The organism is Chitinophaga hostae (assembly GCF_018224885.1).
Lineage (GTDB): Bacteria > Bacteroidota > Bacteroidia > Chitinophagales > Chitinophagaceae > Chitinophaga > Chitinophaga hostae.
Genome location: NZ_JAGTXB010000024.1, coordinates 57,672 through 115,342, shown reverse-complemented (window position 1 = coordinate 115,342; position 57,671 = coordinate 57,672). Strand labels below are relative to the sequence as shown.

Below are 57,671 nucleotides of genomic sequence, written 5' to 3'. Positions count from 1 at the left end.
ATGCTCAAAATAGGACTCTTCGGCGTAGGACATTTAGGTAAAATACACCTCTCTCAACTGGCCACCATGAAAGACGTAGAGGTAGTGGGCTTCTACGATCCGAACAACGCAAATGCCGCCAGCATTTCCGAGCAATATAATATTCCGCGTTTCACCATAGCGGAAGAACTGATACAGATAGTAGATGCCATCGATATTGTGGCCCCTACCACCCTGCATTTCAAATTATGTGAACTAGCCATCCGGAATGGCAAACACATATTTGTGGAAAAACCCATGACCAACACCATGGATGAGGCCAAAACCCTGGTAAAACTGGTGGATGAAGCCAATATCAAATTCCAGGTAGGCCATGTGGAACGCTTCAACCCGGCCTTTCTCGCATTAAGAGGCTATGATCTGAAGCCCATGTTCATCGAAGTACACCGTCTGGCAGAATTCAATCCCCGTGGTACTGATGTAAGCGTGATCCTGGATCTCATGATCCATGATATCGATATTATACTCAGCATCGTAAAGTCGACTGTGAGCCGCATTTCCGCCAGTGGCGTAGCTGTAATGAGCGATACCCCGGATATTGCCAACGTACGCATAGAATTCCATAACGGCTGCGTAGCCAACCTTACTTCGAGCCGGATCTCCCTGAAAAAAATGCGCAAAATGCGCCTCTTCCAGAAAGATGCCTACATCGGCATCGACTTCCTGGATAAAAAAGCAGAAATCATTAAACTGAAAACACCGGAAGACGAAGGCCTGTTTACCCTCGATATCGAAACCAATAATGGTAAAAAAACCATCGCGATCGATAACCCGGAAATAAAACAATCCAACGCTATCCGCATGGAGCTGGAAATGTTCCGCGACAGCATCCTGCAAAACAAACCGGTAGCAGTAAACGCTATCGATGGCCTGCAGGCAATGGATGTAGCACATCAGATCCTTGCGAAAATAAATAAAGGCCTGTCCGAAACAGCCGCCGCAAAATAATCAGCATTGTAACAAAAGCCGCTGTCAGCACGTTTTCATACAACAACCGATAGTTATGAAAGGTATTCTTTTTGTACTGACAGCAGCTTTGTTACTTGCATCCTGTTTTAAAGACCCTCCGGTTGTTACCAGGGAAATGCGATATAAGGAAACACTTTGCAATGACCCCTGGGGCAAGGCGCTGACCACCAACAACGACACTGTAGCCACCTGGCTCACCAAACAAAGCATCAGGTTTGAACACGTCATCATTATAGGACAGATATTTTCGGGCGCAGGCAGTCATACCAACTGCGATACATTCACCAACCGGTTGATAACCGCAGATGTTTATTTTGCAGATACCGCAAAAGCATCGGCTGCAGGCTTTAAAAGCAGGTGAATAACGGTAACGTAACTACGTAGTTAGCAACCTATCCCCTGTCTTTCAACAACGCCTCAGCAATAGTGAGGTCCAGTGGTTTGGTAATTTTGATATTAGCCTCCTCTCCTGCCACCAGGTGCACGGGATGCCCCAGTCGCTCCACCACCGTTGCTTCATCCGTAAATAACGGATCATAAGGCAGCTCAAAGGCGGGCAGGATCAAATCAGAAAGGAATGTTTGCGGGGTCTGAATAATTTTGAAACGATCACGGTTCACCGCCGCATTGCTGCCGGCAGATATCTCCCTGATACTATCTTTTATATCAATCACAGGAATAGCGCTGCCATGGCTAAGTGCGGCTTCATAACAGGCACGGATCAACGTTGCAGACACCAACGGACGTACACCGTCATGCACAAACACCACCGCCGGTTCTTTTACCTGTTGCAAGCCGTTCTTTACCGAATGAAAACGGGTTTCCCCTCCTTTTACAATAGTAATGGCCGGCAGGGAATCAAATGCCTGCAATAAATGATTGGCAAACGTGAAATGAGCTTCCGGCAATACCAGTACAACTTCCATGTCCGGAAATGCTACGGCAAAAGCGGCTATCGTGTGGTATAGTATGGGCTTCCCGGACAGATCCAGGAACTGTTTTGGAACAGCGTTCTGCATCCGGGTACCGGAACCTCCGGCAACAATGATCGCTACTTTTTTATATTCCATATAAAAAAGAATTACGAATGATGAATTCCAAATTACGGGTGTGTAATTTGGAATTCATCATTCGTAATTCGTAATTTTTTAAACGATCAGCATGGCATCGCCATAGCTGAAGAAACGGTATTTTTCTTTGATCGCCTGCTGATAAGCTTCCATAATCAGATCATATCCTGCGAATGCACAGGTCATGATCAGTAAACTGGTCTTAGGCAGGTGGAAGTTAGTTACCAACGCATTTGGAATAGCAAATTCGTACGGCGGATGAATGAACGTGTTAGTCCATCCCTCAGCTGCTTTCAGGTGGTTTTGCGCTGTAACAGAAGATTCTACCGCACGTACTGAGGTGGTACCGATCGCACAGATCTTACGGTTCTCTTCCTTAGCCTTGTTCACCACTTTCACAGCGTGTTCTTCAATATGAAAATACTCCGCATCCATTTTGTGTTTGCTCAGGTCTTCTACCTCAATAGGACGGAAAGTACCTAAACCTGTGTGCAGCGTTACTTCTGCAAACTTAACACCTTTGATTTCCAAACGCTTGATCAACTCGCGGCTGAAGTGCAAACCTGCAGTAGGTGCAGCCACAGCGCCTTCGTACTTGGCATATACAGTCTGATAACGCTCTTTATCCTCATCTTCCGGCTTACGTTTAATATACTTAGGCAACGGAGTTTCACCCAGCTGATCCAGCACCTGTTTGAACTCCTCGTCGTTACCCTCAAATAAGAAACGGATAGTACGGCCTCTTGAAGTCGTGTTATCAATTACCTCTGCAACCAGCGTCTCATCATCGCCAAAATACAGTTTGTTGCCTACCCGGATCTTACGGGCCGGGTCAACAATTACATCCCATAAACGGTTTTGCTTGTTCAGCTCACGCAGCAGGAATACTTCAATTTTTGCTCCTGTTTTCTCTTTACGGCCATACAACCTGGCAGGAAATACCTTCGTATTGTTCACAATCATTACGTCCTTGTCATTGAAATAACCGAGGATGTCCTTGAATACTTTGTGCTCAATTTTACCGGTATTGCGATGTACCACCATTAAACGTGATTCATCTCTTGTCTTGGTTGGGTGCTGCGCGATCAGATTTAAAGGAAGATCGAATTTGAACTGTGATAGTTTCATATTACGGTATGAATAAATTTTTAGAGGTGCAAAGTTACCGATTATAATCTATAACATCAAAAAATGATATGAAAAGTATAATAATCAGATAATTATATATTATATTCCCTTAGGAATAGCCGCAATCAGCTGCTGTGTATAGGCATGTTGCGGATGATTGTACACCGCGTCTGCCGCCCCGGTTTCCACCATCTTACCTCGCTGCATCACCATAATCCGGTCGCTGATAAACCGCACTACCGAAAGATCATGGGAAATGAAGATACAGGTGAACCCCAGTTCTTCCCGCAAACGGATCAGCAAATTCAACACCTGTGCCTGTATGCTCACATCCAGCGCTGCCACGGATTCGTCGCAGATAATAAAGGAAGGCTCCACCGCCAGCGCGCGGGCGATAACAATCCGTTGACGCTGCCCACCCGAAAACTCGTGCGGATAGCGGTTATAATAGTCCGCCGGCAGGTTTACCTTCTCCAGTAATTCCAGCACTTTTCCCTTTTGCTGCCGCGCATTCCCATACAGCCCATGTACCTGCATAGGCTCCAGTATGGCCGCTCCTATGGTTTGCCTCGGATTCAACGACGCATACGGATCCTGGAAAATAAGTTGCATATCCTTACGCAATGCCCGCATACCGGCAGCGGATAAGCTTCGCAGCTCCTGCCCCCGGTAAAGGATACTTCCCCCGGTAGGCGGCACCAGTTGCAGTAACGACCGCCCCAGCGTGGTTTTACCACAGCCCGATTCGCCCACCAGGCCCAGGGTTTCCCCCGTCCGTACCTCAAAGCTCACATCATCTACAGCCTTCGACCATTGCAATACCTTGCCGGTAATGCTTCTTTTAACCGGGAACCAGGTTTTAAGTCCTGTAACTTCGAGCAAAGGCACCGCTGCAGCCAGTTGTTGTTCCCGTTGCCGTAAAACGGCCGCAGGAATCTCCAGCGATTGCACCAACTCCCCGATAACGCCGGCTTTTTCGTATATCTGTCCCTGTGAGTCGGTTTCCATAAAATCACGGATCACGGGCAATCTCACCAAACGCTTGTCCAGCGGAGGACGACAGGCCAGTAATCCTTTGGTATACGGATGTTGCGGTTGCCGGAACACGGCTTTCACCGGTCCTTCTTCCACAATATTTCCTTTATACATTACCACTACACGGGTAGCTATTTCAGCCACCACGCCCAGGTCGTGTGTAATAAAAATTACGCTCATATCCATTTGCTGCTGCAGCTCCCGGAGCAGTTCCAGGATAGCTTTCTGGACAGTAACATCCAGCGCGGTAGTGGGTTCATCGGCGATCAGCAGCCGGGGCTGGCAGGAAATGGCCATCGCAATCATAACGCGTTGCTTCTGGCCTCCGGAAAGTTCATGTGGATAACGATCCATGATAGCCGCAGGATCGGGGAGTTTCACTTTTTCAAAAAGGGCTGTCACCTGTTCCCGCGCAGCTTTGCGGGTACTACGGCGATGCAGTCGGATCGCTTCTGCTACCTGTTCTCCACAGGTATGCAGGGGGTTAAGCGCCGTCATCGGCTCCTGGAAAATCATGGCGATCTCGTTGCCCCGGTAACTGCGCATCACGTCGTCCGGCAACTGTAGCAGGTTTACCGGTGGCTCCCCTGCCGCCTCATAGAATATCTTTCCGCCGGAGATGACGCCGGGTAAATCTATCAGTCGCATGAGCGAGAGGGCGGTAACGGATTTTCCCGAACCGGATTCTCCTACTACACCCACTATTTCCCCCTTACCAATGGAAAGGGAAATCCGATTAACAGCTGTTGTTGTTGTTTGACCAGTCCGGAAGGCAACCTCCAGATCCTGTATCTCTACCCGCGTGGAAAGCATACCGGGAAGATACAACAATTCTAAAAACGCAGGTGCTTCACCGTTAGGTGACTATCGATCAGCTTCTGTAACGAATCAATACCAACCTTGAGATGACGCTCCACATATTTGGTGGTTACTTTCTTATCGCTTTCTTCCGTTTTAACACCTTCCGGTACCATGGGCTGATCAGATACCAGCAGCAATGCCCCTGTAGGGATCTTATTATAAAACCCAACAGAGAAAATAGTGGCTGTTTCCATATCTACTGCCATGGCCCTGATCTTTTCCAGGTATAGCTTAAACTCTGCATCATGCTCCCATACCCTGCGGTTGGTGGTGTAACAGGTGCCTGTCCAGTAATCGTAACCGGAATCACGGATGGTGGTGGAGATCGCCTTTTGCAAAGCAAATGCAGGCAGCGCAGGCACTTCCGGCGGGAAATAGTCATTGCTGGTACCCTCGCCCCGGATCGCCGCAATAGGAAGAATCAGGTCACCAATGTTGTTTTTCTTTTTCAGTCCGCCGCATTTTCCCAGGAACAATACTGCTTTGGGTGAGATGGCAGACAGCAGGTCCATTACGGTAGCCGCGCCCGGGCTCCCCATACCGAAGTTAATGATAGTGATATCGCCTGCAGTGGCGCATTGCATAGGTCTGCCCTGCCCAACGATGTCTACGTTGTTCCATTCGGCAAACATGGTCACATAATTACTGAAATTGGTGAGGAGGATGTGAGAACCGAACCCGGTCAGTTTCTCACCCGTGTAGCGGGGAAGCCAGTTAGCTACAATTTCTTCTTTTGTCTTCATAGCCTTTTGACAAGCAAATATAAGGTTTTGTTCGCTAAACGCAAGATTAACATCTGCTTTTACCGGTTCGCTTTTAGCTACCGGGATTAGACTATCTTCGTATTTGTATTAAAATCAATTGCACTTTGATTCCTATCAGCTTCCCCCCACCGGATTTTAAGATTACCAGAGAAGGCAGCAGAGAGCTGATCTTTGACCGCTACCGCAAAAAGTACGTGGTGCTTACGCCGGAGGAATGGGTAAGACAAAATTTCCTGAACTATCTCGTAAAAGTAATGCAATACCCGGCTTCACTGATTGGTATTGAAAAGGAAATATTCCTGGGAGAACTGAAGAAGCGATATGATATTGTGATCTACAATCGTGCGGCCCAACCCTGGATGCTGGTGGAGTGCAAGGAAATGAACGTCCCTCTCAGCGAACACACCATGCAACAGGTGATCCGGTACAATATGGTGATCCCGGCTACCTACCTGGTGATCACCAATGGCACCAACACTTTTTGCGGCAATTATATAGGCGCTGAGCAGAAATGGCGCTTTTTGCCGGCGTTGCCGGCATTTACCTGAGCGGATTGTCTTGCCCAGGATTAACAGTGATTATGATGATTTTCAGGATTTTTTTCTTGCGATTATAATCTGATTTTAAAAGATTCGGGAAGATCTAAGCGAATTTATCAGCTTTAGATCTTCCTGAATCTTTTAAAATCAAAAAAGAAAAAATCCTGAAAATCATCATAATCACTGTTAATCCTGGGCAAGACAATCCCACATAAAAAAGCCCCCGCCCAAGGCGGAGGCTTCTGCAAAAATTACCTATCGTTGTGCATCAAGGGAAAATACCCAGTTGCTCATAAGCAGCACCTACTTTGTTGATGGCAACCACGTAAGCGGCTGTACGCATATCGTGGATCTGCGGGTTCGCCATCATTACGTCGCGCACTTCATGGAGCGCAGCATGCATGGTTTCTTCCAGACCGGAGTAAACCAGGTCCACTTCATCTGCACCATGCGCGATGAATTTCCTTTCCTGATCGGATACTTTTTTCCCGGTCAGGTCTTCGATGGTTTGCAGGATATGAATGTTCATATTTTCATCAAAGCGCTTGCCCAAACGGCCATAACGCACGTGGCTCAGGTTCTTCAGCCATTCGAAATAAGAAACGGTTACACCACCGGCATTCAGGAACATATCCGGAACAACGATCACACCTTTCTTATTCAGGATTTCATCTGCTTCCGGTGTTAACGGACCGTTGGCAGCTTCCCCGATGATCTTCGCCTTTACGTTTGGCGCGTTGTGTTTATCGATTACATTTTCCAGTGCAGCGGGAATCAGGATTTCGCAATCCAGCTCCAGGCCGTCTGTATTTTTATTCAGGTTGCTGGCTCCCGGGAAGTTCACGATGGAACCGGTCGCTTTTTTGTGCATCAGTACTTCATCAGGATTCATACCCTGTTCGTTATAGATCGCACCATCCCACTCGATAAGGCAAATCACTTTTGCACCTGCTTCGTGGAAATATTTGGCAGCATGGTAACCCACGTTACCCATACCCTGCACTATTACGCGTTTACCTTCAATACCGGTGGTCAGCCCCAAACGGTCCATATCTTCCTTAATATTGCACAATTCGCGTAAACCGTAAAACACACCCAGTCCTGTGGCTTCCGTACGACCGCGTACACCGCCCTGTGATACCGGTTTACCGGTAACACAACCGTAACCGTCTATTTCTCCCGGGCGTAAGCTCATATAGGTATCGAGTATCCAGCTCATTTCTCTTTCACCGGTTCCGTAATCAGGAGCGGGAACATCGGTACCAGGGCCGATAAAGTTTTTCTTTACGAGTTCCGCGGTATAGCGACGGGTAATTGCTTCCAGCTGGAAGGGGGTATAGTTGCGGGGATTGATCTTCAATCCGCCTTTGGCACCGCCAAAAGGAACGTTTACAATAGCACATTTGTAGGTCATCAGGGATGCCAGCGCCATTACTTCGTCCTGGTTCACTTCATCGCTGAAGCGGATACCACCTTTACAGGGAAGTTTATGATGGGAATGTTGTACACGGTAAGCTTCAATTACCTGTACAGAATCGCCTATTCTTACCGGGAATTTAATCTGGTAAACGGCATTGCAGGCTTTGATCTGCTCCAGGATACCCTTGTCCCATTTGGTAAATGCAGCTGCTTTGTCGAAGCTTTTCTCCACACTCTGGAAAAAGCTATAATGCTGATCTTGCGACATAAATTATTGTTTTGGTATAACGATTAGATTGTATGCTATTATGGATTATTTTTCTCCCTTTCCTCCAGCTTACCGATCTTCCGGTCCAGTCTGATAAGAAATAACACAATTCCAATAAAAATGATCACTAAAACGCCAACGATCACATATATTTTATCATTGCTGCGGAAGAATTCATTGACAGGTCCTTTTTCAGTATTCTGCTGTTGTGCATTTGCCAGTACTGATATAAAGAGCAAGGCCAGTGTCAGGCAAAATGAAAACGCTTTGTTGATCATTTAAAAATATTTTTAAGCTGTAATTTCTTATAACGTACCACCAGTGAAAATATCCATACGCTGAGGAGCGTCCAGCCGATAAACGCGGGATATAATACCATTTTCATGGAGCCATCGGTATCTTTTGATGCAAAACCCGGCGTAGTGGCGCTTCCCGGATGCAGGGAATCCACCATGCGGGGAATGATATAGGTCAGTGGTATGAGTAAGGCAAATGCAAAAATGTTGAAAACTGCGGATATGCGTGCCCGTTTGTCGAGGTCGTGAACAGACATACGGAGTACCAGGTAAGCCATATAAATCAGGATGGCGATGGCTGTACACATCTGTTTAGGATCGTCTGTGAGCGTACCGCCCCAGGTATAGGTGGCCCAAAGTGTTCCCGTAGCAAATCCCAATACGCCAAAGAAGGTGCCTACTCCCGCAGCGCTGGCGGCAATTACATCTTTCTTTAAATCATATTTCGACAGATAAAGCAGGGAGTAGATGATCGATACGGTGAACATGGTATACATACATATCCACATCGGTACGTGAAAGAACAATCCGCGGGATGATTGTCCATTGGTTCCTATTATGGGTATTTTAACAGTGAACCCGGCGATAATTACATATAAAAGAAGCAGTATCGCTAATGCTTTCCACCAATGTCTGGCCATTTTTTAACAGCTATATTCGGGGGCAAACCTACACGTTTTAAACCTAATCACAAAGATTTTCGGGGATTTTAAGTTTATCCAACGGCAGTAAATCCCCGTTAAATATCCTTTACAGAAGTGAGCTTTTTGTTTGATATTTCTAATATCAGTCTTTCCACAAAAACGGGAAAAGTATCATTGTGAGGGCTATTACGAGGATATCCATTCCACCCAGGAGTAAAAACATTTTGGGCAGTTCCGGCTGGTATACCGTTACAAATGCCGACAGGGAGATATTAGCCAGCAGCATGAGCACCGGCATGATAAGCGGGAAACCCATTACTGCCATGAGAGCGGCGTTGTGATTGGCCTGGGCAGCGATGGCCGCCAGCATGGTAAATAGCAGCGACAGGCTTACGCCTCCCAGCAGCACCATACCTATAAAATAGAAAGGATTGATGATTGGATTCCCCAGGAAAGCGATGCTGCAAACGAGCGCAATAAGGCTCATCAGGGTCATCAGGATCACGTTATAGATCAGTTTGGCCGCAATAAAAACCCTTGGATTCACCAGTGAATAAAAATACAGCAGCCGGCCGCGGCTTTCCTGCATAAAGCTTTTGGCAACAGCATTTACCGCTACAAACAGCTGTATAACCCAGAAAAGGGCGTTCCATACCTTATCTTCCGGCCGTCCCATCATCAGGTTGATAACAAAAACGGTAGATACGATATAAAGTAATACCCCATAAAAGGCATATTGCTGGCGTAATTCCAGCGTAAGATCTTTTTTTACGAGGGTAAATGTCTGATGGATTGGATTATTTCCGGTCATGATCGCCGCAAAGATAGCAAAAAGGAGAAAGCAGAAAGCAGAAAGCAAAAAGCTGGCGGAGTGGATGATTTAGCGAATGAGCCATCCCTTTCATAGCTTTTTGCTTTCTGCTTTCCGCTTTCTGCTATCAAATAACTATATTAGCCCGTCCATAAAAAATAGTAATGAATAAAATTCTGGTTGCCAATCGTGGAGAAATAGCATTGCGTATTATGCGTTCTGCCCGTGAAATGGGAATAAAAACGGTAGCGGTATACTCCGAGGCTGATCGTACCATGCCATTTGTACAATATGCAGATGAAGCGGTTTGTATAGGTCCGGCCCCTTCGAATCAATCCTATTTATTGGGCGAAAAGATCATAGCGGTGGCAAAGGAAAAAGGAGCAGATGGTATTCATCCCGGTTATGGATTTTTGAGTGAAAATGCCCGTTTTGCTCAACAGGTAACAGATGCAGGCATTACTTTTATTGGTCCTTCCGCCGCTTCTATTGAAGTGATGGGTAGTAAACTGGCGGCCAAACAGGCGGCGCAAAAATTTGGGGTACCCATGGTCCCCGGCACGGAAACGCCGTTGCGCAGTGTGGAAGAAGCCCGCGAGGTAGTGCAGAAAACCGGTTTCCCCATTCTCATCAAAGCATCTGCAGGTGGTGGTGGTAAAGGTATGCGGGTAGTAAACAACCCGGAGGAACTGGATGAACAGATCAGGATGGCTAAAAGTGAAGCCCTGAGTGCATTTGGTGATGATGCCGTATTCATTGAAAAATATGTGGGATCACCCCGACATATAGAAATACAGGTGCTGGGCGACCACCATGGCAACTGCGTTTATTTATTTGAAAGAGAATGTTCGATACAGCGGCGCCACCAGAAACTGATCGAAGAAGCACCCTCGTCCTGTTTAACACCGGCCATCCGCACGGCCATGGGCCAATGTGCGGTAGATGTAGCGAAAGCCTGCAACTACTATGGCGCCGGTACGGTAGAGTTCCTGGTAGATGAGCACCTTAACTTCTACTTCCTGGAAATGAACACGCGGTTACAGGTGGAGCATCCGGTTACAGAACTGATTACCGGTCTGGATCTCGTAAAAGAGCAGATCAAAATAGCCAGGGGGGAACAATTGTCCTTTACCCAGGAAAGTCTTAAAATCAACGGCCACGCTATTGAATTACGTATTTGTGCTGAAGATCCTGCCAACAACTTCTTACCGGATACCGGTAAACTGGAGACCTACATCCGGCCGCAGGGTTATGGCGTAAGGGTAGACGACGGTTATGAACAGGGAATGGATATTCCGATTTATTATGATCCGATGATCGCCAAACTCATTGCCTGGGGCAGTAACCGGGAAGAAGCCAGGTTTCGCCTGATGCGTGCCATCGCAGAATACCAGGTAAAGGGCATCAGAACCACCCTTCCTTTTGGCCAGTGGGCTTTGCAACAACCTGCCTTTATTGAAGGAAATTTCGACACCAATTTTATCAGCAAATATTTTACACCGCAAGCCTTGCAAGCGGAATCTGCCGATGTGGATAAACTCGCTGCCATACTGGCTGCGTACGTATGGCAGCAAAACAATATAACTTTACAGGAAGCAGCTACCGGTAATTCCACCTCAACTTCCGCATGGAAAAAAAGGAATATGTTAAGGTAAGCCCAAACAGTTGTTAACTTTCATTAAAGTATTTCCGAAAAACGGGAAAACGTATAACTTTGCGCCAATTTTGATTATGTTACGCGACGCCATATTACAGATACTCAAATTCTTCTATCAGCCCTTTTCGAAGGTGATGCCCTGGCAAACCTTCCGCTATCTTGCGTGCGGGGGTGGTAATACGGCGCTGGACATATTCCTGTACTTTGTGTGCTACAATTTTGTGCTGCATCAGCAAATGGTTCACCTGGTCTTTTTTAACATGAGCGCGCATATCGCTGCCCTGTTCATGTCTATGGCTGTTACTTTCCCCACCGGCTTTCTGCTGAGTAAATATGTGGTATTCTCGGATTCCAACCTGCGGGGCCGTGTGCAACTGTTTCGTTACTTTGTACTGGTAGGCATCTGTATTATGCTGAACTATGTACTCATGAAGCTGTTTGTAGACCAGCTGCACTTTTATCCTACCATCGGAAAAATATGTACTACCGCACTGGTAGTTACTTTCAGCTATCTCACGCAAAAGAAATTCACCTTTAAAGTAAAACAACAACAGCTCTGATCAGGGAACCTGCTCATAGTAGCAATGCCTGCATCTAGGCTCATACAGGTCTTTTTCGCCGACCAACAATGTTTCTTTCGAAGCCGATTTACGATAGGAATAATTGGCAATATGGCCACACTTCACGCAGATCGCATGTAACTTGGTAATATAGTCTGCTTTCGCCAGCAGGAAAGGCATCTGCCCGAAAGGCTTGCCGGTAAAATCCATGTCCAGCCCGGCAATGATCACCCGCACCCCGCGCAATGCCAGCTGATCACATACATTCGGCAACTCGTCATCAAAAAACTGGGCCTCGTCAATCCCCACTACATCTACGTCCTGGGCCAGCAATAATATTTGCTGGGAGTTTTCTATCGTCGTGGAAATAATTCTATTTTCATCGTGCGATGTGATGCTATCTTCAGCATAACGGGTATCCATCGCAGGTTTGAATATTTCCACCTTTAAATTGGCGATGCGTACCCGTTTGAGCCGGCGGATCAGTTCTTCGGTTTTTCCCGAAAACATAGAGCCGCAAATTACTTCGATCCAGCCCCTCCGCCCTCCTGCAAGAGAAGGTTCAATAAACATATTATACTAATTTGATTATTAATTAATTAAAATATTCTAATTTTATGAAAATAAAATAATTTCCATCATTCACCCGTTAACAATTAAGGCATGGAAAAAATTAATGCATTAATTGAAAAACTTCAGGAATTAAAAAATTCCGGGGCAGACCTTTCGGCAATTTCGTATTATGCGCAATTGCTGCAGGCTGAGGTGTTACATGCACGTAATAAACTACATCAGCAACAGGTACAATCTTCCCAGAGCAATATTGCGGTAATAATGCCCGCACAATCACCGGTAACGGTAAGTATGCCGGCAAGTACCGCGGCGCAAACTACAACATTACCATCAAATAAACCGCCCGCGCCTCCGGCAACCGTGGAAGTAAAACCGGAAAATAAACCGGTGGAAGCAACGGTGGCCCCTACAGTGCAGCAGCACAGCCAACCGGCCGGCATGGATCCCCGGGAGACGCAGGAAGATATCAACACCCGCGCAGCAAGGTTCAACGGCAATACGACCAATAATAATTTTACTCCTTCGGAAGATATCAATACCCGGGCAGCCAAGGCAGCAGAGCATACCGCTCCATTGCCGGCAAACCAGGTATTGCCTCCAACTGCAACACCGGCGGCCAATAATCCCCCGGCTGTTGCCTATGAACCGGCGCCTGTTACGCCCCAGGAAACGATTCCGTTCATCGCAGCGGAAACACCGCCGGCAGCGGACCTTGTGCCGCCCAAACCGGAACCGGTAGTTACCGCACAGCCCATTCCTACGCTGGCAGCCAATCAGCCGTCGGCAGAGAAACACAGGCCAGCTACGCTTTTCGACGATATTCCTGCGTATAACAACGGTCATGCAAATGGTAACACCGGCGAACTCCGGAAAGACCTGAACGACCTGGTAGGCAATAATAACAATGCTACATCGCTGAACGACCGCCTCCGCCAACAACAGGTAGAAGTGGCCCAGAAGCTGGGAGATATGCCTATTAAGGATCTCCGCTCAGCCATTGGCATCAACGATAAATACCAGTTTATCCAGGAGCTGTTCAGGGGCGACCGGGATCTTTATGAACGTTCCATTAAAACCATCAACGAATGCGGTAACCTGCAGGAAGCAGACTACTGGATACAACGCGAAATAAAAATTATACAGGGCTGGCAAGACGACCATCACCTGGTACAGCACTTCTACGCTTTACTTAAGAAGCGTTTTTCCTGAATATAATGCACTACTTTCTGTGTGGCGCCGGTATTAGCCGCCACATAGTTTCTCGCTATGGTGGCTGTTTTATCATAAACATCCGTGTTGGCGAGCAGCATCTCCGTATAGGTATGCAGGTTACGGTAATTATGCACTACCAGGGCGCCTCCTGCCGCCACCAGTTCTACGGCTTCAAAATACTTTTCGAATACGGGTCCAATGATGACCGGCTTGCTGTACACTGCCGGCTCCAGGATATTGTGGATGCCCCCCTTTTCAAGCCCCCCACCTACGTAGGCAATAGTAGCATATCGGTACAGCGCTGTAAGCATCCCGATATTATCGATGATCAACACATCTGAACCTGCACCCGCACCCTGTTTCAGAGAGGAATAGGTTACCGCACCGGGAAAAAGTGCGCTGATGGCCCCGATATGTGCCTGGTGAATTTCGTGGGGTGCGATGATCAGTTTCACCTCTTTTTCTTCGTTTTCTTTCCACCAGTCGCTCAGCATCTTTTCATCGGACGGCCAGGTACTGCCGGCTACTACCAGTCTTACGCCTGCACCAAAAGCAGCTATTTCCTGCAATGCCGTTTGCTCCGATAACAGGGCCGACACCCGGTCGAAACGCGTATCCCCGCTAATGCTCGAGTTCTGCAGGCCAATTCCTTGCAGGAGCGCCAGGGAGGCCTCGTTTTGCACAAAAATATGTGTCAGCTGTTCTAAAAGCCGGCGGAACATACCACCATAACCCTTGAAAAACACCTGGTCGTTACGAAAGATCCCCGACACCAGCAGGGTGGGGATATTACGTGTATACAATGCCGTGAGGTAATGATACCAGAATTCATATTTTATAAAAATGGCCAATGCGGGCTGTACAATATCCAGGAATTCACGGGCATTGCGGCGGGTATCGAGGGGAAGATAGTATACATAATCTGCTCCCTTATAATCTTTCCGCACCTCATATCCGGAGGGAGAAAAAAATGTTAATAAAATTTTATAGGACGGCCAGGTGGTACGGATGGCTTCCAGCACGGGCCTGCCCTGTTCAAATTCGCCCAGGGAAGCGGCATGGATCCATATCACCGGTGTTTGGCCGATGCCATCCGCACGCATGCGTGATGCCCAGTGCTCTCTGCCTTTGAGCCAGCGCCGGGCCTTCGTTTTTCCTGCCAGCGCGGCCAGGCGGACCCCGGCATGGTATAATTGAAGCCCTGCATTATAAATTCCCGTTGCTATCATTCTCCTGCGTACTTTTACTTAATTTTCAGTTGAATGCAAAGATAATCCCCAGCCAATCCCAAAATTTGTAAATTTGCACACTTTAAACAAAATAAAAATATACGATCATATGGTTCCTATTCAGATGGTGGACTTGAAACGCCAGTATACGAAGATTAAATCACAGGTAGATGCAGCCATCGGGGAAGTGCTGGAAAACTCCGCCTTTATTAACGGCGGTGCGGTGCAAAAATTTGCCGGAGACTTACAAACGTACCTGGGATCCAAGCATGTGATACCCTGCGCCAATGGAACTGACGCCCTTCAAATTGCCATGATGGCGCTCGGACTGGAACCTGGTGATGAAGTAATTACTCCTTCTTTTACTTTTATAGCTACTGCAGAAGTAATTGCCCTGTTACATCTGAAACCGGTTTTTGTGGACGTAGATCCCCAAACCTATTGCCTGGATGTAGCAGCGATCGAAAAAGCCATCACGCCAAAAACCAAAGCGATCGTGCCCGTACATCTGTATGGTCATGTGGCGGATATGGAGCCATTGATGGCACTGGCAGCAAAACACAACCTGTATGTGATTGAAGACAATGCGCAGGCGATTGGTGCGGACTATACCTTTAAAGATGGTTCAAAAAAGAAGGCTGGCGCCATTGGACATATTGGCTGTACTTCATTTTTCCCTTCCAAAAACCTGGGCTGCTATGGTGATGGCGGCGCAATATTTACCAACGACGATGAGCTGGCAGCTAAACTCCGTATGGTGGCCAATCACGGCCAGTCGGCCCGCTACTATCACGATGTGGTAGGTTGCAATTCCCGCCTGGATTCTGTGCAGGCAGCGGTATTGAATATTAAGTTGCCATTACTCGACGAATACATTGCAGCGCGTCGTGCAGTAGCCGATGCATATGATGCGGCCTTTGCCGGTATCCCGCAGATTACAACGCCTTACCGTGCCCCCTATAGCTATCATGTGTTTCACCAATATACACTTCAACTGAACGGAGCCGATAGAAACGAATTGCAGCAGTACCTGTCAACAAAAGGAGTGCCTGCCATGATTTACTATCCTGTTCCCGGCCACCGCCAGAAAATGTTCGAGGACTTCGGCGGCGCCGCATATAATCTCCCAGTAACCGATAATCTCACCACTAAGGTGATTTCCTTGCCAATACACACTGAAATGGATCCCGATCAACTGGAACACATTATCCAGTCCGTTAAATCATTTTTAAACAATCCCCCAACATGAAGATTACAGTAGTAGGTACCGGTTACGTAGGACTCGTAACAGGTACCTGTTTTGCCGAAACAGGAAATGATGTCACCTGCGTAGACATTGATGCCAACAAAGTAAAAAAGCTGTCAGCGGGTCAGATCACCATTTATGAACCCGGGTTGGAAAAACTATTTGAACGTAACCTCAAGGAAGAGCGTTTGTTTTTTACTACCAGCCTGGAAGAAGGTATTAAGGATGCGGAAGTAATTTTCCTGGCATTACCTACTCCTCCGGGAGCAGACGGCGCAGCGGATCTCTCTTTTGTGTTGAATGTAGCCACACATTTGGGTAAGATCATGACTGACTACAAAGTGATTGTCGACAAAAGCACCGTACCTGTAGGCACCGCAGAAAAAGTAACGGCTGCTATTGCTGCTCATTGCACCACCCCGTTCGATGTTGTATCCAATCCCGAATTTCTACGGGAAGGAGTGGCGGTAGATGATTTTATGAAACCAGACAGAGTGGTAATTGGCACCATGTCTGAAAGGGCACGCAAAGTGATGGGCGAACTGTACGCCCCTTTTGTAAGGCAGGGTAACCCGATCCTTTTCATGGACGAAAAATCTGCAGAACTGACCAAGTATGCAGCCAATTCTTTCCTGGCGACCAAAATTTCGTTTATGAACGAAATAGCCGTGCTCTGTGAAAAACTCGGCGCCGATGTAGATATGGTGCGCAGAGGTATCGGCAGCGATGACCGTATCGGCAAACGCTTCCTTTTCCCGGGAATTGGCTACGGGGGAAGTTGTTTCCCGAAAGACGTGCAGGCATTGGTAAAATCCTCCGAAGATGCGGCGTACGATTTTAAAATACTGAATGCGGTCATGGATGTAAACGAGAAGCAGAAATTATTTTTATTACCGAAAATAAAAGGCTTCTTTAACGACGATCTGAAGGGTAAACACTTTGCCTTGTGGGGACTGGCATTTAAGCCGAACACAGATGATATCCGGGAAGCACCGGCGTTATATATTATAGAAGCCCTGCTTGCAGAAGGTGCTACTGTCAGCGTTTTTGACCCGGAAGCCATGAGTAACGTGAAACAGGTATTGGGGGATAAAATTATTTATGCTGAACATCAGTATAATTGCCTGGAAAATGCAGATGCATTGATCATTGCTACAGAATGGAGCGTGTTCAGAACACCCGATTTCAACAGAATTTCTTCCAGCTTAAAACACCGTGCTATTTTCGACGGCAGAAATCTTTTCGAAGTAACGCGTATGAAGGAACTGGGCTACCATTATGAAAGCGTGGGACGTATGCCTGCTATCCTCTAACACTTATACCTGATATATGGAAAAGAAAAGAATACTCATCGCCGGAGCTGCCGGGTTTCTCGGTTCTCACCTCTGCGACCGCTTTATAAAGGAAGGCTTCCATGTAATAGGCATGGACAATCTTCTTACCGGTAATATCAAAAACATCGAACATCTTTTTCCTCTACCGGAGTTTGAATATTACCACCACGATGTGACCAAGTTTGTACATGTTCCCGGAAAACTGGATTATATACTAAATTTCGCATCACCCGCCAGTCCGATCGATTACCTGAAAATGCCTATTCAAACACTGAAAGTAGGCTCTTTGGGTACACACAACCTGCTTGGACTGGCAAAAGAAAAAAAAGCGCGCATCCTGGTAGCTTCTACTTCCGAAGTATATGGTGATCCCAATGTGCATCCGCAACCGGAAGAATACTGGGGCAACGTAAACCCGGTGGGCCCAAGAGGAGTATATGATGAAGCGAAAAGGTTCCTCGAATCTATTACCATGGCTTATCACAACTTCCATGGTGTGGAAACCCGTATCATACGTATCTTCAATACTTATGGTCCGCGCATGCGACTGAATGATGGCCGCGCTTTGCCGGCATTTATGAGTCAGGCGCTGAATGGCCAGGACCTCACCGTATTTGGCGATGGCAGCCAAACACGTTCCTTCTGCTATGTGGATGATCTTGTGGAAGGCATCTACCGTTTATTGCTAAGTGATTATCATTTGCCCGTGAACATTGGAAATCCACAGGAAATTACCCTGAACCAGTTTGCGGAAGAAATCATTGCCTTAACAGGTTCTAAACAAAAAATTGTTTACCATCCGTTACCTAAAGATGATCCAAAGCAGCGGCAGCCGGATATCACCAAAGCCCGCACCCTGTTAGGATGGGAACCGAAAGTAGGCAGACAGGAAGGTTTAAAGATCACTTACGAGTACTTTAAAGAAGCCTTATTAAAATAAAACTAAATTATATTCTGGAATGAAGCGGAAATTATTGATTACCGGTGGTGCCGGATTTATTGGTTCGCATGTAGTAAGGTTATTTGTAAATAAATACCCTGATTACCAGATTGTAAACCTGGATGCACTCACCTATGCCGGTAACCTGGAAAATCTGACAGATGTAAAAGACCAACCAAATTACATTTTTGAGAAGGGAGATATCACTGATGAGTCTTTCATTGATGATCTCTTTGAAAAGTATCAGTTTGATGGCGTTATTCATCTGGCAGCAGAAAGTCATGTAGACCGTTCCATTATGGATCCGCTTGCATTTATCAAAACAAATGTACTGGGAACAGCCGTGTTGCTGAATAATGCCCGGAAACACTGGAAAGATAAGATGGATGGAAAACTGTTCTACCATGTATCCACCGATGAAGTATACGGTTCATTGGGTGAAGAAGGTTTTTTTTTGGAAACAACCCCATATGATCCCCGGTCACCATACTCCGCTTCAAAAGCCAGTTCGGATCATTTTGTAATGGCCTATTACCACACCTACCATTTGCCAGCCGTTATTTCAAACTGTTCCAATAACTATGGCTCTCATCATTTTCCGGAAAAGCTGATACCACTGGCTATCCATAATATCAAAAACAATAAGCCGGTACCTGTATACGGTAAAGGGGAGAACATCCGCGACTGGTTATTTGTAAATGATCATGCGAGGGCAATTGATACTATTTTTCATCATGGAAAAATTGGCGAAACCTATAACGTAGGTGGATTTAATGAGTGGAAAAACATTGATCTCATCCACCTCCTGTGTAAGATCATGGATCAGAAACTGGGACGGCCGGAGGGGACTTCAGCCCAACTGATCACCTATGTAAAGGATCGTGCGGGGCATGATCTCCGTTACGCCATAGACGCCACCAAACTCAATAAAGAGCTGGGCTGGGAGCCATCGCTTCAGTTTGAAGAAGGTCTGGAAAAAACAGTGGACTGGTACCTCGAAAATGAAACATGGTTGAACCATGTTACCAGCGGGGACTATCAAAATTATTATAACGAACAATATCAGAAAAGATAGCAATTAGTGGTTGTTCGTCAATAATAAATAATTGATGAACAACCTACTAAAAGCTACTAGCTAACAGCTATTATTAATATTTCTCATGGGCTTTCAACAAACCGGGATACCGGATCTTTTAATTTATGAGCCAAAAGTGCATGGCGATCATCGTGGCTATTTTTTTGAAAGCTACAATGCTAACACTTTCAGCGCAGAAGGCATTACCTATAAATTTGTCCAGGACAACCAGGCCCGCTCTACCTACGGCGTACTACGGGGGCTTCATTACCAGCTGGAACCATATGCGCAAACCAAGCTGATAAGAACACTGGAAGGCAGCATTATTGATGTGGTGGTTGATATCCGTAAAGGATCCCCTACCTATGGCAAGTCATTTGCCATTGAACTGAGTGCCGCCAACAAATTACAGTTACTGGTACCTAAAGGCTTCGCACATGGCTATGCCGTGATCAGCGAAACAGCAGAAGTAATGTATAAGTGCGATAATTTCTACCAGAAAGGCAGCGAAGGAGGCATTATCTATAACGATCCTGCACTGAACATTAACTGGGGAATTGACCTGAAAGATGCCATTGTTTCTGAAAAAGATCTTGTACTACCCGTATTGGCAGACATACAACATAATTTTATTTTTAACAGCTGATCATTTGCTATGAAAAATATTCTTGTTACCGGCGGAAACGGTCAACTGGGGCAGTCTTTGCAAAACCTGGCCAACGCCTATCCACAATTCAACCTGCTATTCACTGATTACCAAGACCTGGACATTACAGACGCAGAAGCGCTGGCAGCCTATTTCTCCGCCCGGCAAATTGATGCATGTATCAACTGTGCGGCTTATACGGCGGTAGATAAAGCAGAAGGGGATGAAGACAACGCCTTTCTATTAAACTTCCAGGCAGTACTCAGCCTGGCAGAAATTTGCGCACAACACAATGCCCAGTTGCTGCATGTTTCCACTGATTATGTATTCAGCGGTAAGCAAAATGTTCCTTATACAGAAAAAGACGATACAGATCCGGACAGCATTTATGGCGCTTCGAAAGTACGTGGTGAAGCGGCTGCTATAGGCTACAATCCCGATACTATCGTGATCCGTACCTCCTGGCTCTATTCCGAATATGCTGTTAACTTTGCTAAACGCATGCAGGAACTGATGCGGGAAAAACAGGAATTGAACGTTGTATTTGATCAGGCGGGTACCCCTACTTACGCCGGCGACCTGGCGAAGGTAATCCTGGACATACTGCAGTATAAAGCGGTCAATCCTGATGCGGCGCTTGGCGGCATATATCACTATAGCAATGAAGGCGTTACCAGCTGGTTTGACTTTGCAGTGGCTATTAAAGAGATGACCGGCGCCACTACAGCTGTTTACCCGGTTACGTCAGACAAATATAAAACACTGGCCAAACGTCCGGCATATAGCGTCCTGAATAAGGAAAAAATTAAAAGCACTTTTGGTATTACTATTCCCTACTGGAGAGATAGCCTGGCAAAATGCCTGAAAAATAAATAAATATAACAGGGCTGACTTTTTCTGAGTCAGCCCTGCTTGTTCCGCCACGGCGTCTATTTCTTCAAACCCGTTATTAACGTTCCACCCATGGGTTTTCCTTCCTTACTGGAAGCCGTCTTTACCGGACCAAAGCCTGGTGCAAACCATTCTACCGCATTGAGTTTCATTGGCACTGCTTTTCCCATCATAGTCATCTCGAAGTTGATATCGTAAGCAATTTTAAAACAATTCCAACTGCCGGCAGGACTGGTTATTTTTTCATTGCCAACTACTTTCCGGTTACTGATCACGTACCTAAGCACCATTTCCATCCCTTTTACCGCGCTCTTCATCTCAAAACTTCCCCCCTGCAACTCCTGTCCTACATGCATATTAGCCGGATAATCAAGAAATGCCGCGTTGGTTTTGCCTTCTACTTTTGTATCAGCGGCCTGCGGCATGGAAGGAATACTCATTTTCATATCTACTGCCACGCCATTACCACTACATTTAAAATGACCTGAGCCGGTGGTGACCGGCTTATTATTTTTATCATAAAAGATATTGGAGAAATCAGAAGTAAGGCCATCGCCATCTTTATGCACATTTAGCACCTTATAAACGGTTTTACCGGTAGCTGCGTTGCTGGCATTGTAAACCGTCATTTCAATTTCTGCATTATTCAGCAGGTAATAATAGCTTTTGCAATCCTGCGCCATGGCTGCACAGGTACAACATAAAGTAAATAAAAAAATGAGTGAGCTTTTCATAAAACCGGAGTTTTGGGGAATATGAGGAATTGATATCTTATGAATTAACGCGATGATGGATGAACCGGCCATTTGCGCGGCCTGGCATAAAATTACATAGATATTTGTTACATCTGATCAGGGAGCCTTAAAATGGGCGAATCCTGTGAATTTTATGTAGGTTTGCAAAAATTGTTATTAAAATCATGAATCTGATAGAAGAACTGCGCTGGCGGGGTATGCTACAGGATATGATGCCTGGTACGGAAGAGCAACTGCAAAAGGAAATGACCACTGCTTATATTGGTTTTGACCCCACCGCAGAATCATTGCACATTGGTAGCCTGGTACCGATCCTGCTGCTGGTGCACCTGCAAAAGGCGGGACATAAGCCCCTGGCGCTGGTGGGCGGCGCTACCGGAATGGTAGGCGACCCCTCCTTTAAGGCGGAAGAAAGAAAAATGCTGGACCTGGATACCCTGCAAAAAAATGTGGCCGGTATCAAAGCCCAGCTGGAACGCTTCCTCGACTTTGATCCTGCCAAGCCCAATGCGGCAGAAATGGTGAATAACTTCGACTGGTTCCAACACATTTCCTTCCTCGATTTTATCCGCGATACCGGCAAACACATTACCGTTAATTATATGATGGCAAAAGATTCCGTAAAAAAACGGATCGAAGGCGATAACGGGATGTCATTCACAGAATTTACCTACCAGCTGATACAGGGTTACGATTTTTATCATTTGTATACCGCCAAAAACTGTAAACTGCAGATGGGCGGCTCTGACCAGTGGGGTAACATTGTTACCGGTACAGAGCTGGTACGCCGGAAGGCGGCTGGCGAAGCCTTTGCCTTTACCTGCCCGCTTATCAAGAAAGCTGATGGCACCAAGTTTGGCAAAACCGAACAAGGCACTGTATGGCTGGACTCCAGACGTACCTCTCCATACATGTTCTACCAGTTCTGGCTCAATACCACCGATGTAGATGCCGAAAGCTATATCAGGATCTTCACTTTCATGGAACAACAGGAAGTGGATGAATTGATTGCCAAACACCGGGAAGCCCCTCATTTACGTGTATTACAACAGCGGCTGGCCAAAGAAGTTACTACCTTCATTCATGGAGAAGAAAGCTATGAATTTGCCGTAAAAGCATCTTCGCTGCTGTTTAGCAATAACACAGCAGAACTGCTGGTTTCCCTCACCGAAGAGCAATTATTAGATGTGCTGGATGGTGTGCCTCAGTACGAAATAGCCAAAGCCGACCTCGAAACAGGTAAGGATATAGTAAGCCTGCTGGCAGAAACCGGCATTTTCCCCAGCAAGGGAGAAGCCCGCAAAACAGTGCAGGGCGGCGGCGTAAGCGTTAATAAAAACAAAGTGCAAGGTATCGACATGGTCATCAATACTTCAGCGCTGCTAAGAGATAAATATATCCTTCTTCAAAAAGGAAAAACAAATTATTATCTTGTAAAGGCAATATAAAAAAGAGAAGGCTGGTATCACTACCAGCCTTTCTTTTTATACTTATACCCCATATTATTTCAATCCATACTTCTTCTCATATTTCTCATACAGCTGCTTCTGCTTATTATCCAGGTTAATTTCCCGTCCCTGGATAAATGCTTTTGTGATCACGCTGGATTTCATATCCAGCATGTCGCCCGTACTCACGGCTATATTCGCATCCTTGCCCATTTCCAATGAACCGGTGGTTTTGTCTATTCCAAGTATTTTCGCTGCATTCAGCGTCACCGCAGTTAATGCTTCTTCTCTGCTTAACCCGTAAGCACTGGCAGTTCCGGCTTCAAAACCCAGGTTACGTTGCTGCCAGAATCCTTCGTTGCTGAGGCAAAACAATACGCCGGCTTTTTGTAACAAGGCGGCTGTTTTGTAGGGCTGGTCTACGTCATCGTCCTGCATCACAGGCAGGCTATGGGGTTGGGTCAGCACCACCGGCACATTATTTTGTTTCAGGATATCAGCAATGAGCCAGGCATCTGCACCGCCTACAATGGTTACATCTGCCTTAAATTCCTTTGCAAAATCGATCGCTATCAGCATTTCCTTTACCAGGTTGCAGTGGATAAACAGCTTTTGTTCTTTGTTGAACAATGCACGCATGGATTCAAACTTCAGATTGGTGGCGCTATGTTTCGCTTCCTGCTGATATGCCTTTGCTTCCCGGAAAAAAGTTCTCACCGTTTCAATCTGATCCATGGCGGCTTTCAGACGATCGCCGGCAGCACCGGCTGCTCCTGCGCCACGGCCTCCGCCCTGCGGCAACAGGCCGGGCATAAAGAAATGCAGCGCATTATCCGTTTTATAAGCCGCATCTTCCCAGTTCCAGGCATCCAGCTGCACTACAGAGGAAACGCCGCTCACAATACCACCCTCCGGTGTTACCTGGGCCAGCAAAATACCATTGGAACGCAGGGTATTGATCACTTTTGAATCGGCATTGTAAGCAATGATTGAACGCACAGATGGATTTATTTCGCCTACCTCCCTCGCGTCAATTGTAGCGCGAACACTCTCAAATTCCACCAGGCCAAGTTTGGATTCCGGCGCAATAATACCCGGGTATACATGCTGCCCTTTCATATCCATCACGGTAGCATCGCTGCCTGCAGCAGGCACGTTCGCGCCTACGGCAGTAATTTTCCCTTTTGCAAAGGCAATGGTACCGTTATTGATCACGGCTCCGTTGCCTACATGAATGGTAGCATTGGTAAGATATACCGGCTTATCCTGTGGACCCGCCGGGGATATGGTTTCCTGGGCGTACGCCATATGACATCCCATCGCCAGGCCCAGTAAAATGATATTTTTCTTCATCGCTTTTAGCATTTTGCGGTGAGCTTAAAATGTTTGAAATAAGTGGCTTATTATTGCTAACAGCGCACCATTAATCCCCGATCGCCGTTTGGTGTCCTCCCTGCAAATCTTCACAGTGATACATTTCATCTGCTACAAAACCTGCTTTCTGCGTAGGAGTACCTTTTTTCTTTTCCGCCAGTAACTGTTGTGTGAGGCGGTTGCGCTCTGTGGCAATACGTTTGCGCAGTTGCAGATCGTTATCGCGGTCAAACTCCACGATGCCGTCTACAATAGTTTTTTCCGCTTTGGCGTATATACTCAGCGGGTTATCGCTCCATAATACCACATCGGCATCTTTTCCTACTTTGATGCTGCCCATACGGTTGTCTACGTGCAATAACCTGGCAGGATTGATCGTTACCAGCTTCAGTGCTTCTTCCTCGCTCAACCCGCCATACTTAATAGTTTTCGCGGCTTCCTGGTTAAGGCGACGGGCCATTTCCGCATCATCGGAGTTTATGGCGGTCACCACGCCAACACCGTTCATAATAGCGGCGTTATAGGGAATCGCATCCTGCACTTCCATTTTATAAGCCCACCAGTCGGCGAAGGTGCCTGCGCCGGCGCCATGTGCTTTCATTTTATCGGCTACCTTATATCCTTCGAGAATATGTGTGAATGTATTTACCCGGAAGTGAAAACTATCGGCTACATGCATCAGCATGTTTATTTCACTTTGCACATAGGAGTGGCAGGTAATAAAACGTTTCTGATGCAGGATCTCTACCAGCGCATCCAGTTCCAGGTCGCGGCGTTTGCCGGCGCCTTGCCTTTCATAGTCACGGGCACGGGTAAACGCATCTGTATATATCTGTTCCACTCCCATCCTGGTTTGCGGGAAACGTACGGTATTACGTTCGCCCCAGTTGGATTGTTTCACATTTTCTCCCAGCGCAAATTTGATGAAAGGATCCCAGTTAGCGACTTTCAGGTCTTCCGCATTTTGCCCCCAGCGCAGTTTGATCAACTGCGACTGTCCGCCGATAGCATTAGCGCTGCCGTGCAACAGGTGGGAAGCGGTAACGCCACCGCTCAGCTGCCGGTAAATATTTACGTCGTCCGGATTTAATACATCTGCAATTCGTACTTCCGACGTCACCGACTGGGAAGATTCGTTTACACCACGGCTGATGGCGATATGTGAATGTTCGTCGATAATGCCGGCAGACAGGTGTTTGCCGGTACCGTCGATCACGCGGGCATTGCCGGCAGACAGGCTTTTACCTATCTGTGCAATTTTTCCATTGCGTATTAAAACGTCGGTATTTTCCAGCTTACCGTCTTTTTCGCTGGTCCAAACTGTTGCATTTTTGATGAGCAGGTCTTCCTGTTTGGGTAATTTTTCCCAACCGTAGCCGTTAAACGGATACAGCAACGGACCAAGGGCGGCTACTTCTGTTGGTTTTACGGAATCTGCTTTTTCGGGTGCCGTTTTTACAAATACTGCATTCCACCTGATAAGGTTACCGCTGGTATCGGCGCCGGTGCCGGTCCAACCGTTATCACCGATGATACCACTGAGGCGTATGCTGTTTTTGCTGTTCTTTGCTAAGGGTAAAGACATGGACACCAATTTATCGTTTACATCGATACGGCCAGGCAAGGTATCTTTTTGTAATACCGACAGCAATGGTGCGCTGGGCGTACCTCTTACTTCTACGCTGTAGCTGTTGCCCGGAGTGAGGGTAACGGTGTAGATCCCCCTGATGTCATTCCAGCCATCTGCTTTTATCACATAGCGGTTGCCTTGTACCCAGTTCTGGTACAGGATCGTTTTTTCGCTAAACAGTGGTCCGGAGGTAATGAGGAAATTGGCCAGTTTACCAGCTTCCAGGCTTCCTACTTTATCATATGCCTTCAGGAGTGTGGCGGGTGTTTTTGTGAGCGCTTCCAGTGCTTTTTGTTCGCTGAGGCCATAGGTGATCGCTTTGCGCACGTTAGCCATAAATTGTTTTACGTCTTTCAGATCAACAGCGGTTAAACAAAAAGGAATATTGGCTTTTTCAAAAGCGGCCGGTTCAGCGGGCGCCATTTCCCAGTGCTTCATTTCTGCAAGCGATACAAAACGTGCGTCGCCGGGATCTTCCATATCGATGGCGCCGGGGAAGTTAAGCGGTAAAATAAAAGCGGCTTTGGTGGCGGCCATTTCGGCGATGCGCTGGTATTCATTTCCGCTGGCTTTGATAATATATTGTACGCCAAACTCATCGCCTATTTTATCTGCCCGGAGCACATCCCATTTATCGGCGGCTTCAAATACCTGCGGCAGCTGCTGATTAGCGTTCCAGGCCTGCAGACTGAGGTTTACCCCTTCTTTGGCGGGCTGGGATTTATACCATTGTGCGTCGAGATATGTTTGCCGCAGCAAGGCGATGCTGCCCATGAGTGAACTGGGATAATTTTGGGTGGAAGTACCTTTGTCAAAAGAATAGACCGCAGCGGCCCTTTCACGGAGGATCACTTTATTCTCTTTTGAGTTGGCGAGGGTAACCAGGGTGGCCGTACCGCGGGCGATGCCATCGGGTTGCTGGGAAAGTACAGTACCAAAACCGGCCTCCCGCAGCGGGCGGGCCTTCCCGTCATCTGCCGCAAACAAATCCACAGCATTTACTTCACTTCGGATGGCCTGATTCCAGCCGTATGCCCCTTTGGTGTTAGAGAGAAATTGCGGGGCTGCGTTCCAGGCGGAACCACTGCGTTTAGCGTCGGACAAACCATAGCTGCTGTAGATATCCACCAAAGACGGGTAAATGTATTTCCCTTTACAATCCAATACCACGGCGTCTTTAGGAACTACTACACCCGTCCCTGCATCCACTATTTTTCCATCGCGGATAACGAGGGTTGCATTTTGCACGGTGGTTTGCGCATCTTTTACAATGGTGGCATGTGTGAAGGCAAAACATCCTTCCCGGGGATCGGCGATGCCGTTTACCGGGAAAGTTTCCTGGGCCCGGGCGAAGGAGCCGGTTGCCAGTAATGCCGCCAGCATCAGCGGGCTGCGATACCGGAGCAGGGCATAGGATACACACCGTGACAGCAGGGCCATCGCGGGTTTCTCAAAAGCTCTTTTCATGTAAATCGTTGTTTTTCGGGTTCAGATTCAGTTGATCCGTTAAAAGTAGTAAATCATTGAGGCGGACGTTAATAAAACGGCATATTTTTTATGAGTGGTAAGGGTATGCTAAATTTTGGATTCACACGAAAAAGGGATAATTTGACCAAAGATTACATCTTAAGTTTGTTTAAATTCGTGTAATACTTGCTCACTATGAAGTTTATTGTTGTTTATAAAAAATTGCTGCTGCTCTTTTTCCTGGCAGCCTTTACTACCACCTCCTTCGCCCAGGCAAAGGATAGCTCCGCTAACAGGGGCCGCTGGACAGCGGAAGGGAGAGCCGATAAAATTACGGATAAAATCTCTCATAAACTGGGCTTGAATAAAGAGCAGGAAAAGAAGATCTATGTGATCAATGAAGATATTGTGCGCCGGATGGATGCAGTAAAAAATAATACTGCCCTCACGAAAAAAGACAGGATGACGCAATTCAAAGCATTGGATTCTGAGCGCAGCCAACGCTTTAAAACCGTGTTCACCGCTGCCCAGTATAAAAAATGGAACGACTGGGAAATGACAAAAAAAGAGCACCTGGAGCAAAAAATGGAAAAGAAAAGAGTAAAGAAAGAAAACAGGGATGCTACACAGCAACCATAAATAATTTATATTTAAAGTTACAGGCAGTGGGGCAGCTCACTGCTTTTTTTATTCCGGAAAAACTGATGACTACAGCAACGGATCATATCAAACAGGTATTTCTGCATGCGGTGGCAGCGGTACATCCGCAGGAGCTGATGCGGAAAAATGTACAGGTGCAGCCAGCCAGTGGAATTATTATTTCAGGAGAAATATACCCGCTCCCGGCGGCCGCGCGTGTTTGGATACTGGGTGCAGGCAAGGCTGCCGCCGCGATGGCACAGGAGCTGGAAATGATCCTTACCCCGCATTTCCTGTTGCAGGGAATGGTGGTGACCAAATACGGGCATGCGTTACCGTTACAACAACTGGACCTGCTGGAAGCAGGACACCCTGTACCGGATCAGAACAGTGTAGCCGCTTCCGTTAAGTTCCTGGAAATAGCAGCACAGGTACAGCCACAGGACCTGGTTATCTTCCTGTTGTCTGGCGGCGCCTCAGCCTTGCTGGCAGATGTGCCGGCGGGGGGGCAACTGTCTGAAGTACAACAATTGTTTGAAGCATTACTGAAGAGCGGGGCAGATATCCGGGAAATGAATACGGTGCGTAAGCACCTGTCGGCCATCAAAGGCGGGCAACTTGCCAAAAGCATATATCCGGCTACGTTATGTACCCTCATCCTCAGCGATGTGGTAGGCGATGATCTCAGCGTAATAGGCTCAGGGCCTACGGTGCCGGACCCGTCCAGCTTTGCGGATACTATGGAGGTACTCTGCAAATATCATCTCACGGAAAAAATATCCCCTGCCCTGTTACAACATATTGAAAAAGGGATGGCCGGGCAGGTACCCGAAACGCCAAAACCCGGCGACCCTCATTTCGGACATGTACATAATTACCTGGCCGGCACTAACCGGTTAGCGCTGGAGGCAGCGGCCCGCAAGGCAGCTGAGCTGGGCTATCATCCGCAGGTGTTATCTGATACCATTACCGGCGATGTTCATGAAGTAGCGGCGCAGCTGGTACAAACAGCACTGGACTATACCGGCGTGCTCCCTGCCTGTTTGCTGGCTGGTGGGGAAACTACAGTGGCAGTCACCGGAAAGGGCCTTGGTGGCCGTAATCAGCAACTGGCCCTGGCAGTTGGTATCGCTATCGCCGGTCACCCGCAGCTTACCTTTCTAAGCGGAGGTACTGATGGCAGCGATGGCCCTACAAATGCAGCGGGTGCTATCGCAGATGCCTCAACGATGCAGCAGGCCATAAATATGCACCTCGATGCAAATAGTTTTTTACACAACAACGACGCATGGCATTTCTTCTCAAAAGCAGGCGGGCTAATCATTACAGGGCCTACCCAAACCAATGTGATGGACCTCATGATCCTGCTCATTGCACCCGGTGCGTCTAAAATTTAAAATCAAAGTTTGTATATGTGTGGATAGATTATATTTTTGGGGTTTGGAATTAGAAATTCGGGATTTACTAAACGTAATTGCATTATGCTGAGAATGGAACAGACATGGCGATGGTACGGGCCTAATGATCCGGTAAGCTTGTCTGATATAAAACAGGCAGGAGCGACGGGTATCGTTACAGCATTGCACCATGTACCTAATGGCGCGGTATGGACGAGAGAAGAGATATTAAAGCGGAAAGCCATCATCGAAGCGGCAGGTCTTACCTGGTCAGTGGTAGAAAGTGTGCCGGTACATGAAGATATTAAAACGCAGAGCGGTCGTTTTAAGGAGTATATCACCAACTACCAGCAATCCCTGCGAAACCTGGCGGCATGCGGCATACGTATTGTAACGTACAATTTTATGCCGGTGCTGGACTGGACCCGCACCGATCTTTCCTATACGGTAGAAGATGGCTCCAAAGCATTACGCTTTGAGAAGGCCGCCTTCATGGCATTCGACCTGTTCATGTTGCAAAGACCTGATGCAGAAAAAGACTATAGCGACGAGGACATTGCCCGTGCGAAAGAACATTTCGACAGCATGACGGCCGCTGACAGGGAGCTGTTACAAAAAAATATTATTGCCGGTTTACCTGGTTCTGAGGAAAGCTTCACGCTGCAACAGTTCCAGACGGCGTTGGATAAATACAAAGGCATCGATGCTACCCAGCTGAAACTGCACCTGTTCTATTTCCTCCAGCAAATAGCGCCTGTAGCAGATGAAGCAGGTGTAAAACTGGCCATCCACCCGGATGATCCTCCATTCCCCATCTTCGGGTTGCCACGTGTGGTGAGTACCGAACAGGATGCAAAGGAACTGCTCATTGCCGCCCCCTATGCTGCCAACGGCCTGTGCTTCTGCACCGGTTCCTATGGCGTGCGGGCCGATAATGACCTTCCCGGCATGATAGAGCGCCTGGGCGATCATATCCATTTCATACACCTGCGCAGTACACAGCGCGATGCACTGGGCAATTTCCATGAAGCCAACCACCTGGAAGGCGACGTAGATATGTTTGCCGTAGTGAAAAATATCCTGCTCACCATGAAACGCCGCAATGTTTCCATTCCAATGCGACCCGATCATGGCCACCAGATGCTGGATGACCTCCATAAAAAAACCAATCCCGGTTACAGCGCTATTGGCCGCCTGCGCGGACTGGCCGAGCTGCGTGGCCTCGAAATGGGTATCGCGGGGGCTTTAGGCTCTGATTGACTGACGTCTACCAGCATCAGGTCTGCACAAAGAGTAAAGGTGGGGATAAGCAATACCATCGTCGGACTGAGATGCTACACCAGGGCAGAAAGCGTATTTGAACACATACCGTAATGGCTGATTACGCGTACAGATAACACTGCCTCGTTAAAATATAAAAAGACCCGCCCGGATGGTGGGTCTTTCTTTTTATAATCAGAAAAATCGCTGCTTTTTTGTAGCATTGCATCAGGATAACTGATTTTATCAACTGTACACTTTTACTAAACCTACAATACGATGACCGCAACTATTGATGCGAGATACGAGGCATGCCTGGCCAAAAGAGCTGATAGTCTTGCCCGTTTGATCAACCTGTTTAAAAAAGACATAGACCTGCGTATTACTCAAAAGCTGCAGGACCGCGGATACACCAATTTCAAATTAGGCGATATGGTATTACTTGTGCATATAGACCCGCAGGGCACCATTAACAACGACCTTGCCCGCAAAGCACGTATCAGTAAGCAGGCTATGAGCAAAGTAGTAAAGAACCTGGAAGCAGAAAATTTTATCGGCACCCGTAAACATGATACTGATAACCGCGCCAGCATCATTTTCCTGACAGAAAAAGGAAAAGAATTTATGATCAATGCGTATGAAGCGGTCGACGAAGTACAGGCACTGTATGAAGATATTATAGGTCCCGAAGCACTGACCTCATTAAAAACCATCCTCAAACAATTAAATGCAGGACTAAAACTGGACTGATCTGAAAATTATTTCATGCTCACATAATACCTGTTCACACTGTCTTTCACAATCGGTACATTCAATATTTTACGCAACATCGACAAGGTTTCATCTGCAGATTTATGCTCAAAATCGGCGGTAACCCGTCGCTTATATAAACTACCTGCAGAAGGAGGCAGCAGGATTTCAATTCCATAATAACCGTTTACACCATCCAGTATTTCTTCCAGGGGAATATTGCGGAATTTTAACCGGCCGCTTTTCCAGGCCAGTAACGACTGGCTTTTAAGCGTTTTTTGCTGCAGCGGATGATGCAGCTCCCTTTTTGCCTGCATGCCGGCGGTAAGCTGTATTTTACGGCCGGCATCAGGCACCAGCGTTATCCTGCCCTTCACTACAAATACCTGTGTAACGGTAGCCGTTTTATGCACGCTAAATACAGCATTAAGTGTGTATAAGACAGTGTGCTCATCCAGCTGCATCCTGATGCGGGAAGACTGCCTGATGTCAAAATAAGCTTCGCCGTTTAACATCCCCAGCTCGGGCGTTATATCAAACCTGGCCGCATAGGTAATAACCGCCCGTTTATTGGCAACAACACTGCTTTCCTTTCCGAGATGCAGCGTATCAATACGGCCGGTGCTGTTGCTGTAGGTTAACAGGACGCCCGGCCTTCGCCACAGCAAAAAAATAATCCCTGCTGCTATTAACGCTACCACGGCCCCAAGTACCGCCCACTTCCAGGCAAACGGCCGGGGCTTCTTTTGCGGCATAGCCCACCCTCCGGGCGCAGCAGCCGTTACCCGTACCGGCGCGCCCTCCATTAACCAGTCCGTTAGCCGACGCTCCACATAGGCCGCCTGCTCAGGACCAGCCCCTGCCAGGGCGGCTACCTGTTCCTGTAAAAGCGGATCATGTGGAAACTGTATATATCTTGATATCAAATCACTGATATCCTGCTGCGGTTGATACATATTGAACGGATACTGTCGACTATAGCTGCTATGTCCGGCAAGATACTTAACTTCCATACAAGTTCCACCGCTCAGGCATCGCATTTGCGGGCATACAGAATAAATAATTAGGTCACTTCATCGAGGTTTAATATTTTTAATACAGACGAACCAGGCAAAAACGATATGTATGTCACCTGAACCATTATTTCATAACGACCAGGAATATATTGAGGGATTGCTTCACCATAAACCAGCAGTAATAGAAAATATTTACCAGCGGTTTGCCTCCAAAGAAAAGCGGTTTATCCTGCAGAAAAGCGGTCATGTAAAAGATGCCGCCCATATCTTTGAAGAAGCACTCATGGATATCTACTATTTCGCACGCCGTCATCCGCTCAAAGTAACCGACTTCGAACCCTTCCTCCAACTGCTGTCCAAACGTATATGGGAACATGAACTGGAAAGACGGGGGCAACGTATCCCCGGCCTGGAAGCTGAAGAACTCTCTACCATGAGCAGAGATGATATACAGGATGTGGAAGATGTGCTGAAAGAAGGGGAAAAAAGAAGACTCGCCTATCACTACTATCTCGGATTGCCGGAAGAATGTAAAGACCTGCTACGCTGGTCGCTGACAGAAGGTTGTTTACAGGAAGATATTGCCGCCGAAACAAATATACCCGTAACAGAATTACCCGAACGGAGAACCGCCTGTTTTCGCAGCCTGTTCCGGGATATCGATATAAAATTAAAGGCTAACAGCCTGTCTGAAAAAGACCTGCTGGATACCGACCGCTTTCTTAGCGGGCAAATGAATGAGGCCGATAAAAAAATTTTTATTGAAAGAGTACAGAAAGATCCAACACTTACACAACAGGTAAAACGTTTTGATGCCGTTCGGCAGCTGCTGGCGCAAAAAATATGCGGTGATCCGGAACGGGATGAATTGCAGCATCAGCTGTTTACCCACCGTAATGCCTGGTATACGCTGAAAGACAATTCGGTTATTCCCATCCGCAACTATGTAATCCTCACCGCCCTGATAGCAGCCGGTATGGCTATTCTCCTGTATATAAGCCCGTGGCGGAAAAATATCTACCGGCAGTTTGCCTCTACAGAAATGCAAATACCGGATATCGACAGCGTAAAAGTACCGGAAGATGCCATCAGGCAGTTTAACCACGGCCATTTCGATGAAGCCATTGTACTACTGAACAATACACTAGCCGGCAATCCAGGCAATGTATACGCCCGCTATTACAGGGGAGTAGCCCTGATAGACCAGAACCAGCTGGAAAATGCACGGAAAGACCTGCTCCCTGTTTTTAGCAGCGGCAGCGAGCTACGCTACGAAGCGGCGTTCTATATGGCGTTGAGCTATCTGAAAGAAGGACGCAAGCAGCAATGCCTGGAGTGGTTATTAAGAATTCCACCCGGTGCGCCTAATTATCTCAAAGTGCAGAAACTGATAGAAGAATTAAAATAATTAATTCAGGTATTGTCCTTTACTATAATGGATAATATTTTCTACTTCTCCCTTGATTAACTCATAAACAGGCGTTCTGTCTGTTTTTATGCGTACCAGTTGTTGTAATACCAGGAAGTAAATTTCTCCGCGGGAGCAGCCGTCAATCTGGGCTTTAAGAATGTTATGCTTTACCTCATCGCAACCGGTGGCATCCAGTTTCTGGTAAATTACATACAAGTCGTCCATCCAACTCATATCTCTAAAGTTTAAAACATAGTGTATAGTCTCCTAAAGTTACGCATTTACATTAATAAAAATAATAATCCGAATTTTAATTTATTGTAAACTCTAACGGCTTCAAAACCAGATAACCGGGTTCCTTACCGGCAGGTTTCGCAATACCTCTTCCTCCCTGGGGTCCTGGTCCAGGGAGCGCCATAAGCGGTAATAATCAACATTTTGGAAGGCGGCTGCACCAAAAATGAGGAAGGGCTGCGCCACCGGCCAGTTATTCCAATACATCACATCATGGGCATAGGGCCAGGTACTTTTATTTTTTACATAGGGAGACAGGAACGCGATACCCTTCGCCATGCCGCGGTCATTTTCCACTGTATACTGCCACAGGTTATTTTCTTTTGTACTCAGCAACTGGCAAATGGTACTCATGGCATCGAGATTAAACAGCGAGTAGCCGTAGGGTTTAGTACGTTTCAACTCACGTGGAAAGCTGCCATCATTCGCCATCTGCGAGGGCAGTAATACTGTTTTATAGCGGCTGATACAAAAATCTATCAACGTTTGATTGCCCACAAACCGGGCAAACGCCGCCACCTGCATCACCCAACAGGTGCCATGATTGTTGGCCGCGTTCATCTCGTCTTTGCCATAAGGATGGGTAGTGAGCCATTCCAGGTAGCTGCTGAACCAGTTCCTGAATGCTTCCAGATCCGCGGGAGGAATGGCGCCGGCCTTTTCCATGATACGCAGGGCCTGCACCACCTCCATCAAATGGATGGTGTCGATGATACCGATTCCCCTGCCGGTTGCCCGTCCTTTGATTGCCTGGGCATACAGCAGCGACGGATTCATGCGCGTAGCCGGATCTTTAAACCACGCCTTTGCATGCAGCAACGCATGCTGCAGGTAAGTATTATCCTTTGTGGCGACGTAGCCTGCTGCCAGCGCTCCCATCACACGGCTCAGCTTTATCATAGCCAGCCGGTGCGCTACAAAATTGTCCGGATTGGTTTGGCCATCGCGCTGTATATACGGGCTATCCCGATTGGCCGGATCCGGCCACCAGTAATCACCTTCAGAATAGAAATCATGCAAGCCGCCGGCACTCCGGCTGCAATGAAACGCGGTAATGGTTTGAGGCGCCTGTTGCAGCGCCCATTTCGCACGGGTGATCACTGCCGGTTTCGTATCTTTTATTAACTGCGTCAGGAAAGGTGATTGTGCCCGGAGGGTAAGCCCACAAACGCACCATCCCGCCAGCAAACACGCAAAACGCAGGAGCGGTGTCATTCCTCCGATGGAGATACGAAGCGTTTTCATACATTATTTTTTGGGTGTTAAGTTCAAAACCCGTCCATCGTGACCGGCTAATTCCATACTAAAACTACCGTTATAAGTCCCTATTACCCTGCCGGTCCAGTAATCGGCTATCTCATACGTTTTATCCAGTTTTACGGATATTTTCCGGGAAGATGCCTGCCAGTTGAGCAGGATCACCTGCTGCCCGCAGGCCGTAGTTACCCTGCCTGTTTCAAAATCTGTATTTTCAAATGCTGCCGCTTTCGCAGTGGGAGGCACCGCCTTCCGTAAAACGTTTAGCCGTTCAGGTGATATCTTTACAAGATCATCCCCACTCAGCAACATACCACCGGTAGCATATAACAGGGCCGCATGAAAATTGAATTCATTATCCGGCATATTGCCTGTTAACACCAGGCAGTCGGGATCATTCCACCAAAGTCGTCCGTTCTGCCAGGCTCTGTACAAATTCTCTTTTCCGGAACGTTCAAACACCGTCCAGGTACGTTTTATATCCATAGAGCTGCGACTGCCATGAATAAGGCCCAGTGAAGGCCATAGCGGGTGATTACAACCCAGTAAAAATGCATCTTTACTTCCCCTGCTCACCGCTTCCATACCACGGCGGTAAGCTTCTACCCGGGTCGCTTTTTTACCATAGAAATATCCGCCATGGATGGCGCCCCAGAAATTGGCATCCAGTTTAAAATAAGTCACCCCCCAGTCGTTACGCATGGTTCGGAACAGTTGCTCCAGGTGTTGCTGTACTGCCGGATGCGTTCCATCCAATACATACCAGGGCTTCCAGCGCCAGCCGCCAAAACTAACCAGGTCGCTGCGCAGTGGTTTACCGCTGCTGTCTTTTACAAGCCAGTCCTTATGATTCTTATAGATGGCAGAATTACTGTCGCAAATAAATGGCGCTACCCATATAGCCGGTTCAAATCCTTTATCACGGATACTCCGCAACACCTGTTGTACGTTGCCGCCAAAGGAGTTCCCTGCTTCCAGCCAGTCGCCCATATACGGCTGATAACCATCATCGATCTGTATATATTTTAACGCCGGGATATTGTTTTTGATATAGTCCAGGTTGTCATAAATATTTTGTGCCGTTACCCTGGGCCCAAAGCAATACCAGGAGCACCAACCCGAAGGCGGCTGTGGAAACCCCGCATGGGCGCCCCTTTGCATTCCGGCGGGTTTTGCTCCGGGGCTGGGATGAAAGTAGCTGATACGATCCGCAAAACGATCCAGTAAATCATTGCCATCGTTGCCGGAGGCCACCATCAACTCTTCCAGGTTGAATGTTTCCCCGGGACTGAGCGTAAGATTTTCCAGGTCGCTCACTACCTTGATGGTATCGGCCGATAGATAAAACTTACCTACAAAACGCTTGCCCGACGTATATCCCAGCAACAATTGCTCATCGCCTGCAGGGTATAAACGTAACAGGTTATACACCGCCAGGTAGCCGGCTGGTCCCGGTATTTTATAGTGTCCTGCATCCGTATAGTTGCCGAGATTTTCCGGCTTTGCCAGCGTACCGGCTGTTTGCGATAGCATCTGGAAACCCTCTGCATAAAACGGTGTAGCCGCAGGCAATACGTTGCCTGCGGTAGCGGTAACTACCTCCTTTAACCGAACCGGGCTGCTACCGGTATTGACTATACGTACTTCGCATAGTTGGTTCTTCCAGGTCCGGGTAACTTTAACAAAGGCAGGCGCCACACGGCCATCCGGCAGATAACCCACCACTGCGCTTTTTTTTAATGCCCGTATAAATTTTTCACTATCTCCGTTCATCGCCATGATGGCGCCACTCAGCAAACAACTCAGTAAAAGCAAACTGTATTTTTTCATCGTGGATATTATTTAGGGTGCATCATCATTTCAGATTAATTGCGCTCCCAGATGCTCACAGAATATGATAGGTTTTACCGGGTGCAGTTGAAAAATCATACTCAAAAACTTTTCCCAACTGCAACGCCGGTAATTTCGTTGCGTCTTTTACAATGGTTTGTGGGGATACCTGCAACTGGTAGAAAGGGTTGCTATTAGCGCCTGTTGCCGCTTTCGCAGGTTTCCCATCTATATCTGCAGCCACGCGGGTACGAATACGGCAGTTTCCCCCCAACGCCGACCTGATAACCGCCTTTGTAAGCTGTCCATTTTTCCACTCCATATCTACTTCGAAGCCTCCCCGCGCTTTTAAACCGCTGACACTACCGGATGGCCATGCATCGGGGAGCGCAGGCAGCAGGAATAGTACCCCGTCATGACTTTGCAGCAGCATTTCGGTAATACCGGAAGTAACACCAAAGTTGCCGTCTATCTGGAAAGGCGGATGCGCATCAAACAAATTGGGATAAGAACCTCCGCTGTTATCGGCTACGCTGACCGTTTGTCCGCCTGCCAGGAACAGCTGTTTGTTTAACATCGTATAGGCATGATTACCATCTTCCAGTCTTGCCCACCAATTGATCTTCCACGATTTCGACCAGCCGGTACCACCATCGCCGCGCAGAAGTAAACTACGTTTAGCCGCTGCCGATAGTACGGTATCCCTGCGTGGAGAAATAAAATTACCCGGGAACAGGCCATACAGGTGCGATACGTGCCGGTGTGAATCCTGCGGATCATCCCAGTCCTTGTACCATTCCTGCAGCTGGCCATACTGGCCGGTATGAAACGGATACATCTGTTGCATGGTTTCTTTTATACGTGCCACCAGTACTGCATCCTGCTGCAGCACGGCAGCTGCCTGCATGGTATTATTAAACAGGTCATGAATAATAGAAAGGTCCATTGTGGAGGCAATACTCACTGTTCCTGTGGCTTTGCCATCAATGCGGAAATTATTTTCGGGAGAAGTGGAAGGATTGGTGACCCATTGTCCTGCTTCATTTTTCACCAACCAATCCAACATAAATTCTGCAGCGCCTTTCAGATCGGGATACATCTGCTGCAACATTTTTTTATCGCCGGTAAACTGGTAATGTTCCCACAGGTGGCGGCTGAGCCACGCTCCGCCCATTGGCCAGATAGCCCATTTGGGGTTACCGTTGGGATCAGCAAAGTCAATTCCGCCCGCAGGATTGGTCATCGCCCATATGTCGGCATTATGATGAGCTACCCAGCCTTTTGCACCATAGTTAACGGCAGCGGTTATACGCCCACGCTGCGACAACCGGTTGATAAATGCAAATAAAGGGCTACCGCAATCGGATAAATTAGCCGTTTCCGATGGCCAGTAATTCATTTCGGTGTTGATATTAATTGTATAATTCGATCCCCATGGCGGCTGCATTTCCTTATTCCACAATCCCTGCAAATTCATGGCCGGACCGCCTTTACGGGAACCCGATATCATCAGGTAACGGCCGTACTGGTATAATAGTGTGGTCAGTTGAGGGTCGCTGTTGCCACCGTGGGCGGTGTATATTTTCAGACGCTCATCTGTAGGCATAGCCGCCGAGCTGTCAACACCCAGATTGAGTGATACCCGGTTAAACAATGACGTATAGTCGTTAAGGTGAGTTTGTAGCAGTTGCGGATAATTAGCTGCATTCCGTAACGGGGCTGCCGCTGCGGCGTGTGCATCTTTTCCGTTAGGTTGACCGTCTTTAAAACTGGTGCCTACAGACAACAGCAGTACGGCTTCGGTAGCGCCGGATACATGTATGCCGGCTGTATCGGTAGAGATCTTTCCGCTATTCACCCGTGCGTTGAGGTGCACTTCATAGTTAATGCCCTTATCGCCGTATACGATTTGTTGTTTCTCATAGGGTCTGGCCGCCACATATTCCGGGCAGCGACCTGTCATCACCAGGTAATGGCTATTCACCACGCTGTTGGTATGCGGCATGCCGTTGGCGAAGCGGGTGCTGAAGTTAAGCCGGCCGTTTTTCCCGGAAGTATAGCGAATCACCAGCAACTGCTGCGGATAGCTGCAAAATACTTCTCTCGTATAGGCTACACCGTTAGCTACATAGCTAACCCGTGCGATACCGTTGTTGAGATCCAGTTCCCTCCGGTATGAAGTTACTTCGGAGGGGATATCATTGTCTATCAACAGGCTGCCCAGGGTCAGATAGCGGGCGCTGTAGGTACCCATCATCTTCCTGGCCAGTGCGGTTGCCTCCGTATATTTTTCTGCCGTAAGCAGTTGCCGCATTTCGGACAGTAATGTTTTCGCGTCGGGATTGTTGCCATCGCGGGGAACGCCAGACCAAAGATACCCTTCGTTAAGCTGCAGTTCTTCCTGTTGTATACCGCCAAATACCATGGCCCCTATGCGCCCGTTTCCTACAGGCAGTGCTTCCACCCATTGTTTGGCGGGTTGCTGATACCATAATTTCAGCAGGGAGTCGGGAGGTGGCACAGCATAGGTAGTTTGTGCCAACAACATTACAGCGGATGCTAACAAATACTTTATCATCAATTCATTTTTTTGTGTTAAACAGGTTCATGCCCTGGCCATCGGCGCAGTAATTTTCATCATGGAATTATTATCGTCACGTTGCAAACGTTTGCAAATTAACCTGGATTCGCAAAAATCAATGCTGTTCTCACTCTTTGCGGGTATTGGCTGATCTGTTATATTAATAAGATCCGAAACTATGCAATCGGTTGCAAATAAATGTATGCAATTTTACCCATTTCAGGTATCTTTTTCAGGAGAGGGTGTACAATAATTGTTTTTTTCATTCGTCTGTTAGAAAGGTGATAGTAAAACCACCGGCAACCTGCTGTGTCAAAAAATGGTATGGTACCAACAGATAGGTTTAATTTGCAGTTATGAAGAAGGATAAACAACCCGTGATAACATCCTACCGCCTGGAGGATATTCTGGTTGTTCCCGGTATGAAAATAGATGTTCATTACAAAATGACCGGGAAAGGGCATCACCATGCGCATGTGGATCTGACCCAGGCCCACCGGCATGAATATTATACATTGGCAGTCAGCGGTAATCAGCATAGCCGGCACATGGTTGATTTCCGGCAGGTAAACATGCCGCCGCACAGCGTCTTTTTGCTATCGCCCTGGCAGGTGCATTTACCACAGGATGTTTTAGAGGCGGCAGATATATACCTGATTTCATTTACCCCTGATTTTCTTCCACCGGGAGCGCCGGCATTACCGGTGTGCATGGAAAAAGCGTTAACACCGGATGCCGATGCATTTAAAGAGATATGGTGGCTTTGTGCACAGCTATTGCGGGAATTTAATGAGCGTAAGGCATTACAGGAGCAGGTATTGCAACATTACCTGGCGGTATTGCTGACCCTTTTTACGCGTTACCTGCCCGAAAACGCGGCCAGCAATCCGTTACAACCGGTGTTACTGCGGCAATACCGGTCATTAATGGAGATTCACTTACTTAGCTGGAGCAGCTGTGGCGACTATGCAAAAGCGCTTCATGTAACAGCTGATCATCTGAATGAGGTGGTAAAACAGGAAACCGGGCAAACCGCATCTGCATTGCTGGCGGCGAGGCGTATACTGGAAGCCAAACGCATGTTACTGCACTCTACACATGGCATCAAAGAAATTGCCTGGTACCTGCAATTTAACGAGGTTACCTATTTCAACCGTTTCTTCAAACAGCATACAGGGGAAACACCGCTGGCCTTTCGTATCTCCAACCGGGAAAAGTATAATTATAACCCGGAATAGTATAATAATGGATAACTACAGGTCCGGTAGCTTTGCTGGATCTTAGCCTGACCTGCGATGGCAGGCAAATTATAAACTCCGAAAATAAAACATTACATGCCGTCAATAAAAGACAGGGCGACCAGTTTACTGATGTCGCGCATAGGGAAAACTGCGTCCGTACGGGACGTAAAACGCATTGGAAATTTCTTGTTGCAGGTAGAGCTGCAATTGCTGCAATCGCTGCCCGACCGCAGCACACAACATCTTAAATGCGAAGTAGCACCATATACCTATCGTGACTATACGGTAGCACAATGGGACATAATAACGCAAAGGGCTACACTGCTGATCAATTGCGGGCACGATGGGATTGGCAGCCACTGGGCGCTGCAACTGCAACCGGGCCAGGAAGTACATTACGCCGGTCCTGGCGGCGGATTACATCAGCCGGGTAACGCCACCTACCTGGTATGCATTGGCGATGCCAGTGCCGCAGGGCATTTTCACTCACTCTATCTCCGGAAAGCATCTTCACAAAATTTCCATTGCTTCCTGCAACTGGAAAGTCCGCATACCAAACAATTACTGGATATGCCGGTACAACCGCTATCCAATAACGGGCATTATTTCGCTGATCTGCATGAGTGGTTGTATCATTACAACTTTCCCACAGCAAACACGATTTATTATGTGGCAGGTAATCAGGGAATGGTAGTACAGGTGCGTAAATCGCTGCGTCAGCAAGGCGGACAGGTAAAGGCACAGGGTTTCTGGGGGTAGAACGTTAGGACGTCAGACCAGGTGTTCTTTCATAGCCTTCACAATTGCATTGGAGCGGGAATTTACGTCGAGCTTGCGATAAACATTCATGATATGGGAGCGTACAGTACCCACACTGATATGACATCCATCCGCTATCTGCTTATAGGTGTCGCCGTTTACCAGGCAACGTAAAATTTCCTTCTCCCGTGGCGACAGGCCATACGGGTCCTGATAGACCTGCTTTTCTTTCCGGAAAAATGCAAGTACTTTGTTAACCGCCACTAAATTCGACTGTAATGCCGTTTCATATACCTGCGCAATAAATTCCGTCAGGGACACCGGCGGTACATGGTCCAGCTCATAACCCTTTTTTAACATGGGCACCTGCTTCAATCCCTGTTCCTTTTCGTTCAGGGTAAGCAATAGCACATTTATATCAGGATAAGCTGCTTTTACTATACTGGCGGCTTCTATCGCAGTCAATCCAGGTATCTCTATATCCATAAAAACCAGGTTGCAGATATCTTTTGCTAATTGTTGTAACTGTTCTGTTGATTCGCTGTGCAATCCCGAAACTTCCAAAACACGCGCTTCGCCCCAATTACCAGGACTTATAGGCCGCACTTTTTTCATAATATTCCTTTTGGGTTATGTATATTCATATGAAATCTCCCACTGAAAAACTGCAAATTCTCGGAAGTTGGTATGGTTGATAATTAATAATGGAAAGTTTACACGGTTTCCATACCCGTAACAAATTTGAAACAATTACATGCAGTAGTCAATCGGATATCTATATGGTTTTTCAATATTTATTAATATACAATTTGTTTTATATTAGGCATAAAACAAAAGTATAACGCGGTTGTTCGTAGTCTTTTATTGGATTAACGGGAATGCAATGATTTATGTATCAACTACTTAAAAGTTGGCACTTCTTTCATTTAAAACAAATTATCTTTTAACATATATATTACATTTGTACCTTTCCGGCCGGCCGCCGTTCTGTTCCCTTCCTTCCGGTGAGATCATCACCCAATTCATTCCGGTACTTTTCTGCTACTTCCATCAGCGTTTTCACCACCTCGGGGAACTGCTTCTGCACATCCAGGGTTTCTCCCGGATCACGACGCATGTCGTACAGGGCCAATGGCACATCCACTTCCGGCTGTGCTCCCGGAAAACCATCATAACCGGGGAGATTTAACTTGTAAGTCCGGGCCCGATGTGGCAACACCAGCTTCCATGGCCCTTTGCGGATAGCCTGTAAACTGTTGACCTGGTAATATACCGCCAACTCGTCCCTCGGGTTTGCATCCGTTTCATTAAACAACAGCGACTTCATATCTACCCCATCGATTTTGCGGACCGGCAATGCTGCGCCGCATAAATTGGCAATAGTTGGCAAAAGGTCAATGGTGGCGGCCATTTTATTACAAACAGTACCCGCAGGTATTTTGCCCGGCCAACGCATAATACAGGGCACCCGGATACCTCCTTCCCAGGAAGTGCCTTTTCCCTCACGCAAGCCACCGGTATTACCGGCATGATTACCATATGATAACCAGGGACCATTATCACTGGTGAAAATGACCAGCGTATTTTCTGCCAGTCCGTTCTCCTCCAGGGTTTTGAGCACCTGTCCTACCGACCAGTCAATCTCTTCTATCACATCTCCAAACAATCCATCCTTACTTTTACCTTTATGTTTATCAGATACCGCAATTGGCACATGAGGCATACTATGCGCCAGGTAAAGGAAAAAAGGCTGTTGTTTATTTTCTTTTATAAACCGGCAGACCCGGTCGGTATAAATAGTTGTTAGTTGCGACTGATCTTCCAGTGTTTTAATATACCGCAATGGTTTGTTCCCTTCTATTAACGGCAAAGGCGGATATTTTCTGCGGGAATTGGAAGAAGAATCTGTATAAGGCTTTCCATCGTAGTGTACCGGCCACATATCATTGGAATAAGGCAGGCCCAGGTACTCGTCAAAACCATGTTGCAACGGCAGCCAGGGTTCTTTTGATCCAAGGTGCCACTTGCCCACCATACCGGTACGATAGCCTTTTGTTTTCAGTACAGTGGCAATAGTTTGTTCCGCCGTATCCAATGCTATCGGTGCAGTAGGCCATAAAGCCCCGTTTATACCCACCCTGTTTGGATAACAGCCGGTCAGTAACCCCGCCCTGGATGCGGAACATACCGCCTGGGCTACATAAAAATAAGTAAAGCGCATTCCTTGCGCCGCCATACGATTCAGATTGGGAGTATGCCAGGGAGTACCGGCAAAACATTCCAGATCACCATAACCCATGTCATCCATAAAGATGATCACAACATTCGGTTTCCTGGCTACCGGTACAGGCTTGACAAAACTGAATAGTACAGCTGCCAAAATCAATGTAGCCAGGCTATAGTAGATTCTCTTCATCCGGGATGTTTAACAATAAAAAATGGTGAGCATAAAAATATACATCTTCCCGAGATTTCCTAAGAAAAAAATTCCGGACCATGATTTATGTGATTAATATGATTCGCCTGATAAGCGGAGATAAGTAAACGAAGATGACTTTTACTTATAGCAACGAATAACCCGCCTGATATACTATCAAACGGGTTATTCGTTGCTGTCTCCGCCCATCAGGCGAATCATATTAATCACATAAATTAAAGTCCTATTGCAGGATCAGCTCTATCACCGGTATTTCGGTATCCGGTTTACGTACGGGCAGATCCAGCGCCAGATCACCTTTATCTGTACCATGCATTTTTATTTCGGAACCATCATTCAGTAACTGCGCATATTTTACCTTGCCCTTCATACCCGGCAGTTCAAACCGCTGCAGCGGGTAATCCAGCAGGTGCACGTATAAACGCTTCGTAGTTGGATTATAGGTCAGCAGGCTGTTATCCGGGCGTTTAAATTCCGCCGGCGCTTCTGTGCAACCATATACTGAACGGCCGTTTACTTCCATCCAGGCGCCCATTCCCTTTAATCTTTCCTGCGCACGGGCATCAAATGTACCGCGGGAGGTAGGTCCTACATTCAGCAGCAGGTTACCGCCTTTACTCACCGACTCGATGAGCAGCACCAGTAATTGCTTGTTGTCTTTCCAGGATGTTTCATCGCGGTAATAGCCCCATGAACCGGAAAAGGTCTGGCAGGTTTCCCAATGAATACGCTTACCATTGCGGGTAGGCCATTCAGCCACCTTGTACTGTTCCGGCGTGGCAAAATCACCGCCATCTTCATACTCGCCCAAATCCAGGCGGTCATTTATAATAATGCCAGGTTGCAGCTTACGGATCATTTTAATAAGCTCCAATGAATTCCAGTCGTTATGATCCTTACCATGCTCACCCGGGAAAGAAAAATCTGTCCACAGGATATCAATTTTACCGTAGTTGGTCATCAGTTCTTTCACCTGGTTTTTCAGGTATTCGCGGTATTTTGCCATATCGCGTCCTTTGTTCAGACGGTCGTAATCCTTTGGATCATTGGGGCGTTGCGGATGTACCCGATCAACGGTATAGTCCGGATGATGCCAGTCGATCAGTGAATAGTAGAATCCAACCTTCAGCCCTTCAGCGCGGAAAGCTTCTACAAATTCCCTGACCAGGTCTCTTTTGGCGGCTGTATTTGGCGCTTTGTAATCCGTATACTTTGAATCGAACAGGCAAAAGCCTTCATGATGTTTGGTAGTGAGCACCGCATACTTCATCCCTGCAGCCTTTGCCTGCCGGGCCCATTCGCGGGGATTATACAGATCGGGATTGTACAGGTCAAAATATTTCTGATAGGCGCTGTCGGTAATATGCTCGTTACTCTTTACCCACTCATGGCGGGAAGGCATAGAATACAATCCCCAGTGTATAAACATACCAAAGCGGTCATTTACCCACCAGGCCAGTCTTTGTTCTTTTTGCTCCGGGGTTTCATTAAAAATCTTCTTTTCCTGGGCCTGCGCTTGCAACAGGAGTGCCAGGAAAGTGATCATACAGAGTGATAGCTTCTTCATAACAAATAAATTATGCTGATTTGGTTTGATACTTTTATTCGGCCACCAGCCAGGTATATCCGGCAGCCGGGATGGTCACTTTTACATGTGCGTTGTAGTTACGGTCAAGGCTATACGCTTTAGCAACACCTTCCTTTTCCCGGATACGAACACTTTGTGTTGCGCCGCTGTAATACATGGGCAACGCCAGCTCCCGCGTAATAGGGGCCGTTGTTGGATTGTACAACATGATCATGGCCTTTTGCGGCAATTGTGCGCTTACATGCATGATCCCGTCCCAGTCGCGGCCGTCGGCACGCCGCAGATGGATTACATCTGTATTCAGGATATCGCGGTACTTTTTATACCAGCTGATCATATTTTTCACCAATGCTTTGGTACTATCGGTATCGTATAAACGCGGACCGCGGTAACAGGCTTGTACACCTGCGCCATAATACTGTACCATCAGCTGTTCATAAGCGTCCAGGTGATCTTTCAGCGGTTCCAGCGTAGCAGCTGCACCACCGCCCTGGTATTCGCTGAGCGGCACAAAGCCCCAGCTCATAGCAGGTGTTTTTTCCCAGGTGCCGTCAAAAATATTCTGCCTGTTCAGGATCAGCTGTTCGGCTCTTGGCAGTGAAAAATTCACTTCGCGGTAGCCCAGTGCAATTTTGTTGGTACCATCCATAAAGTACCAGTCGGGTGCGTTTACGTATATCCCTTTCTCATTCAGCGAATGATATAATCCTTTCTGCAGCAGCATTTGTTTCCATTGTGAATCATCCACACCGGTGTGCCCGGGATGTGTGGTAGAAGCGCATACATCACCGGGATAAGGACCATCATTTTCAAAAATATCGAAGCCGGTAGCACCGATAAAGTAGTTTATTTTCTGCAGGTAACTCAGTCCCCATTTGCTTCCCAGGCAGGGAGCATTTCCAAAGAAAGCGCCGCCTGGTTTACCGGTAGCAGGGCTGATCACATCATCTTCATCACTGATACGCCTGCTTGAAAACAGCGAATAACCGCCCAGCAGTACCTTTTTACGATGTGCATAATCAGCCAGGTCTTTAAACTTAGCGATGTTAACCGCGCTGGTATCTTCCATATTCAAACCGCTGCCAAAACTCAGGATCACGCCTTCATAACCGGTTTCCGCGCATTGATCAATGATCGCTTTCACCTTTACCGGATTAGTGCTCACCAGGTGCATAAAGATGGGGTTCTCGGTTGTCCATGGTGCAATGGTGCGATACATACGGCGCTTGGCCAACCCGTTGCGCTCGCGGTCATAACCGTCGATCAGCAATTCATAGGTACGGATAGATTCGAAACGTTCGCCGGCCGCCATCGCAATCCCTACAGGTACGTTAGGATATACCTCCAGCAAACAAGGTGTCTGGTAGTCATAATTTACCTGTGAAGTGTAGGTACTGTCAGTTTTCCAATGGGTGGACTGATCACTGAGGTTTGCCTTCATCGCATTATTGAAAGAGTGATTGCTTTCAAGATAAATGCCATGTGGCACCTGCATTTTAGTTACGCTTCCCACCACAGCAGATTCTTCTTCCGGTGTAGCCAGTATTTCATTTACTACCTGCTGCAGCTTTACAGGTTGTCCGCTTTGGTTGGTTATTTCCAACCATTTGCTCAATAACGGGATACCATCAAATATATCATAGTGCACTTTCACCAACAGCCCTTTCAGTTCAGGCGCCTGCGCCTTGTAGGAAAAAACCAGGGATTTTCCCGTGGGCTGTTTGGGATTGGAGCACCAGTTGCGTGCGTTCCATTTTAAATAGGGCGCGATACCGGTTACTTCGTGCCCGGCATACATAAAATCTGAGGCGCCGGCTTTCAGCTGATCCAGCCAGGCGGGCAAGAGGTAGGCCTGCTGAGCCTGACCGCTGGCGCCACCTATCATGTAGTCATGCCCATTCACCGTTATTCTTGCTTCCGGTTTCACGGCACGCAATAATTGTTCTCCGCTTACCAGGTTCCGGTAATCGGTGCATATTACGTTGGGGGTTATACGAAAACTCCTGCTAAGCAAACCGTTGCTAAGCGTAATTTCCTTTCCATTTTCTGTTACCGCAGCCTTGTACGGCTGGTTATTAATCAGCCAGTCTTTCGCCGGCGGTTTCACCTGGGCCTGTATGCTAGCGGAATACAAACAGGTAACCAATACTAACAGGAGATTAGTTTTTTTCATGTTCTTACTCTTCTTTTAAGATTAATTCACTGGCTGCAGGATAATTTTCCGCAACCAGCATAGTTCACTTTTATTACCGGCTACCGGTTTTATTGTCAGGTTTTGTTTTCCTGCTTTATCAATATGTATAATGCCAACCGCATGCTGAATAAATTCCATCGGCTTATGACTTTCGTAGGTACCTGTTGCCAGGGTGAGGAAATGCAGTTGTTGCCCCCCAACCGTCACCAGCCCTTGCTGGGAAGCGCTGCCGGGTTCGCAGGCGTAGTCGAGAATGATTTTATAATCGCCCCCGTCCTGTACTTCCAGCGGGAATACAATGGCGTCGTCAGGACTTACCATACCTGTGATACAGTTATCATGTTTCCAGTCGCCGAAGTAATGTGAATAGGTAAATAATTTGTTTTTCGCGTTGCCATTAAAAACAGCCCATACCGCCGGAATTTCTGCCTGTGGGTATTCTTTACTCACGGTTTGTGTGCGGAGCTGTGATAAGTCCGGTTGTTGACCGCTATACTCCATCAGCAACACCGTATTACGTGTATCCGGCAGCGTTACCGGCAGTTCCACAATGGTTTCTTCCGGCAGCTGTTTCCAGGTAAGTGTTTTATTGCTACCGAGTATTTTTACCGACTTAACTTTTGCTGTAACACCGGGTACGCGTAATTGCCTGTTGGCAGGCATTTGCCATACATGCAGGAATAATTTACCGGGCTTACTGGTGGTAACGCCCCATGGTTGTGCGGGAATGAGTCCCCAGGTAGTGCCATAAATACTTTCCCCATAGGTTTGCAGCCATTTACCGGTGGCTTTGAGGTATTCCACAGAATAGGCAGGCCATTTACCGTTCCCATCCGGCCCAACATTCAGCATCAGGTTACCTCCTTTGGACGCCACATTGGAAAGCAGGTGTATAATTTCCCGGGGAGATTTAAAGTTGAGGTCATGTTGAATATACCCCCAGGAGTCGTTATGTGTATAAATAGATTCCCAGGCTCCTGCGATCGGCACCGGAGGTACTTCTGAATCACCAAAATCGCGGTAATCCCCCAGGTCGTGGCCTACGCGGCTGCTGAACAGGCAGCCTGGCTGTAACACCCGGAGACTGTCGATCATGAGCTTGGTTTGTTCGGGGGTTAATCCACCCGGCATATCAAACCATACCAATCCCAGTGGTCCGTAATTAGTAAGGAGTTCTTTCAATTGAGGTACCGACTTGGTACGATAATATTCCTGGTAATCTTTGTTCTTAAAGTCCCAGTTATTGCCGCCACCGTTGGGCTCATGCCAGTCGAGGAACTGTGAATAATAGAATCCGAACGGTATTCCCTGCGCTTTACATGCAGCAGCCAAAGCCTTCATGGGGTCTTTCTTATAGGGAGATGCATCCATGATATCGAAGTCTGTTACTTTGGAATCATACATGCTGAAACCTTCATGATGTTTAGCGGTAACCACCAGGTATTTTATACCGGCTTCCTTCGCTGTTTTCGCCCATTCCGCAGCATCGAATCCAGTGGGGTTAAAAGTTTGGGCTACTTTAGCGTATTCTGTTGCAGGGGCTTTGGTCCGGTACATGATCCATTCGCCACTGCCATAATAGCTGCTATCCTTCCAGCGGCCGGCCAGTTTTGAATAGAGTCCCCAGTGTATAAACAGTCCGAACTTAGCTTCCCTGAACCATTTCAGGCCAGGATGCGCCGCATTCGCAGTAGCGCCCTTGTTCCACATATCAGGCATATCCTGCGCGGCTGTTTTGCGCGGCAGTAATAGGCATAGTAATAACAATAACGATGGAATTCGATGGAACATAGCTCTGAATTTTTAGCAACCAGCGGTAAAAATTATACATATCTGCCGGTATAAGCAAGTGCATGGAAAATGGTATCAGGGAAAGGGAAAATGGTATGATTAAGGGGCAAAGCGGATATTAACCAACGGTTAACGAATAGTTTGACTGGTAATGTCTAATTTCGATAGCAGACAAGTTACCCGGTACCTGAGCATTTGAGTAACTTTCCAAATTGAGCAATCATTTTCTTTCTATATTATTATCAGGCTATAATGTGTTATAAGCATCTGGCGCAATGCCAAGGTGCCATGTGAATGTTTTATGAGCCTCTGCTGTATGTCATCAGCAGAGGTTTCTTTTTTTAAACACCTCTTCCCCACTCGTTATTTCAATTCTTGTTTAGGTTTTGTTAACTCTCCGGGTATTGCTTCCAGCTATATTGCGCTACGCTTTTTCCTGATAACTGAAAAATGCATACAACTAACAAATATCTCAGCAGTACCTGTTGGCTTCTCCAGGCCGACGGGCTTATATTTCCGCCGCCGGCCTGCAACTATGGTGTTGCTGCGCTGCCGCAAGCGGCCTTGTCCGGGAGGGTTTCAGCGTAGTGTTACCGACCCGGTTTTATATGGGCTAACGGTGAATAAACGATACCCACAGATCTGGCGATCATTGGGTTTTTGATTTAATCATCATCTAGCTATAGCGCCTTTGCAGTTTCCACTGCGAAGGCTTTTGTTTTTTTAACTAAAGTATAAGCTTCAGCATGCCTTGCCGGTAGGACCCGGAACTAAAAGTACCCGCCAATACCCATCTATTGAGCTGAAAGACCACTGCCCGGTAATATATTGCCGGCCGCTGCCGCTGCATTTTTTAAAAGCTAAAATGAATTTTTATTCACTTATATTTGTATGGTGAAACTGAAAGACGATAAAAAAATAACCCAGATTTTCCAGGCTGCCCTCAAGCTGGTGGCTAAAAAAGGATTATCCGGCATGACGATGGGGGATATTTCCAAAGAAGCAGGCATTGCCACCGGCACACTCTATGTTTACTTTACCAGTAAGGATGAGCTGATCAATGCCTTGTTTGCCGCCTGCAGGGAGAGTTCTGTACAGGTATCCTTTAAGGGATATCAGCCGCATACGCCATTTAAACCAGGATTCAGACATATCTGGCTGAATATCCTGCGGTATAAACTGCAGAACTTCGAAGAAAGTGTGTTCATGGAGCAATGTTATCATTCGCCTTTTATTACTGCCGATACCCGCGAAAAGGCCCAGCAGCTGTCTGCTCCCTTTTATCAGCTGATAGAAAGAGGCAAGAAGGAACAACTTATCAAGAACATAGATACCGGTTTGCTGATCACGTTCATGATCGGAACCATGAATGAACTCGTAAAACAAACACATTACAGCGGCATTACACTAAACAGGAGCCGGGTGAATACCACTTTCGACCTCTGCTGGGATGCACTGAAAGCATAAGGCATAAATGAATAATTGTTCACAATAAATACATCTGTATATGTCAGACATCATGATCGCAGTAGATCTGGGCAACTTTTCAGAGACCCTGATCAGGACAGGCATAGAACTCGCCAATAAAATGGACGCCTCCGTCACCCTTTTTTCTGTGGTTGAATTAGGGATCGGTATCGGTTTACCGGAGGGAGGACCCGTAGTTGTTGATGATATCCCGGCACGCATACGCGAGGTAGAAGAAAGACTGGAAGCCTACAAACAGCTGTATTCCGGCAATAATAATATCAGCATCGTAGTGGGCACCGGCAACCCAAAGAATGAAACGCTGGAGCAGGCACACAATGGTAACTTCACCATGCTGGTAGTAGGCACCCATGGCCGCACCGGGTTGGATCATATGTTACTGGGCAGCAACGCTGAATATATTATCCGTCACTCCCGTATTCCTGTGCTGGTAGTACCCTATAACCAGCAGGAACACTAGGTCAGACCAACACTCAACAATCAATAAAACACAACACCGGCAGCGCTGTGTGCTGCAATATCCCGGCGGGTTTCGCCGGGATATTTTGTATATACCAGGTCACCTGCTGATGGAAGAACGCCGGTTGTATCCTTTACATTAAAATCCGCTTAAACTGCGTACAGTTACGGGATTGATCTAAAAGTTAGCATAACTTGCAGGTTAGTGCGAACATCAGACAAAACGAAACCTGTAATCCTTTGAAGAAGAAATTTTTTACTGCAGCATTCCTACGCAAGCTCCATCTGAAAGAGCTGCTTGCGGTATTGTTTATATTACTGGCCATTTACTTTTTCCGCTCACAGCGACATGAATTATATTCCCTCATCCCTGCCATTGAAAAAGCCGACAGAGGTTGGGTAGTGATGGGCGTAGCCATTACCATTGGCTACATTTTATTGCAGGCAGGCATGTATGTATTCAGTTTCCGGGCAGTAAGCGCCAGGCTGGATATGATGAAAAGTACGGAGCTGTTTCTTAAACGTAATCTTCTCTCCGTTTTTTTACCGGCCGGCGGTATCAGCTCACTCGCCTATTTACCGCAGAGCTTACGACGCACCCAATTACATAAGCAGCAAATACACCAGGCTTCCGGCATCTATGGCTTTGTGGGCATACTATCCGTTTTCCTGGTGGGTATCCCGGTAGTTGCCTATGCGATGTTCCATGCCGCCACCATGAAAGATGCTGTATGGGGATTGACCGCTATTTGCCTGCTGCTGCTGGCCGTGGTATGGCTGGTGCGTTCTATGCAAAACAAAGGGAAAGCCTACCAGTTACTTGTTAAATATTTTCCGGGCGCCGCACACCAGGTAGATGAAATATTCACCTTTCAGTTGTCGGTACCGGCATTCATGAATACCGTACTGGCATCTGTGCTGATCGAAGTAGCAGGGGTAGCCCACTTATACCTGAGTATGCTGGCCGTAGGCGTTACTCCTTCGCTGGAAGCGGCGTGTGTAGGCTATATTGTGGCTACCATCTTCCTGATCATTTCTCCGTTCCTCCGCGGACTTGGCGCCATAGAATTATCCCTGGCATACATCCTCAGCAACTACGGATTCAGCACGCTGGAAGCGCTGGAAATTACCTTGTTATTCCGCTTGTTTGAATTCTGGCTGCCGCTGATCGCCGGCATGTTTGCCTTTGCATTAAAAGGCCGTGACCTGGTACTCCGGTTATTGCCCCCCATCCTGATTTTTTTGCTGGGTATGGTAAATATATTTTCCGTACTCACCCCGCCGCTCGCCAATCGCATGCATATGCTGCGGGCTTATATTCCCGGCACCTCCATACACGCTACCAATTTGCTGGTGGTATTCCTCGGACTGGTGCTGCTGGTGACCGCTACTTTCCTGATCCGCGGGTTACGCAGCGCCTGGATAGTAGCGCTGTCGGTGTCCCTGCTGTCGGTATTGGGTCATATCGGTAAAGCACTGGATTATGAAGAAGCATCACTGGCGCTGATCACCAGCATAATATTGTTGATTACTTCGAAACAATACCGCGTAAAAAGTAATCCGCAACTGGTGAACATTGGGGTAGTAACGGCATTGGCCACTTTTTTTGTGGTGCTGATTTTTGGCACCATCGGGTTTTATTTCCTGAATGTGCGGCATTTTGGGATCGATTTTACCTGGCAGCAATCCATACGTCACGCCTTCCACGGCTTTATGTTGCTGGAAGATGATGGCCTGCAACCTGTTACCCGTTTTGGGAAAGAATTTATGTCGGCACTCCGGGTGCTGGGAGTAAGTGCATGGGCCTTTCTTTTTTATACGGTGATACGCCCGTATCTGCATGTAACCCAGCAAACGAATAACAGCCTTGAAAAAGCGCGGTTTTACCTGAGTCAGTATGGCGACTCTCCGATGGATTATTTTAAAATCGGGCAGGACAAACTGTTGTATGTATCCGACCAATATGAAGGATTTATTGCTTATCGTGCAGCCGGCAGTTTTGCAATTGTGCTGGAAGAACCGGTTTGCAGTGAGGAGAATAAACTGCGCTTATTGGAAGAATTTGAACAACAATGCCGGAAGATGGGCCTGCGGCCCGCTTTTTACAGGGTAGATGAAGACAGCACCTATTATTTTAGTCATCTTAAAAAGAAAAAGATGCTGATAGGCCAGGAAGCGATCATGGATATCCGCAATTTTACACTGAGTGGCAAAGACAAAAAATCATTGCGCAACGGTCTCAACAGTCTCGCCGGCAAAGGTTATGTAACGACCTATCATAACGCTCCGCAAACACCGGCCATGTTGCAGCAGTTAAAAATAGTGAGTGATGAGTGGCTGCAGCAATACGAAGTAAAAGAACTGACCTTTTCGCAGGGGCTGTTTGATACAGACAGTATCCGTGGGCAGGATATTATAACCGTCACCGATGCAGCAGGGCAGGTAGTAGCCTTCCTGAATATGATCCCTGATTACGCACCGGGCGAATGTACCTACGATCTTATCCGCAAACGCGTCGATGCGCCGGGTGGCGTTATGGATGCGCTCATCATTGCATTGATACTGGATGCACAGCAAAAGGATTTGCATTATCTGAACCTGGGAATGGTACCGATGTCGGGAATCATCCAGCCTCAAAATACCGCGGAAAAAATGGTGAAATACGCCTATGAAAAATTGCGTTTCTTCCGCCACTACCAGGGATTACGCGAGTTCAAGGAAAAATATGCCACCGAATGGACCAATAAATACCTGGTATACGATCATGATTTTGACCTGATACAATTGCCTTCCGCCTTAAGTAAAGTAATGCAGCCCTGATAAGCGGCAACCATCTCCGGTTTCGGCCCCTATGCCATTCACAGCGGAGGCGGACGAACAATTGCGGAATGGATTTTGTTTCATTGTCATGTGTTAATTTCGCAGTCAGCCAGCCTTGGCATTATTTACCATGCAAGCAGAAGGTCATATGTTATTACGGGGAAAATTCTCAAAAACAGCAGGATTGTTCAGCTGTTTATTTTTGCTGATGATGGTTCAGCTATCGGCGCAAAGTCCGGTCAATAATCTGCCGGTAACGGTTAAAGCGCCTGCAGCGGGCAGTACCGAACCCTTGATCATCTATATTACCGGCGATGGTGGTATGAAAAAATTTTCTGCCAACGTGATCGAATCTTTCCACCAAAAAAACTACCCGGTGGTAGCCCTCAATGCGCTGAAATATTTCTGGAATAAAAAAAAGCCCCAGCAGGCTGCCCGGGATGTGGCGTCACTGGTTAAATATTATCAGGCGCAATGGGGCAGCAATCATGGGGTACTACTCATCGGTTATTCTTTAGGCGCCGACGTATTGCCATTTATATATACCAGCCTGCCGGGTGAAGTAAGCGCCGAAGTAAAGCAACTGGTGCTGTTATCTCCATCACAAAATACTGACCTGGAGGTACATATATCTGATATGCTGGGTAAGTCGGGCAGCAAGGGTATGAGTGTGCCTGCTGAGATCAATAAAATAAGCGGTAAACCTTTGTTGCTGGTATTTGGGGCAGAAGAGAAAGACTTCAATTTTTCGGCACTCAGCGTACCTTATCAGAAGCTGGTACTTCCGGGAGGGCATGCTTATGATGAAGATGCCGGCGGCGTTGCCGGTAAAATTCTATCGGCTTTGCATCCGTGAGTATCATGTGTTGCCGGCAGGCGGACTTCTCTTTTCTTAGAAGGGTAGTTGATATCTTTTGGCCAGTTCATTTCTCATGGCAACGGTCAGTGATATTTTTGCATCTCCGATCATCACATGATCGGCATCGAGATGGGTGATATGGCGAAAGCCTATCACAAACCAGCGGTGTACGCGCATAAAGGCGTTGGCAGGCAGCTGGGAAATAATCCAATCCAGTTTTTCCATCGTTACCAGCTTCTGGTCGCCCAGGTGCAGGGTGATATGATCATCCATTACTTCCACGTATTGCAGCTCTTTGTAAAAAACTTTCTCGTGCCGGTGGGCTGTTTTAAGGATAAAATATTCGGCCGTATACTTTGCGGGGCGGACGATACCTTCCATTTCTATGGTGTTATATATTTTGGAAATGACCTCATTCAATGCTGTTTGTGTAAGTGGCGACTGCAATAATGCAGCGGGCAAAAAATCAAAGCTGCCATTCGGATGATCAGTGTACATGACCATCATCACGGGCATTACACCCGGAGTACCGGGTGGCAGTGGGAGTGCATCTTCGTAGCTTCCGATAATCAGCACATCGATCGTTTGGGCGTCCAGCCACAAGCGTGCATCTTCCATGGTATTATAACGGCCTACCAGGTAAACGTATGGGATAGCAGACAAAAAATACTCCAGCTCCCGGAATCCTTCCGGGTCATTACCCAAAATAATACAGTTTAGTACCATAGCGCTGATTTAGTCGATTATGGGTACGAAAATTTACACCAGTCAGTTGCTCGCGGGCACATAAGATTTAAGCAGGGCAGGTGACTGAATAGAAACCCGCGTATTATCTAAAATCTAATCTAAACCGCGTGATGAAAAAAGAAAAGAGTTTTCATTCTCATAATACTTTATCCAAAAGCTGACAATATACTTTCCGATAAAGTTGGATTTATTTGAGGTAGGAACAGTTAATCCAATGTTAAGTATTATAGAAAAAGAAGGTGGACAGTCAAGCCATCGTCCGGAAGACAATACCTATCCTATCCACCTTGCATGGAAATTACATAAAAGATCCTGTACCAGCTGCCTGGCAGCTGAGCCAACAGATCTAAAGCCCGGAATGCGGGCGGCGCGGGCGCAGGGAGAGCTAACAGGCAGGCCGGTTAACTGGTCAATGCGCGGACCATGTTTACCAAATATGCAGGAACACAAGTAACATCGTACTCACAGCGGTAATCAGATTTTTTGAGAACCTGACGTTGAAGCCGCCTTTTTCTGAGTAGTAGTAACTTTCTTTGTACCGGTCGTACTCAATGGGAGCACCTAACTCCTTCATCATTTTGAGGAATTCATAGAGTGTTCTTTCGGAAATACGAAGCCGCTTGGCTAACTGAGCTGGCTTACCGGTCCCTTTGATCCTGATGAGGTAATCAATGGTTTGTAGTCTGTCAAAATAACGCTTTGGCATGTGGCATAGAGGGGTCTTAACGGTTATTTACTGAATATACGATAACTGCCTTGATTAAACCAGCATTCTCATATATATATTTTAATGTAAATATTAATAAACTGGTTTAAACGGGTTTTCGAAAATTAGCTGCAGAACAATGGCGCTGATGCGGTTTAGCTACGTACGGATATTAAACGTCAGGTATATTATTTTATTGGTTTGCCATCATAAAAACTTACTGCAACAATGCTTCATAGATGATGTTGGTTAACGCTGTACCGTGGT

50 protein-coding genes (1 of these 50 only partly in view) are annotated in these 57,671 nt (G+C 47.1%); 24 read left to right on the top strand and 26 right to left on the bottom strand.

The annotated features are described in order from the left end of the window. Together KE626_RS30580 and KE626_RS30575 are read left to right on the top strand one after the other, a co-directional pair. Positions 1-987, top strand: coding sequence for a Gfo/Idh/MocA family protein (locus tag KE626_RS30580; protein WP_211976876.1), 987 nt, complete (start codon positions 1-3; stop codon positions 985-987). Positions 988-1,042: 55 nt separating this feature from the next. Further along, the gene (locus KE626_RS30575; RefSeq protein ID WP_211976875.1) at positions 1,043-1,369 is read left to right on the top strand and encodes a hypothetical protein; all 327 of its coding nucleotides are present in this window, start codon (positions 1,043-1,045) and stop codon (positions 1,367-1,369) included. Between the two features lie 31 nt (positions 1,370-1,400). On the opposite strand, the gene KE626_RS30570 is transcribed toward KE626_RS30575, so the two are convergent. The 4 genes from KE626_RS30570 to KE626_RS30555 form a co-directional block, all read right to left on the bottom strand. Continuing rightward, positions 1,401-2,078, bottom strand: a complete 678-nt coding sequence (locus KE626_RS30570; protein ID WP_211976874.1) for a 2-C-methyl-D-erythritol 4-phosphate cytidylyltransferase — start codon at positions 2,076-2,078, stop codon at positions 1,401-1,403. Positions 2,079-2,156: 78 nt separating this feature from the next. After that, positions 2,157-3,206, bottom strand: a complete 1,050-nt coding sequence (gene queA, locus KE626_RS30565) for a tRNA preQ1(34) S-adenosylmethionine ribosyltransferase-isomerase QueA (protein WP_211976873.1) — start codon at positions 3,204-3,206, stop codon at positions 2,157-2,159. A gap of 99 nt (positions 3,207-3,305) precedes the next feature. Further along, positions 3,306-5,054, bottom strand: a complete 1,749-nt coding sequence (locus tag KE626_RS30560) for an ABC transporter ATP-binding protein (protein ID WP_211976872.1) — start codon at positions 5,052-5,054, stop codon at positions 3,306-3,308. A gap of 20 nt (positions 5,055-5,074) precedes the next feature. Then, on the bottom strand, positions 5,075-5,845 hold the full coding sequence (locus KE626_RS30555; protein WP_211976871.1) for an AMP nucleosidase: 771 nt from the start codon (positions 5,843-5,845) through the stop codon (positions 5,075-5,077). Positions 5,846-5,970: 125 nt separating this feature from the next. Between KE626_RS30555 and KE626_RS30550 the strand changes: the two genes are divergently transcribed. Beyond that, entirely contained in the window at positions 5,971-6,414 is a 444-nt protein-coding gene (locus KE626_RS30550; RefSeq protein ID WP_211976870.1) for a type I restriction enzyme HsdR N-terminal domain-containing protein, read from the top strand. Between the two features lie 259 nt (positions 6,415-6,673). On the opposite strand, the gene KE626_RS30545 is transcribed toward KE626_RS30550, so the two are convergent. The 4 genes from KE626_RS30545 to KE626_RS30530 form a co-directional block, all read right to left on the bottom strand. Continuing rightward, positions 6,674-8,092: a Glu/Leu/Phe/Val family dehydrogenase gene (locus KE626_RS30545; protein WP_211976869.1), complete on the bottom strand. Its 1,419-nt coding sequence runs from the start codon at positions 8,090-8,092 to the stop codon at positions 6,674-6,676. Positions 8,093-8,130: 38 nt separating this feature from the next. After that, on the bottom strand, positions 8,131-8,370 hold the full coding sequence (locus KE626_RS30540; RefSeq protein WP_211976868.1) for a CcmD family protein: 240 nt from the start codon (positions 8,368-8,370) through the stop codon (positions 8,131-8,133). Continuing rightward, entirely contained in the window at positions 8,367-9,029 is a 663-nt protein-coding gene (gene ccsA / locus KE626_RS30535) for a cytochrome c biogenesis protein CcsA (RefSeq protein WP_211976867.1), read from the bottom strand. The genes KE626_RS30540 and ccsA overlap by 4 nt, the downstream gene beginning before the upstream one ends. A gap of 145 nt (positions 9,030-9,174) precedes the next feature. After that, entirely contained in the window at positions 9,175-9,843 is a 669-nt protein-coding gene (locus KE626_RS30530) for a heme exporter protein CcmB (RefSeq protein WP_211976866.1), read from the bottom strand. Positions 9,844-10,007: 164 nt separating this feature from the next. Between KE626_RS30530 and accC the strand changes: the two genes are divergently transcribed. Both accC and KE626_RS30520 read left to right on the top strand, forming a co-directional pair. After that, positions 10,008-11,498 carry an acetyl-CoA carboxylase biotin carboxylase subunit gene (accC, locus tag KE626_RS30525; RefSeq protein WP_211976865.1) on the top strand — a complete coding sequence of 497 codons (1,491 nt, stop codon included), beginning with the start codon at positions 10,008-10,010 and terminating at the stop codon, positions 11,496-11,498. A gap of 76 nt (positions 11,499-11,574) precedes the next feature. After that, a complete protein-coding gene (locus KE626_RS30520) occupies positions 11,575-12,060 on the top strand; it encodes a GtrA family protein (RefSeq protein ID WP_211976864.1) in 486 nt (161 codons plus the stop codon). On the opposite strand, the gene KE626_RS30515 is transcribed toward KE626_RS30520, so the two are convergent. Then, the gene (locus tag KE626_RS30515; RefSeq protein WP_211976863.1) at positions 12,061-12,633 is read right to left on the bottom strand and encodes a thymidine kinase; all 573 of its coding nucleotides are present in this window, start codon (positions 12,631-12,633) and stop codon (positions 12,061-12,063) included. A 90-nt stretch (positions 12,634-12,723) separates the two neighbouring features. Here KE626_RS30515 and KE626_RS30510 point away from each other — a divergent pair, with 90 nt between their 5' ends. After that, positions 12,724-13,842 carry a hypothetical protein gene (locus tag KE626_RS30510; RefSeq protein ID WP_211976862.1) on the top strand — a complete coding sequence of 373 codons (1,119 nt, stop codon included), beginning with the start codon at positions 12,724-12,726 and terminating at the stop codon, positions 13,840-13,842. On the opposite strand, the gene KE626_RS30505 is transcribed toward KE626_RS30510, so the two are convergent. After that, the gene (locus tag KE626_RS30505) at positions 13,812-15,074 is read right to left on the bottom strand and encodes a 3-deoxy-D-manno-octulosonic acid transferase (protein ID WP_249207818.1); all 1,263 of its coding nucleotides are present in this window, start codon (positions 15,072-15,074) and stop codon (positions 13,812-13,814) included. The two genes, KE626_RS30510 and KE626_RS30505, sit on opposite strands and share 31 nt — an antisense overlap. Before the next feature lie 109 nt (positions 15,075-15,183). Here KE626_RS30505 and KE626_RS30500 point away from each other — a divergent pair, with 109 nt between their 5' ends. From KE626_RS30500 to rfbD, 6 genes are all read left to right on the top strand, one after another. Further along, on the top strand, positions 15,184-16,323 hold the full coding sequence (locus KE626_RS30500; RefSeq protein ID WP_211976861.1) for a DegT/DnrJ/EryC1/StrS family aminotransferase: 1,140 nt from the start codon (positions 15,184-15,186) through the stop codon (positions 16,321-16,323). Next, positions 16,320-17,633 carry a UDP-glucose dehydrogenase family protein gene (locus tag KE626_RS30495; RefSeq protein ID WP_211976860.1) on the top strand — a complete coding sequence of 438 codons (1,314 nt, stop codon included), beginning with the start codon at positions 16,320-16,322 and terminating at the stop codon, positions 17,631-17,633. The genes KE626_RS30500 and KE626_RS30495 overlap by 4 nt, the downstream gene beginning before the upstream one ends. A gap of 16 nt (positions 17,634-17,649) precedes the next feature. After that, a complete protein-coding gene (locus tag KE626_RS30490) occupies positions 17,650-18,594 on the top strand; it encodes a UDP-glucuronic acid decarboxylase family protein (protein WP_142685886.1) in 945 nt (314 codons plus the stop codon). A gap of 19 nt (positions 18,595-18,613) precedes the next feature. Then, positions 18,614-19,669 (top strand): dTDP-glucose 4,6-dehydratase, encoded by a 1,056-nt coding sequence (gene rfbB, locus KE626_RS30485; RefSeq protein WP_211976859.1) that lies wholly within the window; start codon positions 18,614-18,616, stop codon positions 19,667-19,669. 85 nt (positions 19,670-19,754) lie between these two features. Further along, positions 19,755-20,315 (top strand): dTDP-4-dehydrorhamnose 3,5-epimerase, encoded by a 561-nt coding sequence (gene rfbC, locus KE626_RS30480; protein ID WP_211976858.1) that lies wholly within the window; start codon positions 19,755-19,757, stop codon positions 20,313-20,315. A 9-nt stretch (positions 20,316-20,324) separates the two neighbouring features. Beyond that, positions 20,325-21,191, top strand: coding sequence for a dTDP-4-dehydrorhamnose reductase (gene rfbD / locus KE626_RS30475; protein ID WP_211976857.1), 867 nt, complete (start codon positions 20,325-20,327; stop codon positions 21,189-21,191). A gap of 53 nt (positions 21,192-21,244) precedes the next feature. Here the strand turns inward: rfbD and KE626_RS30470 are convergent, their stop codons facing one another. Further along, positions 21,245-21,940, bottom strand: a complete 696-nt coding sequence (locus KE626_RS30470; protein WP_211976856.1) for a TapB family protein — start codon at positions 21,938-21,940, stop codon at positions 21,245-21,247. A 185-nt stretch (positions 21,941-22,125) separates the two neighbouring features. On the opposite strand from KE626_RS30470, the gene tyrS reads away from it, so the two are divergent. Further along, a complete protein-coding gene (gene tyrS / locus KE626_RS30465; RefSeq protein ID WP_211976855.1) occupies positions 22,126-23,409 on the top strand; it encodes a tyrosine--tRNA ligase in 1,284 nt (427 codons plus the stop codon). A gap of 54 nt (positions 23,410-23,463) precedes the next feature. On the opposite strand, the gene KE626_RS30460 is transcribed toward tyrS, so the two are convergent. Next, positions 23,464-24,762, bottom strand: coding sequence for an amidohydrolase family protein (locus KE626_RS30460; protein WP_211976854.1), 1,299 nt, complete (start codon positions 24,760-24,762; stop codon positions 23,464-23,466). A gap of 70 nt (positions 24,763-24,832) precedes the next feature. Beyond that, positions 24,833-27,880, bottom strand: coding sequence for an amidohydrolase family protein (locus KE626_RS30455; RefSeq protein WP_249207816.1), 3,048 nt, complete (start codon positions 27,878-27,880; stop codon positions 24,833-24,835). A 195-nt stretch (positions 27,881-28,075) separates the two neighbouring features. Here KE626_RS30455 and KE626_RS30450 point away from each other — a divergent pair, with 195 nt between their 5' ends. The 4 genes from KE626_RS30450 (at position 28,076) to KE626_RS30435 (ending at position 31,926) form a co-directional block, all read left to right on the top strand. Continuing rightward, entirely contained in the window at positions 28,076-28,519 is a 444-nt protein-coding gene (locus tag KE626_RS30450) for a DUF4890 domain-containing protein (protein ID WP_211976853.1), read from the top strand. A gap of 65 nt (positions 28,520-28,584) precedes the next feature. Continuing rightward, positions 28,585-29,916: a glycerate kinase type-2 family protein gene (locus tag KE626_RS30445; protein WP_211976852.1), complete on the top strand. Its 1,332-nt coding sequence runs from the start codon at positions 28,585-28,587 to the stop codon at positions 29,914-29,916. An 84-nt stretch (positions 29,917-30,000) separates the two neighbouring features. Then, a complete protein-coding gene (gene uxuA / locus KE626_RS30440; RefSeq protein WP_211976851.1) occupies positions 30,001-31,176 on the top strand; it encodes a mannonate dehydratase in 1,176 nt (391 codons plus the stop codon). 279 nt (positions 31,177-31,455) lie between these two features. Then, positions 31,456-31,926 carry a MarR family winged helix-turn-helix transcriptional regulator gene (locus KE626_RS30435; protein WP_211976850.1) on the top strand — a complete coding sequence of 157 codons (471 nt, stop codon included), beginning with the start codon at positions 31,456-31,458 and terminating at the stop codon, positions 31,924-31,926. Positions 31,927-31,934: 8 nt separating this feature from the next. Here KE626_RS30435 and KE626_RS30430 read toward each other — a convergent pair whose 3' ends face one another. Next, positions 31,935-32,939 (bottom strand): FecR family protein, encoded by a 1,005-nt coding sequence (locus tag KE626_RS30430; RefSeq protein ID WP_211976849.1) that lies wholly within the window; start codon positions 32,937-32,939, stop codon positions 31,935-31,937. Positions 32,940-33,051: 112 nt separating this feature from the next. Between KE626_RS30430 and KE626_RS30425 the strand changes: the two genes are divergently transcribed. Then, positions 33,052-34,350 carry a tetratricopeptide repeat protein gene (locus KE626_RS30425; protein ID WP_211976848.1) on the top strand — a complete coding sequence of 433 codons (1,299 nt, stop codon included), beginning with the start codon at positions 33,052-33,054 and terminating at the stop codon, positions 34,348-34,350. Here the strand turns inward: KE626_RS30425 and KE626_RS30420 are convergent, their stop codons facing one another. From KE626_RS30420 to KE626_RS30405, 4 genes are all read right to left on the bottom strand, one after another. Next, positions 34,351-34,587 (bottom strand): hypothetical protein, encoded by a 237-nt coding sequence (locus KE626_RS30420; protein ID WP_211976847.1) that lies wholly within the window; start codon positions 34,585-34,587, stop codon positions 34,351-34,353. Between the two features lie 102 nt (positions 34,588-34,689). Then, complete coding sequence (locus KE626_RS30415; protein ID WP_249207808.1) at positions 34,690-35,892, bottom strand: alginate lyase family protein; 1,203 nt, start codon at positions 35,890-35,892, stop codon at positions 34,690-34,692. A 3-nt stretch (positions 35,893-35,895) separates the two neighbouring features. Continuing rightward, positions 35,896-37,734 carry a glycoside hydrolase family 36 protein gene (locus tag KE626_RS30410; protein WP_211976846.1) on the bottom strand — a complete coding sequence of 613 codons (1,839 nt, stop codon included), beginning with the start codon at positions 37,732-37,734 and terminating at the stop codon, positions 35,896-35,898. Between the two features lie 55 nt (positions 37,735-37,789). Next, the gene (locus KE626_RS30405; RefSeq protein ID WP_211976845.1) at positions 37,790-40,312 is read right to left on the bottom strand and encodes a glycoside hydrolase family 95 protein; all 2,523 of its coding nucleotides are present in this window, start codon (positions 40,310-40,312) and stop codon (positions 37,790-37,792) included. Positions 40,313-40,671: 359 nt separating this feature from the next. On the opposite strand from KE626_RS30405, the gene KE626_RS30400 reads away from it, so the two are divergent. Both KE626_RS30400 and KE626_RS30395 read left to right on the top strand, forming a co-directional pair. Then, positions 40,672-41,553 (top strand): AraC family transcriptional regulator, encoded by an 882-nt coding sequence (locus tag KE626_RS30400; RefSeq protein ID WP_211976844.1) that lies wholly within the window; start codon positions 40,672-40,674, stop codon positions 41,551-41,553. A gap of 96 nt (positions 41,554-41,649) precedes the next feature. Further along, positions 41,650-42,315, top strand: coding sequence for a siderophore-interacting protein (locus KE626_RS30395; protein ID WP_211976843.1), 666 nt, complete (start codon positions 41,650-41,652; stop codon positions 42,313-42,315). Between the two features lie 12 nt (positions 42,316-42,327). On the opposite strand, the gene KE626_RS30390 is transcribed toward KE626_RS30395, so the two are convergent. The 5 genes from KE626_RS30390 to KE626_RS30370 form a co-directional block, all read right to left on the bottom strand. Then, the gene (locus KE626_RS30390) at positions 42,328-42,930 is read right to left on the bottom strand and encodes a response regulator transcription factor (protein WP_211976842.1); all 603 of its coding nucleotides are present in this window, start codon (positions 42,928-42,930) and stop codon (positions 42,328-42,330) included. A 340-nt stretch (positions 42,931-43,270) separates the two neighbouring features. Then, positions 43,271-44,731, bottom strand: a complete 1,461-nt coding sequence (locus tag KE626_RS30385; protein ID WP_211976841.1) for a sulfatase family protein — start codon at positions 44,729-44,731, stop codon at positions 43,271-43,273. 244 nt (positions 44,732-44,975) lie between these two features. Then, a complete protein-coding gene (locus KE626_RS30380; RefSeq protein ID WP_211976840.1) occupies positions 44,976-46,319 on the bottom strand; it encodes an alpha-L-fucosidase in 1,344 nt (447 codons plus the stop codon). Between the two features lie 34 nt (positions 46,320-46,353). Then, entirely contained in the window at positions 46,354-48,513 is a 2,160-nt protein-coding gene (locus tag KE626_RS30375) for an alpha-galactosidase (RefSeq protein ID WP_211976839.1), read from the bottom strand. 21 nt (positions 48,514-48,534) lie between these two features. Beyond that, complete coding sequence (locus KE626_RS30370) at positions 48,535-50,325, bottom strand: alpha-L-fucosidase (RefSeq protein WP_211976838.1); 1,791 nt, start codon at positions 50,323-50,325, stop codon at positions 48,535-48,537. A gap of 891 nt (positions 50,326-51,216) precedes the next feature. Between KE626_RS30370 and KE626_RS30365 the strand changes: the two genes are divergently transcribed. The 4 genes from KE626_RS30365 to KE626_RS30350 all read left to right on the top strand — a co-directional run bounded on the left by KE626_RS30365 (position 51,217) and on the right by KE626_RS30350 (position 55,948). After that, positions 51,217-51,792 (top strand): TetR/AcrR family transcriptional regulator, encoded by a 576-nt coding sequence (locus KE626_RS30365; protein WP_211976837.1) that lies wholly within the window; start codon positions 51,217-51,219, stop codon positions 51,790-51,792. A 40-nt stretch (positions 51,793-51,832) separates the two neighbouring features. After that, a complete protein-coding gene (locus KE626_RS30360; protein ID WP_211976836.1) occupies positions 51,833-52,273 on the top strand; it encodes a universal stress protein in 441 nt (146 codons plus the stop codon). Positions 52,274-52,512: 239 nt separating this feature from the next. Next, complete coding sequence (locus KE626_RS30355; protein ID WP_211976835.1) at positions 52,513-55,092, top strand: phosphatidylglycerol lysyltransferase domain-containing protein; 2,580 nt, start codon at positions 52,513-52,515, stop codon at positions 55,090-55,092. Between the two features lie 208 nt (positions 55,093-55,300). After that, positions 55,301-55,948, top strand: a complete 648-nt coding sequence (locus tag KE626_RS30350) for an AcvB/VirJ family lysyl-phosphatidylglycerol hydrolase (protein WP_211976834.1) — start codon at positions 55,301-55,303, stop codon at positions 55,946-55,948. Positions 55,949-55,984: 36 nt separating this feature from the next. Here KE626_RS30350 and KE626_RS30345 read toward each other — a convergent pair whose 3' ends face one another. From KE626_RS30345 to KE626_RS30335, 3 genes are all read right to left on the bottom strand, one after another. Next, the gene (locus KE626_RS30345) at positions 55,985-56,677 is read right to left on the bottom strand and encodes a LytR/AlgR family response regulator transcription factor (RefSeq protein WP_211976833.1); all 693 of its coding nucleotides are present in this window, start codon (positions 56,675-56,677) and stop codon (positions 55,985-55,987) included. 448 nt (positions 56,678-57,125) lie between these two features. Continuing rightward, positions 57,126-57,404 carry an HTH domain-containing protein gene (locus KE626_RS30340; RefSeq protein ID WP_211976832.1) on the bottom strand — a complete coding sequence of 93 codons (279 nt, stop codon included), beginning with the start codon at positions 57,402-57,404 and terminating at the stop codon, positions 57,126-57,128. Between the two features lie 217 nt (positions 57,405-57,621). After that, positions 57,622-57,671 carry the 3' portion of a TlpA family protein disulfide reductase gene (locus KE626_RS30335; RefSeq protein WP_211976831.1) on the bottom strand. 1,318 nt of this gene lie beyond the right edge of the window, so the window shows 50 of its 1,368 coding nt (coding positions 1,319-1,368); its start codon lies beyond the right edge, outside the window — the gene reads right to left on this strand; it ends in the stop codon at positions 57,622-57,624.

Excerpts from the sequence above, each read along its gene's own strand:
- KE626_RS30580 (WP_211976876.1), top strand. The coding sequence starts at position 1 with ATGCTCAAAATAGGACTCTTCGGCGTAGGACATTTAGGTAAAATACAC.
- KE626_RS30575 (WP_211976875.1), top strand. The coding sequence starts at position 1,043 with ATGAAAGGTATTCTTTTTGTACTGACAGCAGCTTTGTTACTTGCATCC.
- KE626_RS30570 (WP_211976874.1), bottom strand. The coding sequence starts at position 2,078 with ATGGAATATAAAAAAGTAGCGATCATTGTTGCCGGAGGTTCCGGTACC.
- queA (WP_211976873.1), bottom strand. The coding sequence starts at position 3,206 with ATGAAACTATCACAGTTCAAATTCGATCTTCCTTTAAATCTGATCGCG.
- KE626_RS30560 (WP_211976872.1), bottom strand. The coding sequence starts at position 5,054 with ATGCTTTCCACGCGGGTAGAGATACAGGATCTGGAGGTTGCCTTCCGG.
- KE626_RS30555 (WP_211976871.1), bottom strand. The coding sequence starts at position 5,845 with ATGAAGACAAAAGAAGAAATTGTAGCTAACTGGCTTCCCCGCTACACG.
- KE626_RS30545 (WP_211976869.1), bottom strand. The coding sequence starts at position 8,092 with ATGTCGCAAGATCAGCATTATAGCTTTTTCCAGAGTGTGGAGAAAAGC.
- KE626_RS30540 (WP_211976868.1), bottom strand. The coding sequence starts at position 8,370 with ATGATCAACAAAGCGTTTTCATTTTGCCTGACACTGGCCTTGCTCTTT.
- ccsA (WP_211976867.1), bottom strand. The coding sequence starts at position 9,029 with ATGGCCAGACATTGGTGGAAAGCATTAGCGATACTGCTTCTTTTATAT.
- KE626_RS30530 (WP_211976866.1), bottom strand. The coding sequence starts at position 9,843 with ATGACCGGAAATAATCCAATCCATCAGACATTTACCCTCGTAAAAAAA.
- accC (WP_211976865.1), top strand. The coding sequence starts at position 10,008 with ATGAATAAAATTCTGGTTGCCAATCGTGGAGAAATAGCATTGCGTATT.
- KE626_RS30520 (WP_211976864.1), top strand. The coding sequence starts at position 11,575 with ATGTTACGCGACGCCATATTACAGATACTCAAATTCTTCTATCAGCCC.
- KE626_RS30515 (WP_211976863.1), bottom strand. The coding sequence starts at position 12,633 with ATGTTTATTGAACCTTCTCTTGCAGGAGGGCGGAGGGGCTGGATCGAA.
- KE626_RS30510 (WP_211976862.1), top strand. The coding sequence starts at position 12,724 with ATGGAAAAAATTAATGCATTAATTGAAAAACTTCAGGAATTAAAAAAT.
- KE626_RS30505 (WP_249207818.1), bottom strand. The coding sequence starts at position 15,074 with ATGATAGCAACGGGAATTTATAATGCAGGGCTTCAATTATACCATGCC.
- KE626_RS30500 (WP_211976861.1), top strand. The coding sequence starts at position 15,184 with ATGGTTCCTATTCAGATGGTGGACTTGAAACGCCAGTATACGAAGATT.
- KE626_RS30495 (WP_211976860.1), top strand. The coding sequence starts at position 16,320 with ATGAAGATTACAGTAGTAGGTACCGGTTACGTAGGACTCGTAACAGGT.
- KE626_RS30490 (WP_142685886.1), top strand. The coding sequence starts at position 17,650 with ATGGAAAAGAAAAGAATACTCATCGCCGGAGCTGCCGGGTTTCTCGGT.
- rfbB (WP_211976859.1), top strand. The coding sequence starts at position 18,614 with ATGAAGCGGAAATTATTGATTACCGGTGGTGCCGGATTTATTGGTTCG.
- rfbC (WP_211976858.1), top strand. The coding sequence starts at position 19,755 with ATGGGCTTTCAACAAACCGGGATACCGGATCTTTTAATTTATGAGCCA.
- rfbD (WP_211976857.1), top strand. The coding sequence starts at position 20,325 with ATGAAAAATATTCTTGTTACCGGCGGAAACGGTCAACTGGGGCAGTCT.
- KE626_RS30470 (WP_211976856.1), bottom strand. The coding sequence starts at position 21,940 with ATGAAAAGCTCACTCATTTTTTTATTTACTTTATGTTGTACCTGTGCA.
- tyrS (WP_211976855.1), top strand. The coding sequence starts at position 22,126 with ATGAATCTGATAGAAGAACTGCGCTGGCGGGGTATGCTACAGGATATG.
- KE626_RS30460 (WP_211976854.1), bottom strand. The coding sequence starts at position 24,762 with ATGAAGAAAAATATCATTTTACTGGGCCTGGCGATGGGATGTCATATG.
- KE626_RS30455 (WP_249207816.1), bottom strand. The coding sequence starts at position 27,880 with ATGAAAAGAGCTTTTGAGAAACCCGCGATGGCCCTGCTGTCACGGTGT.
- KE626_RS30450 (WP_211976853.1), top strand. The coding sequence starts at position 28,076 with ATGAAGTTTATTGTTGTTTATAAAAAATTGCTGCTGCTCTTTTTCCTG.
- KE626_RS30445 (WP_211976852.1), top strand. The coding sequence starts at position 28,585 with ATGACTACAGCAACGGATCATATCAAACAGGTATTTCTGCATGCGGTG.
- uxuA (WP_211976851.1), top strand. The coding sequence starts at position 30,001 with ATGCTGAGAATGGAACAGACATGGCGATGGTACGGGCCTAATGATCCG.
- KE626_RS30435 (WP_211976850.1), top strand. The coding sequence starts at position 31,456 with ATGACCGCAACTATTGATGCGAGATACGAGGCATGCCTGGCCAAAAGA.
- KE626_RS30430 (WP_211976849.1), bottom strand. The coding sequence starts at position 32,939 with ATGGAAGTTAAGTATCTTGCCGGACATAGCAGCTATAGTCGACAGTAT.
- KE626_RS30425 (WP_211976848.1), top strand. The coding sequence starts at position 33,052 with ATGTCACCTGAACCATTATTTCATAACGACCAGGAATATATTGAGGGA.
- KE626_RS30420 (WP_211976847.1), bottom strand. The coding sequence starts at position 34,587 with ATGAGTTGGATGGACGACTTGTATGTAATTTACCAGAAACTGGATGCC.
- KE626_RS30415 (WP_249207808.1), bottom strand. The coding sequence starts at position 35,892 with ATGAAAACGCTTCGTATCTCCATCGGAGGAATGACACCGCTCCTGCGT.
- KE626_RS30410 (WP_211976846.1), bottom strand. The coding sequence starts at position 37,734 with ATGAAAAAATACAGTTTGCTTTTACTGAGTTGTTTGCTGAGTGGCGCC.
- KE626_RS30405 (WP_211976845.1), bottom strand. The coding sequence starts at position 40,312 with ATGATAAAGTATTTGTTAGCATCCGCTGTAATGTTGTTGGCACAAACT.
- KE626_RS30400 (WP_211976844.1), top strand. The coding sequence starts at position 40,672 with ATGAAGAAGGATAAACAACCCGTGATAACATCCTACCGCCTGGAGGAT.
- KE626_RS30395 (WP_211976843.1), top strand. The coding sequence starts at position 41,650 with ATGCCGTCAATAAAAGACAGGGCGACCAGTTTACTGATGTCGCGCATA.
- KE626_RS30390 (WP_211976842.1), bottom strand. The coding sequence starts at position 42,930 with ATGAAAAAAGTGCGGCCTATAAGTCCTGGTAATTGGGGCGAAGCGCGT.
- KE626_RS30385 (WP_211976841.1), bottom strand. The coding sequence starts at position 44,731 with ATGAAGAGAATCTACTATAGCCTGGCTACATTGATTTTGGCAGCTGTA.
- KE626_RS30380 (WP_211976840.1), bottom strand. The coding sequence starts at position 46,319 with ATGAAGAAGCTATCACTCTGTATGATCACTTTCCTGGCACTCCTGTTG.
- KE626_RS30375 (WP_211976839.1), bottom strand. The coding sequence starts at position 48,513 with ATGAAAAAAACTAATCTCCTGTTAGTATTGGTTACCTGTTTGTATTCC.
- KE626_RS30370 (WP_211976838.1), bottom strand. The coding sequence starts at position 50,325 with ATGTTCCATCGAATTCCATCGTTATTGTTATTACTATGCCTATTACTG.
- KE626_RS30365 (WP_211976837.1), top strand. The coding sequence starts at position 51,217 with ATGGTGAAACTGAAAGACGATAAAAAAATAACCCAGATTTTCCAGGCT.
- KE626_RS30360 (WP_211976836.1), top strand. The coding sequence starts at position 51,833 with ATGTCAGACATCATGATCGCAGTAGATCTGGGCAACTTTTCAGAGACC.
- KE626_RS30350 (WP_211976834.1), top strand. The coding sequence starts at position 55,301 with ATGATGGTTCAGCTATCGGCGCAAAGTCCGGTCAATAATCTGCCGGTA.
- KE626_RS30345 (WP_211976833.1), bottom strand. The coding sequence starts at position 56,677 with ATGGTACTAAACTGTATTATTTTGGGTAATGACCCGGAAGGATTCCGG.
- KE626_RS30340 (WP_211976832.1), bottom strand. The coding sequence starts at position 57,404 with ATGCCAAAGCGTTATTTTGACAGACTACAAACCATTGATTACCTCATC.